Below are 57,671 nucleotides of genomic sequence, written 5' to 3'. Positions count from 1 at the left end.
GATTGGTACAACCAGATTCAAAAAAATATTGAAGATATAGCCATCCTAAATAACTATAGACTTATTGACAACAAAACACCTTTAGCAAGCCGCATAGATCTTTTTGATGATTATTTACATCCAAATGAACATGGTGCAAAGTTATTGGCAGAAAATGTATGGAAACATATAGTTCCTGTTAGGCAGAAATTATCTGTTTCTAATACCATAGGGTCAAATATGGTTCTTCAACGCGACGAAAAAGTTTCTATTTATGGAAAAGCATCTTCTAAAGAAAAGGTAATCCTTGAATTAGAGAACAAGACTTATTCCACCCAAGCTGATGAATTAGGGAATTGGGAAGTAGATATTAATCCCCATTCTGCAGGAGGTCCATATTTAATAAAGATTAAGACTGATCAGGATTCTATTTTATTAAAGAATATTTTGTTTGGAGATGTTTATTTGGCATCTGGGCAATCCAACATGGCATTTCCATTAAAATTGGTCAAAAATTCTGAACCGCTGATAGGTAATGCAAGTTTAAATAATCAAATCAGAATCTTCAAGAACAAGAATCTAGTAGAAACGAACAATTCTGAATGGAGTACTGATGTTTTGAAAAGGGTGAATGATCTGGAATTTTTCACAGGATCCTGGGAAACTCTGAATGCTGAAAATTCATCGAATTTTTCAGCGATTGCTTATAGTTTTGCATTGGATATCCATCAAGACACCAAGGTTCCGGTTGGTATTATTGAATTGGCTGTTGGAGGTTCTAATACCGAGTCTTGGATTTCCAGGGAATGCTTGGAGAGCAATGATTTACTTGCGGGATATATCCATACTTGGAGAAAATCAGATTTCATTCAAGATTTCTGTAAAGAAAGAGCTGGAGTAAATTTGAAGCAGTCTAATATAAAACACCAGCGTCACCCATATGATCCTTCTTACAACTTTGAAGCAGGATTAGTGAAATGGAAGAATACAAATATTAAGGCTGTCCTATGGTATCAAGGGGAGAGTAATGCTCATAACGTTGAACTGCACGAACAATTATTTAAAACCCTCGTTCATTCATGGCGCAAGAATTTTGCTGAAAGTGGCAATGTTAAGGACAAACTTCCCTTTTATGTTGTACAACTATCTGGTATCGATCGTCCCTCTTGGCCATATTTTAGGGATAGCCAAAGGTTGATTTGTTCAGAAATTGCAAATGTATTTATGGCTGTTAGTTCAGACTTAGGTGATTCTCTTGATGTGCACCCTAAAGACAAAATTCCAATTGGTATCCGTTTGTCTAATCTCGTTAAGAAACATGAGTTTGGAAAAAATATCAATTCGGATACTCCACAGCCAATCAGAGCCTATCCAAGAAAGAACAATTTATTCGTGATTGAGTTCAATAACGCCAAAAATATTAAGGTAATAGATGGCAAAGAGGCTAAAGGATTTCAAGGAATGGAAAATAATGGGGACTTGGAAGAATTACATGTTAAGGAGATAAAAGGGAATAAAGTCATCCTATATAATCCAAAATCTTTGACAAAGATATATTATGGATATCAGCCATTTACAAGGGCTAATTTAGTAAATGAAGAATCAGTTCCTGTTTCGACCTTTTCAATAAAAAACTAAAAAAATGTATACAAATGAAGAGCTGGACAATCTAGCTGAATTTTATAAAAATCAATTAATAAACGATACGGTTCCATTTTGGTTTCCTAGATCATATGATTATGAATTCGGGGGTTATTTATTGATGCGGGACTATGACGGCACATTGATAGATACGGATAAAGCTGTTTGGATACAGGGGCGAGCATCTTGGTTACTGTCTACATTGTACAATACAGTGGAGCCACGTCAAGAATGGTTGGAAGGTGCAAGACTAGGCTACGAATTTATCAGGGATAAGTGTTTCAATCCTGATGGCAAGATGTATTTTCATGTGGACCGCGAAGGAAATCCGATTCGAATGCGCCGCTATTTTTTCTCGGAAACATTTGCTGTTATTGCAAGTGCAGCCTATGCTAAGGCTTCTGGCAGTGGTGAGGCAGCAACCTTTGCGAGGGAAATGTTTACCGTTTGTTTAGAATATGCTAATGGAAAAAGGGTAATGGATCCAAAGTTTGAGGATACAAGACCAAGTAAAGGGATTGGAATTCCAATGATTATGTGCAATACAGCACAGCAATTGAGGGAAACAATCGGTGACCCTCGTTGTGACGGAGCTATAATGAGCTGGATAAAAGAAATTGAGGAAAATTTTGTAAAAGATGATATTCGCTGTGTTATGGAACAGGTTTCATTAGATGGGGATATTATAGATCACATTGATGGCAGGACACTAAATCCAGGTCATGCTATTGAGGGCGCATGGTTTATTTTACATGAAGCCATTTATCGTGGCATGGATCAACATTTGATTGATTTGGGGTTAAGGATGTTGGATTATATGTGGGAAAGAGGTTGGGATGAGGAACATGGTGGAATCTTATATTTCCGGGATGTCTATAACAAGCCGGTGCAGGAGTATTGGCAAGACATGAAATTTTGGTGGCCACAGAATGAAACCATAATTGCTTGTTTATTAGCTTATTTAATAACCAAGGATGAGAAATATTCAACCATGCATAAACTTATCCATGATTATGCCTATAAGCATTTTCATGATAGTGAACATGGGGAATGGTTTGGTTATCTTCATAAAGATGGAAGTATTGCCCAAACTGCGAAAGGCAATATGTTTAAAGGACCTTTTCATTTGCCAAGGCAAGAATGGTATTGTTGGTCAGTAATCAATAAGTTCAAAGTTTAAATTTACCAAATATGAAAAAACTATTTTTATCATTATTAGCTGTTTGCTTACTTTCTGGGGTTCAGGCGCAAGAAACTGTTGTATTTCGATCTGGGGATGATGGCTATGCGAGCTATAGAATTCCTGCCATAATAAAAAACAAGAATGGGGAATTGATTGCTTTTTCCGAAGGCCGTGTAGATCATGCGGGAGATTATGGCAATGTGGACATTGTATATAAAGTTAGCAAGGATAACGGCAAGACTTGGGGGGATTTGAAGGTTGCGGCAGACTATGATAGGCTTCAAGCGGGAAATGCAGCCCCAGTAGTAGATTTATTGGACCCTGCATATCCTGAAGGTAGAATATTCCTATTTTATAATACCGGAAATAATCATGAGGGCGAAGTGAGAAAAGGTAAAGGTCTACGAGAAGTATGGTACATTACCTCGACTGATGGAGCAAAAACATGGTCAGAACCTGTGAACATCACAACGCAGACACATAGGCCAAAACAAACAGAAATAAATCCTGAATATTCTTTTTCTGAGGATTGGAGAACCTATGCAAATACACCAGGGCATGGATTTCAATTTGTTTCAGGGCCTAATAAAGGTAGGATTTACATCGCTGCCAATCACAGTGCCGGGGATCCACAGCCACAAGGTAAAGATTGGAATGCTCATGCCTTTTATTCTGACGACCATGGAAAAACCTTTAAACTGAGTGATAACCTTCCTTATCCCGGAACGAATGAATCTATTGCTGCTCAAATAGGAGACAATGAAGTGTATATGAGTTCTCGGAACCAACAATTGACTCCTAAACAAAGGGTTATTTCGATTTCTAAAGATGCTGGACAGACATGGGTGAGTTCATCTCCTGATGCTAAACTGCCTGATCCAATCAATCAAGGATCTGCTTTATCATGGAAAAAAGGTAAAAAATTTATTTTGGCTCATATTAATGCTGCAGATGAGAAAGATCGTAATAACTTGACCTTGAGGCTGTCAAAAGATAAGGGAAAGTCTTGGTATTATAATAAATTGATTGCCAAAGCTCCTGAGGGTTACAAAGGTGCATATTCAGCCTATTCAGATATTGTTTTGATAAAACCCAATACTATTGGTATTCTTTACGAGAAAGACAATTATAAAGAGATCATTTTTCTGACTGAGAAGATTAAATAAGTTAAAACCCTGGGCTAGTTGCTTAGGGTTTTTGTTTTTTAAAGTGCATATTGTCAAAAAAATCCTGTAAATTGAATTTTATCTACATTGTTAAACCATTCTAAACTTTTTTCACGATATGTTTCTGAGAAGTATAGTTCATATTAAAACTCTAATTTATGTACCAGTAGTTAGAAATTCATTTTTAATAGCTTTGGTGTTGATTTCTGTTTCTTTTTTTGATTCATGTGCAAAAAGGAATTCTGCGGTTTCGAGTTCATTTGTAGAAGGGGGAAATACTTTTCAGAATCCTGTTTTTGAGCCTGTATTTGCGGACCCTACGGTGATTCAAGATCCTAAAACAAAGCTGTTTTATGCATATGGTACTCAAGACAATTGGGATGATGGTCAAGGCTCTAGGTTGGTTCCAATTTTGGAATCCAAAGATATGGTGAATTGGAGTTATGTTGGTCCTGCATTTCAAGAAAAACCTTCTTGGAAAGGTGCTGGCGGCATCTGGGCTCCAGATATTAATTTAGTGAACGGGAAATACTATTTATACTATTCTTATTCAACTTGGGGTGATAAAAACCCTGGGGTAGGTTTGGCTATTTCGGATTCTCCAAAAGGCCCATTTATAGATCAAGGGAAGTTGTTCGACAGTGAATCAATGAGTGTTCCTAATTCAATTGATCCTTTTTTTATTGCTGATAATGGGAAGAATTATATTTTTTGGGGAAGTTTCTCAGATACTCCTGGGCAAGGTACTTTTGCTTTGGAATTGAGTGAAGATGGCAAAAAAGTTAATATTGGACAGAAAGTAAAAATCGCAGCCGGTGATTATGAGGCGGTTACCATTTTTAAGAAGAATGGGTATTATTATTTTTTAGGATCTAAGGGAAGTTGTTGTGAGGGAGCTAATAGTAAATATCATGTTTTGGTAGCTAGATCGAAGAATCTATTAGGACCTTATGTGGACAAAGAGGGAAGGGATATCAAGGAAAGAGGAAATGGAACTATTGTTATGCAGGGTTCTGAAGATATCGTCGGCCCAGGACATACATCAGGGGTTATAACTGACGCCAAAGGTCAGGATTGGATTTATTATCATGCGATTGATAAGAATCAAGGGAAACTAGGAAACGGTACGTCTAGAAGAATGCTAATGTTGGATCCATTAGTTTGGGAAGGTGAATGGCCGATTATCGGGGGAGGCAATCCTCAGACCAAGCAACAGAAAAAACCAGTCATAAATTAAATTCAGCTTTAAATTTTATATGAAAATCAGATTATTTTGTTTAGGATTATTGTTTTTGTTGAGCAATATAGCAAATTCACAAGAGTTGCCAGGAAATCCATTGTCCGTTGCATTGGGCGATCCATACATTATTTATGATGACAAGCAGGACAGCTATTATCTGTATGGTACTGGAGGGACAAAGAATGGTTTTGTAGTCTATTCTTCCAAGGATTTGAAAGATTGGGAGAATGAAGGAGTTATTTACACTAACCTACAGGAGAAATCATGGGGAACGAAAGATTTTTGGGCACCCGAAGTTTATAAATGGAATGATAAATTTTATCTGTTCTATAGTGCACATTGGAAGGAAAATCCTAATAATGAGTTGGAGAATTATAAAATAGGCGTCGCAGTTTCTGACAAGCCAACTGGTCCGTTTATAGACATTGATGATAAACCGTTATTTGATCCAGGATATCCAATCATTGATGCAAATGTATATGTGAGTGAGGATGGCAAGAAATACCTTTATTATTCGAGGTGCTGTTATAAGCATCCTGTAGAATCAGAAATTGCTGCTTGGGCAAAAAAGAAAGGTTTATATGATGAGATTGAAGAGAGTTGGGTTTACGGAGTTGAGTTGAAGCCTGATTTGAGTGGGGTAATCGGAGAACCGAAATTATTATTGCGTCCACCAGTAAAAATCAATGATAAACAAGCAGAATGGGAAAGCAGATCAGTTAACAATGCTGAGATAAATCGTCGATGGACCGAAGGTTCTTATCTTTTTAAGCATAATAATCTTTATTACATGATGTATTCTGCGAATCATTATGCTGGACCTTATTATGCTGTTGGATATGCGACTTCAAAAAATCCACTAGGGCCTTTTAAGAAATCTGCTACCAATCCAGTCTTGGAGAAAAATAATGATAAAGGTGGCGATGTTACAGGGACTGGCCATAATTCCATTTTTGTTGGCAAAGATGGTAAAATGTACTGTGTATATCATGGAAGAACTACAAAAACGGGCAATGATCGGGTAGTTTTTATAGATCCGATAGAGATAGATTCTCAAGGTGTGTTAAAAGTACACGGTCCTACTACAAATAATTGATGGAATTTGTATCTTAGGAGAACTAATTGAAGAACCACCTATGCCAGATTTTGCAATTAATGACGTACCACACACTCGCTTAAACATATTAACAGGGGAACGAATTCTTGTTTCGCCACATCGCAGCAAGCGACCATGGCAGGGGCAAGTGGAGGAATTATCCTTAGATAAAAGGCCTGAATATGACCCAAATTGCTATCTCTGTCCAGGGAATAAACGGGCAGATGGCAGTGAAAATCCCGATTATAAGGAGAGTTTTGTTTTTGTCAACGACTTTTCTGCTCTGTTGAAAGATACTGAAGAAGGAAATATAAATGAAGAAGGATTATTAGTTGCTGAAACTGAGCGGGGAATTTGTAAAGTTATTGCATTTACTCCAAGGCATGATTTGACTCTTCCTGAGATGGATGTTGAGGATATCAAAAAGGTCGTTGATGTTTGGCAAAGCGAATTTGCCTCTTTAGCATCCAATGAATGGATTAAATACATTCAGATATTCGAAAACAAAGGATCTATTATGGGTTGTAGCAACCCGCATCCTCATGGTCAGATTTGGGCGGAAAGTAAGTTACCCATGGAAATCCTCAAAGAGGAAAAGCAGCAGCAGGAATATTTCCTAAAAAATAAGAAGTCTTTATTGTCTGACTATCTAGCCTTAGAATTAAAGAAAAAAGAACGAATTATCATTGACAATGATCATTTTGTGGCTTTAGTTCCTTTTTGGGCGGCATGGCCTTTTGAAACCATGCTGATCAGTAAGCGTCATGTTACGGATATCACTGAGTTTTCTGAAGAAGAAAAGTTGGATTTAGCAAAAACCTTACAGGAGCTTACCATCCGTTATGATAATATATTTTCAACCTCTTTTCCATATTCTGCAGGGATGCACCAAGCTCCTGTAAACAATGGGGAGCAGGATTTTTGGCATTGGCATATGCATTTTTATCCACCATTACTTCGTTCAGCGACTGTAAAGAAATTTATGGTTGGCTATGAGATGTTAGCTAATCCCCAAAGAGATATTACTGCAGAAAAAGCAGCAGAAATCATCAGAAATCAACCCACCATACATTATAAATCTAATACCAAATGATTGAGAGAGACCAAATTAGTGCTAAGTATAAGGAATTGTACGGAGTAGAGCCAGCATTAGTTTCCAAATCGCCCGGAAGAATTAATATAATTGGAGAACATACGGATTATAACGAAGGATTTGTTCTTCCTACTGCAATTGACAAAGCTGTATATGTGGCTTTAGGGAAGCGTAATGATACAGAGATTCATTTATTTGCAGAAGATTTTAATGAGTCTTTTCAAGTTGATTTAAAAGATGTTTCACCAACCGATAAGGGCTGGCCAAATTATATTCTTGGAGTAGTTAATCAATTGAAGGAGCGTGGGTATAAGATTTCTGGATTTAACCTTTATATAGATGGGGACATACCTGTGGGGGCTGGTCTTTCATCATCTGCAGCAGTAGAATGTGCTACAGGTTTTGGATTGAATGAACTTTTTGATCTGAATATTGACAGGGTTTCCATTGCAAAAATTGGTCAGCTTGCTGAACACACTTATGCAGGGGTAAAATGTGGAATAATGGATCAATTTGCTTCGGTATTGAGCAAGGAGAACCATGTAGTTAGATTAGACTGCAGAGATCTTTCTTATAGCTATGTTCCTTTGGAGCTTGGAGATTACGAGATCGTGTTGTTAAACACGAACGTTAAGCATTCCTTGGCCTCATCTGCATATAATGACCGAAGGCATTCATGTGAAAAGGCAGTAGCCTTAGTAAAGGAAAAATATCCTGAGGTAAATAGCTTGAGAGATGTAACTATTGAAATGCTGGATGAGATTGTCCGGCCTATTGATAACGACAGTTATGTAAAAGGTAAGTTTGTGGTGGAGGAAAACGAAAGACTTGCCAAGGCTTGTGAGGCTATGGATAGAGGGGATATCCAAGAAATGGGTAGACAAATGTTTAGAGCTCATGAAGGCTTGAGTAAGGAGTATGAAGTTAGTTGCGAAGAATTGGACTTTTTGGTAGAAAATGCTAAGGAATTTCCTGAAGTTTTGGGAGCAAGAATGATGGGAGGCGGTTTTGGAGGATGCACTATTAATATTGTGAAGAAGGGTTTTGGACAGCAATTAGTTGATTCAATATCGCCTGCTTACAAAAAAGAATTTAACCTTGAGCTAACACCTATTTTTGTTAAAACTGATAATGGCTCAGAATTAGTATATTAGACTTAATTATAAACTAAACAATGAATAAATCTATCTTAAAAACGTTGCTTGCGGGCTCCCTTTTTGCGACTATTGCGTGTCAGCAAAATAGCAAGCAGGAAAGCAACATTACTGCCGACAGTACAGATTCTGTTGTTACAATCTTAGATTCCACCTCATTCTCAGGAGATATTGATGGAAAATCTGTCAAGCTTTATACGTTAAAGAACTCCTCTGGTGCAACAGCATATTTCACAAATTTTGGAGCAAGAATCGTAGGATTGCAGGTACCTGATAAAAATGGTACTTTAACAGATGTTGTCTTGGGGTTTAATAAAGCTGCTGACTACAACAACCCAAAAGAACCTTTCTTTGGTCCTATTGTCGGTCCATTTGGAAATCGGATTGCTAAGGGTAAATTTAGTATCGATGGGGAGGAATTTACCACACCAACCAACAATGGTCCCAATACCTTGCATGGAGGAGTTAAGGGCTTGCATTTTCAAAATTGGGATGTCAAAACTGTAAATGATAAGGTTATCACATTCGCATTGACACTTCCTGACAAAGCTGAAGGATTTCCCGGTCCAATTCATATTGAAGTAACATATAGTTTGTCAGACAATAATGAACTGACGATTGCTTATAAAGCTACTTCTGATAAGAAAACAGTTATTAACTTAACAAATCATGCATATTTCAATTTAAATGGTGAAGGCAGTGGAACTATTTTAGATCATACTTTGAAACTTAATGCCGATAAGTATACTCCTGTAGACAGTACATTGATTCCTACTGGAGAATTGGCAGATGTTAAAGGTACGCCTTTTGATTTCACTACTTCAAAAACGATAGGCCAAGATATTGAACAGGACAACGAGCAGTTGAAATTTGGTAAAGGCTATGATCATAATTGGGTTTTAAACGGGACCAAAGTTGATGGGTTGAACCATGCTGGAACTTTAACAGGAGATAAATCAGGGATCGTAATGGACATCTATACTGAAGAACCTGGAATTCAGTTTTACAGTGGGAATTTTATGGCGGACAATGTAACACTTAAAAATGGTTCTAAGGATAGTTTCCGTACGGGATTATGTTTGGAGACCCAACATTTTCCAGATTCTCCAAACCAGCCTAATTTTCCATCTACATCATTAAATCCTGGAGAAACCTATACCAGCAAATCTGTTTACAAGTTTACGACTAAATAAAAACCATGGAAACCAAAGACTATATCGTATTCCTATGCTACTTCATAATAGTAGCAGGGTATGGACTTTACATTTATTATAAGAAGAAATCCGCTTCTGGGGATTCTAAGGATTATTTCTTGGCTGAAGGTTCCTTGACATGGTGGGCAATTGGAGCTTCTTTGATTGCCTCGAATATTTCTGCTGAGCAATTTATCGGCATGAGTGGTTCAGGATTTAAGATTGGATTGGCTATTGCAACTTATGAATGGATGGCGGCAGTGACATTGATCGTTGTTGCTGTATTTTTCCTTCCAGTTTATCTCAAGAACAAAATCTTCACGATGCCACAGTTCTTACACCAGCGGTACAATGGCACGGTAGCCATGATTATGGCGGTGTTTTGGCTGTTATTGTATATTGTGGTAAACCTAACATCCATTTTGTTCTTAGGGGCATTGGCAGTCTCCAGTATTTCAGGATTGGATTTCCAGGTCTGTATGATTGGTTTAGCCGTATTCGCGATTTTCATCACCTTAGGAGGTATGAAAGTAATTGGTTACACCGATGTAATCCAAGTATTCTTTTTGATTTTGGGAGGTCTAGCAACCACTTATTTGGCATTAAACCTTGTTTCGGATCATTTCGGTGGGACAGGTGTACTGGATGGATTTGGTATTGTTCATGAGAAAGCTCAAGATCATTTCCACATGATCTTGAAGCCTGACAACCCGAATTATATTGACTTGCCTGGATTATCAGTTTTGATAGGTGGTATGTGGGTTATCAACTTGAACTATTGGGGATGTAACCAGTACATCACTCAGCGTGCATTGGGCGCGGATCTTCCGACCGCTAGAAACGGTTTGTTGTTCGCTGCAGTTTTAAAATTACTTATGCCTTTGATCGTAGTATTACCTGGTATCGCTGCTTATGTTTTATATAATGATGGATTATTCCAACAAGAGATGATTGCTGGTGGTGAATTGAATCCAGATAGAGCATACCCGGTATTATTGAATTTGTTGCCTACAGGTCTTAAAGGACTATCATTTGCAGCATTAACCGCTGCGGTCGTTGCATCTTTGGCAGGTAAAGCAAATTCAGTTGCTACTATATTCTCATTGGATATTTATAAGAAGATTTTTGATAAAGATGCTACTGAAAAGAAATTGGTGAATGTTGGGAAGATTACTATTGTTGTTTCTATGATCTTAGCAATTTTTATTGCTCCATATTTAGGTATTGACAAGAAAGGTGGTTTCCAATATATTCAAGAGTATACAGGGTTTGTATCTCCGGGTGTATTTGCGATGTTCTTATTGGGATTCTTTTGGAAGAAAACGACCTCAAATGCAGCATTGTTTGCTACAATAGTAGGTTTCATACTGTCAATTGTATTGAAATTCTTGCCTAATTTCATGGATCTTTCTTTCTTAGCTTCTACAGGATTTGCTATTCCTGTGGACGGGGTTTACGAAATTCCATTCATTGATCGTATCGGCTTTGTTTTCATCTTCTGTTTAATCGGTATGTACTTTATAAGTATGTATGAAAACAAAAAAGGTGTTGTTACCAATGGTTTGGAAATCGACGCTACGATGTTCAAGACAAAAACAGGTTTTGCAGTTGGTGCATTACTTGTAATTGGTATCACAGCAGCATTGTATACTATCTTTTGGTAGGTATAATATAGAGTTCAAAAAAATCCCTTGACTTTTTTTAGTCAAGGGATTTTTTTTATTTTATCTCTTTTAGAGCTTGATCAAAATCCTGAATTAGATCGTCTATATGTTCAATTCCTACTGAAACTCTTAACATTCCAGTCGTTATTCCAGAGGTTGATTTTTGGGATTTATCGTGATGTGAACCCCACATGCTAGCTGGGTGGACAACGAGCGATTCTACCCCTCCAAGGCTTGCTGCATTGGCGAATATCTTCAATTTATTTAGCACAGATTGAGCATTTTGGTAGGCGTCTTCTTCATCCCCAATCACTTCAATGCAAAGCATGCCCGTTCCACCACGCATTTGTTTTTGTGCAAGGTCATATTGAGGGTGCGACTTCAGACCTATATATCCAGTATACTTAATTGCAGGGTGTTTTTCGAAAAATTCTGCTAACGCTAGAGCGTTACTGTTGATCTGTTTTACCCGCATGGATAATGTTTTCAAGCCCCTTAATAAAAGCCAAGAATCAAATGGGCTTAATGACCCTCCAAGCACAAGTGATCTTCGCCATACCTTTTCGATAAAATCCTTAGTTCCACATACCACTCCTGCTGTTAAATCACTATGGCCGCCTAAATATTTAGTAGCTGAATGGATAATTACATCTATTCCCAGATCTTTTGGAGACTGATTGATTGGCGAGGCGAAAGTATTGTCTGCCATTGTCGTAATCTTATGCTTTTTACCAAGGTCTGCAATAAATTGCAGGTCAGTAATATCCAGATTGGGGTTGGAGGGTGTTTCGACATAGATCAATTTTGTGTTTGGCCTTAACGCTTTTTCGAATGCCTGATTGTCCTTTTGATCGACGTGGGTTACCTCTACGCCATAATCTGATAAAAATTCCTTAAAAAAGAGCATAGCACCAGAGTAGAGAGAATTTTGAGTTACTACATGGTCACCTACTTTAACGACACTTAAGATCGCGGTTGAAATGGCAGCCATCCCTGTTGCCAATACCAGAGAATCTTCAGTTTTTTCAAGACTTGCGACAATAGATGCGACTTGGGAATTCGTAGGATTTCCGTGGCGATGATAAAAATTAGGGTGTTTTGTTTCTGTTGCGGCTACAATATACTCCTTGAGATCTTCATCTGCGAAGTATGTTGAAGTTTGATAGATTGGGGTTACAACGGCTTTACTTTCGTTGAATTCTTTCCCTTTATGGATTAGATCGGTTTCTATATGAGACATATCAGGTTGTTTTTAAAAAATAAAGGAATGAAAATTAAAAAAATAACTTGTAAATACTTAATTTCAGCTTCGATTTGTTTAATATAATTAACCTTAATTTACCTCAAATATTATGAAAAAAATACTTGCTATTCTGGCTTGTCTTCTTTCTACTTTATCATTTGCTCAGATTAAGTCTCCATCTGAATACCTTGGATATCAAATAGGTTCAAAGGTAACTCCGCATTGGAAGGTTTTGGAATATTACCAATATATTGCCACTCAGGTTCCAAACCAAGTGAAAATGGAATCTTATGGAGAGTCTAATGAAGGTAGACCTCTTAAAGTATTCTATATTTCCTCTGCTCAACATATTGGAAATCTAGAAAATATAAGGACTAACAATTTAAAATTAGCACATGCATTAGAAGGTGAGGGCACAACAACTTCTCCTGCTATTGTATGGATAAGCAATAACGTCCATGGGAATGAAACTTCTTCGATAGAAGCATCGATGATGACTTTGTTTGAACTAGTAAACCCCAACAATAGTAAAAGTAAATCCTGGTTGGAGAATACTTTAGTGATCTTGGATCCTTGTTTAAATCCTGATGGAACTGAACGTTATAATAACTGGTACAATGGTGTTGTTGGGATTAAATATAATCCAGAATTATATGCTCGCGAACACAGAGAGCCTTGGCCAGGAGGTAGATATAATCATTATTATTTTGACATGAACCGTGATTGGGCTTGGCAAACACAAAAAGAAAGCGCCTTAAGAGCCATGATTTATAATAAATGGCTGCCACACATTCATGTTGATTTTCATGAACAGGGAATAAATTCACCTTATTATTTTCCGCCAGCAGCAGAACCATTGCATGAGGTAATAACGCCATGGCAACGAGAATTTCAAACCACTATTGGCCAACATAATGCAAAATATTTTGATTCAAAAGGGTGGTTATATTTTACTAAAGAACGTTTTGACTTATTTTATCCATCGTATGGAGATACTTATCCTATCTATTCAGGGTCTATAGGAATGACTTTCGAGAAGGCTGGCAATAGTTCTGCAGGATTGGGAGTGTACACAGATGATAAGGATACATTGACTCTCGTTGATCGCGCTATTCAACATCATGCCTCCGGATTAAATGTGATCGAAATAGTATCACAGAATGCTGGCAGAGTCGTTTCTGAATTTAAAAAATTTGGAGATGATGCAGCAGCAGGAAAGTTATCTTCTTTTCAAACTTATGTTGTAAAATATGACAATAGCAGGGATAAAACCATGCGAGCTTTAATCGAATTATTGGAAAAGAACAAGATCAATTATTATTCATCCTCAGGTACTATAAAGGGATTTGATTATTTCAGCAAAAAAGAGGAAAACCATAGTTTAAATTCTAAAGACTTAGTGATTCCGGGAAATCAATCAAAGGCTGCACTGATTCGTGTATTATTTGAACCAGAGGCGAAGTTGACCGATTCTGTCACTTATGATATCACAGCTTGGTCATTGCCGTATGTTTACGGACTACCAGCAATTGCATCTAAGACTAAAATTTCCAGCTTAAATCCCTATCAGTTAGAAACTATTTCTAATAGCATCGGCTCACCTTTTGGATATGCCATAAAATGGGATGGATTTTCTTCTGCTCAACTTTTAGCTGCATTATTAAGGAATAAAATTACTGTTAAAGCATCAGATCAAACTTTTAAAATCGGTTCTGAGGAATTTCCAAAAGGATCACTGTTGGTGATGAAGAACGGTAATAAACAATCCAATACCGAGAAAATATTGAAGGAAGAATCGGATCGACTCAAAGTAAAGATATATGCTATTCAGTCGGGCATTGTTGAGGGCGGTAAGGATTTAGGAAGTTCTGATGTGAAAACTATCAAAACACCAAAAGTGCTGATGATGGCAGGAGAGGGGCAACGCGCTACAAATGTTGGGGAAGTATGGCATTATTTCGACCAGCAATTACAATATCCAATTATATTGATCAATCCATCGGATTTTTCTAGAGTTAAATGGGATGAAATAGATCTGTTCATTATGCCTAATGGCAACTATCCTTTCTTAAAAGATAAGGCTCAGACCGATGAATTCGCAAATTGGATAAGGAAAGGAGGGAAAGTAATAGCATTAGAATCTGCAGTTACCCAATTAGCATCCCAATCATGGTCGGATTTGAAACCTGTGAAACAAGATACTTCATCTAAATCAAAGCCAAATCCTCTTAAGAAATACGGTGATCGTGAGCGTGGTGCTCTGGAAAACTATACAGCTGGTGCAATTTTCAAAGTAACCTTTGACAGTTCGCATCCCTTGATGTTTGGGGTAAAAGATTACTTTACTCTAAAACAAGACGAAAACTTATTTCAATATTTTGAATCCGGGAAGGGATGGAATGTGGGCTATATCACAGAAGATTCCAAAATGAGCGGTTTTGTTGGGCATACACTGAATAAAAAACTCAAGAATGGTCTTGTCTTTGGAACTCAGAACCTAGGTCGTGGATCTGTTATTTATTTGACAGACAACGTTTTGTTCAGGAATTTTTGGGAAAGTGGTAAGCTGATTATGGCTAACGCAATATTTTTTGCTATAGAGTAAAAATACCTAATTCTGGGGATTGTTATGTGTCCCATCACTTTTTATTTTTACGATAAATAATGGGACACATATATGAACAAGCCAATTCTAACAAACTCGCTTCCTATCAAGCTAAGGTTGTATTTAAAATTTATTACAGGTTTTTTAGTATACTTTTATAAAAGAGCCATTCGCCCCCTTTAAATTAATATAGCATTTGTTTCAGCAATTCTATAGCGTATTCTATACTATTTACATTATTAATGGCAATTCGGAGTTGACCTTTTACTTCTTTTAGGTTTGAAATGTTAGGGTATTTTTGGACAAATGCCAAAACTTTTCCGAAGTTTTCAGATTGATAATAACTTGATTTCGGGTTGTTTACAAAAAACCCTTTTAAGATGTTTTTCTTATATGATATCTTCTCTAAGCCTATATCCTTACCCAGCCATTGTAACCTTAAAGTATTGAACAATTCAAAAACCTGGTTTGGAATAGGACCAAACCTATCCAATAATTCTTGTTCGAATTTTTTCAAATGACCTTCATCTTTTAATTTCGAAATATCATTGTATAGATTGTATCTTTCAGAAACATTCGTTACGTATTCATCTGGAATCATTACTTCTAAATCTGTATCAATCTGTGTGAAAGAAACATATTTCCTGTTTTCCTCATCCGCGAATAAATCCCCGAATTCATCATCCTTCAATTCTTGAACTGCTTCATCAAGGATCTTATTATACATTTCAAAGCCTATCTCTGCGATAAATCCAGACTGTTCAGCTCCCAATAAGTTGCCAGATCCACGGATATCCAAGTCACGCATGGCAACATTAAATCCAGAACCTAATTCTGAGAATTCTTCTATTGCTGATAATCTTTTGTAGGCTTCACTAGTTAGAGTCGATAAAGGTGGGCTCAACAGGTAACAGAATGCTTTTTTATTCGATCTTCCTACTCGTCCTCTCATTTGGTGTAAGTCGCTTAACCCGAACATATGGGCTTGGTTTATTATGATCGTATTAGCATTTGGAATGTCCAAGCCAGCTTCAATGATGGTTGTGGCAATCAATACATCATACTCATGGTTGATGAATTTTAACATAACATCTTCCAACTCATCACCCTCCAATTGTCCATGAGCGATTCCGACTTTTGCCCCCGGTACCAATTTTCTGATCAGCATACCTAGTTGCGGGAGGTCTGCCACTCGATTATGGATAAAAAATATTTGACCTCCACGGTCTATTTCAAAACTTACCGCTTCTTTAATTAAAGTTTCATTGAAAACGTGAAGTTCAGTTTGTACAGGTTGTCTATTCGGCGGAGGTGTAGAAATAATACTTAAATCTCTGGCGCCCATCAATGAGAAGTGTAAAGTCCTTGGAATTGGGGTAGCTGTCAAGGTCAATGAATCTACGTTTGCACGCATTACCTTCAGCTTTTCTTTTACAGAAACTCCAAATTTTTGCTCTTCATCAATAATCATCAATCCGAGATCTTTGAATTTAACATCTTTGCTCACCAAACGGTGGGTCCCAATAATGATGTCTACTTTACCTTCTTCGAGTTTTTTAAGAGTTTCTTTAATCTGTTTGCTGGATTTGAAACGATTGATATAATCAATATTTGCTGGCAATCCTTTCAAGCGTTCCGAGAAAGTTCGGTAATGTTGTAATGCAAGAATTGTTGTGGGAACCAAGACCGCTACTTGTTTGCTGTCAGCAACTGCTTTGAAGGCAGCACGGATGGCAACCTCAGTTTTTCCAAAACCAACATCGCCACAGACCAACCGGTCCATAGGATGTGGAGATTCCATATCTTTTTTTACATCCGCTGTTGCTTTTTCTTGATCGGGGGTATCTTCGTAAATAAAGGAAGCCTCCAATTCCCGCTGCAAATAAGTGTCTGGACTAAATGCATTACCAGTTTGTGCCTTTCTTTTAGCATACAGCATAATCAGGTCCCGAGCAATGTCCTTAACCTTTTTCTTGGTCGTTCTTTTTAATTTCTCCCAAGCATCAGTCCCCAGTTTATTCATCTTGGGTACTGTACCTTCTTTACCAGAGTATTTAGAAATACGGTTTAAAGAGTTGATATTAACATAAAGCAAATCATTGTCCGCATAAACCAGGCGAATCATTTCCTGGCTTTTTCCATTGACATCAACCTTTTCTAAACCTGCGTATTTCCCAACCCCGTGGTCAATATGGGTAATATAATCACCAGGTTTTAACTCACTTAATTCTTTTAAGGTTATGGCCTGCGATCTTTCGTAACCTTTTCTCCTTTTATATTTATAATAACGGTCAAAAACTTGATGGTCCGTATAGCAAGCTACTTTGAGATTGTCATCTCGAAAACCTTCGCGTAACGCTTTGTAGATAGGAGTGAATGATACATTCTTATCAAGGTCTTCAAGGATTGCATATATCCTTTCGATTTGTTTAGTAGAATCTGAAAAAATATAATTTTGAATTGCATGCTTTTCATTTTCATGAAAATTATGAATCAGCAAGCTAAAATCCTTGTTGAATGAGGGTTGAGGATGAGTATCAAATGATAGCTCAACATCAGGTTTATAAAAAAATTGTTTTCCGAATTCGACAACAGGATATTCGAACAACATTGCATTGAAGTTTTTGTCGTCCGTAAAAGTAAACCTTGGATCCACCCAATCTGGGTTATCTTTAATTTCCTTTTCTGTTAATGCTTTCCAATATTGGGAAGATTTCTTATATCCTTCTTTAATGATATCCAAGGTAAATTGGACATCTTTTAGCCAGATGATAGAATCTTTGTCGATATATTCAAGCAGAGAGATATGATTGTTGCTCAAGAATTTTGCTTGAACGTTCGGAACGATGGTTACCGAGTTTATCTTGTTTACAGATAGTTGTGATTCAATATCAAAAGTCCTTATACTTTCAATTTCATCACCAAAAAATTCTATTCGATAAGGCAAATCATTTGAAAACGAAAAAATATCGACAATACCACCCCTGATCGCAAATTGCCCGGGTTCATATACAAAATCTACTCGTTCGAAATCATATTCATATAAAAACTCATTGATAAAGTCGATACTTAATTTAGTTCCGACCCTAATTTCGAGGGTATTTTTTTCCAGATCCTGTTTATTGATAACCTTTTCCGATATTGCTTCAGGATATGTAACAACAATTCTTGGCAATTCAGAATTTCGGTTTAAAGAGCTAAGAGTTTCTGCACGCTGGAGTACATTGGCGCTATCTAGGATAGTAAATTCAAATGCTTTCCGATAAGAGGCTGGAAAAAACAAGATCTGATTATCGAATAAGCTCTCCAAGTCGCTCAAAAAATAAGATGCTTCTTCATGAGTAGGAAGGATAAATACATTTAATCTTTTCTCAATTTGGTAGGTAGCAGCAGCTACCATGGCATCTGAAGAACCAACAAGTCCTTTTAAATGGACTTTGGGTTTTCCTTCTTTGATACTATCTGCAAAGTTTTGTACTTGTTGGGAAAGGCTGTATTTATTTAATAGTTCTTGAACGTTCACTCTTATTTATTTTTGCGAATTTACGAAAATTTAGTTGAGGATTTTACAGGCTATTTACCTATAAGTCATAATCTAACTTATTGTCGGCTGCGAAGTTCAACACAAATTCCATTTGTTCTCTAAGGTCAAATTGAAGATCCTCATGCAGGTTGTTGAAAAGCTTAACGGCATTTTTAATTCTTCCATTTACATACTTATGCAATTTGAAGGCAGGTGAAAGAGCTGAAGGTCCAAACAGTGATGGATAAAGATCGAATGCTTCCTCTAATATCAACAATCTAGCCTCTACTACAGAAAACTTATCTTTTGTGATTTTTTCATGCTCATTCACCATTCCACTTGCTTGTCGCAATGTGCTGCTCAATCCTTTATAATTAGAATAAACGGGAATGTTCTTGATCTTGTTTGCATTGGTTTCAAATAAAGATTCCAAGTTGCTTTTTAAGTCAATAATCCTGTCTTCAAGATCAGATTCATCTTCCAAAAGCTCGTAATGCAATTGTTTCAACAGCATTTTATCTTTGTTGATCAATCTGACCAACAGCTTGTCTTTCTCCTTGGTAGGTAAATTTAACACAGCCTCCTTTAGTTCCTGATCTTTGTGTAATGACATGAAATAAAGATAGGTATAGATTGATAATAATACAATTTATACTAGTTGCTGAAAGTTAATGGCAATATTTCTATCAAAAAGCTATGAGTATATCCGCTGATAAGTAAAAAGTACCAACGTTAATCGGTTTTATACCATTCGTAGTGGTAGTTATTGGTTACCTTTGTAATGTATGGGCAAGATACCTGTTTTAGAGCAATGTACAGTATCCTACAAAGAGGATAAGCACTTTTTGGCAGACCGCCTGGATGTATATTTAAGGAACAATAATAACTTAATATTCCCACATCGGCATAACTTTTACCAAATGGTGTTATTTTTATCTGGAGAGGGTAGCCATGAGATTGATTTCAAACAATATCCTATTGAAAGGGGTCAAATATATTGCATGGGACCTGGTCAAGTTCATTCATGGATGTTTAAGGGAAACATGACAGGTTTTATTGTCAACTTTGATATTGATTATTTCAAATCATTATTGATACAGCCCAGTTATGTTGATAATTTGAATTTATTCTCGTCATTGAACGACGGTGTTTTTGTCCTTGAGGATTATCAGTTGGGGGAAATTTCTAACTTATTCAATCAATTAATTGTTTTGAACTTAGAACAAACGGCAATTGATCTAAAGCGTTCTTTGTTGCTTTACATACTGTTGAGGTTAGACCAAGCATATTCTCCGAAGTTTCCGGGTCAATCAGTGGACTATCATTTAGTTTTAATAAAGAATTTTATTTCTCTAATAGATGAGAATTTTCGGGAATTGCATCTGCCAAAAGAATATGCTGAGTTACTATTTGTTACTCCCAACCATTTAAATTCAGTCTGTAAAGAATATTTAGGGATGCAAGCAGGAGAAGTGATAAGGAATAGGATTATGTTGGAAGCGAAACGGTTGCTGATCCTTCCGGATTGGACGATTTCGCAAGTGGCTTATGAGTTGAATTTCAACGACAATTCATATTTCACTAAATTTTTTAAAAAAGTTGAAGGGAAAACCCCTGAAGAATTCAGAAAATTACAATGGAAGTAAAATTGAAAATGGACACAAAATATACCATACCATCAGAATTGAAAAGTGCGATTGAGGGTAAATGCCCGAGATGTAGAACAGGAAACATGTTTGCAGCACCACTTTTAAGTTTTAAATCTCAAAAAATGCTGGAGAGATGTCCGGCTTGTGATTTGAAGTTTGAAAAGGAACCAGGATATTTTTATGTGGCAATGTACGTGAGTTATGCCATGAGTGTTGCAGAATTGGTGGCAGCTTGTGTTGCTACTTATGTTTTATCTGGGAACTTGGAAAGCCCTTGGCTATATGTCATTGTAGCATTGACCGTAACTATTCTATTAGCCCCATTCAATAACAGATACTCAAGAATTATCTTACTTTATTTTATGACACCCTCATTCAAATTCAATGAAAGGATATTTGAAAGGGTAAAAGCTGAAGGGAAGTAAATGAAAAAAGAAAGTCCGCTATTTACTTTTAGCGGACTTTTATATTTCTTATAGCATTTTCTGAAATACTACCCAATTGGGTTTTCTTTCAAATATTTTTCCCATGCCCAAGCAGAAGACATCATTTCATCGATTCCCAATTCTGCTTTCCAGCCTAGTTCTTTTGTAGATTTCGTTACATCACCCCACACTTTAACAATATCACCTTCACGGCGTGGGCCTACTTCAAAGTTCAATTTCTGGCCAGATGCATTTTCAAAGGCTTTGATTGCTTCCAAAACGGAGTATCCATTTCCAGTACCGATATTGAAGACATCGTAATTACCATTAGGATTGCCTTTTTCCAATAATTTAATAGCTGCCACATGCGCTTTTGCAAGGTCTACTACGTGGATATAATCGCGAACTGCCGAACCGTCTGGAGTTTCGTAATCAGCACCGAATACCGTTAGTTTCTCACGTTTCCCAATAGCGGTTTGTGTGATAAAAGGCAATAGGTTTTGAGGAACACCAATTGGTAACTCTCCAATTAACGCTGATTCATGTGCTCCAACAGGATTGAAGTAACGCAGGGCAATGAATTGATAATTATTATTTGCATTTGCTGTTTCTTCAAGTATTTCTTCAGCGATTTGCTTGGTATTTCCATAAGGAGAAGTAGCCTTTTTTACAGGAGCTGATTCTGTTACTGGAAGAGAGTCTGGCTCCCCGTAAACTGTACAGCTTGAAGAAAATACAAAGTTGATAGGTTTCTCTCGGTAAGCCTCTAATAGATTGATCAAAGAGAAGAAGTTATTATGATAATATTTTAATGGGTTTTGAACTGACTCGCCAACTGCCTTAGAAGCAGCAAAATGAATAATCCCAGAGATATCAGGATTGGCAGCGACAAACTCATTCACTTTTTCTGTATCACAGAGATCAAACTGATGGAATTCTGGTTTTACTCCGATGATTTTTTCAATCTGTTCAAGGATTTTAATGTTTGAATTTGATAAATTGTCAACCAAAACAGGAGTATAACCTGCATTGTGAAGTTCAACTACTGTATGTGATCCAATAAAGCCGGTCCCTCCGGTAACTAGTATTTTACTCATTTTATATTTTTTTATGTGATTGGATGTTCTTTAAATAATGATTGATAATAACCAATTGTTTTCTCTAAACCTTCTTTTCTTGAAACCTTTGGTTGCCAATTTAAGATTTCTTGAGCTCTACTAATATCAGGCCGACGTTGTTTCGGGTCATCAATTGGCAACGGTTCATAGATGATATTGGATTTGCTATTGGTAAGTGCAATGATTTCCTTTGCCATATCAATAAGCGTCATCTCTTCTGGGTTACCAATGTTTACCGGTAAATGGTAATCACTGGATAGTAATTTACATATACCCTCAACTTGATCAGAAACATAGATGAATGACCTAGTTTGTTTTCCGTCCCCAAAAACAGTAACATCTTTATTTTGAAGGGCTTGAGCTATAAAGGTTGGTAATGCCCTACCATCATTTAACCTCATTCTCGGACCGAATGTATTGAATATCCTCGCAATCCTCGTTTCTAGGCCATGAAAGTTATGATAAGCCATCGTCATCGCTTCTTGAAATCTTTTCGCCTCATCATATACCCCTCGCGGGCCAACAGGATTTACGTTGCCCCAATATTCTTCATTTTGGGGAGATACAAGCGGATCACCATACACCTCCGATGTCGAAGCTACTAGTATCCTTGCTTTTTTGCTTTTGGCAAGGCCCAAAAGATTATGCGTGCCTAAAGAACCAACTTTCAAGGTTTGAATGGGTATTTTTAGATAATCTATAGGACTTGCTGGAGAGGCAAAATGCAGGATATAATGCAGTTCACCAGGCACATGGACGAACTTTGAAACATCATGGTTGTAGAATTCAAAATTTGGGAGTTTAAAAAGATGCTCAATATTTTTGATGTCACCAGTGACAAGGTTGTCCATTCCGATGACATGAAAACCTTCATCAATAAAACGGTCGCACAGGTGTGATCCTAAAAATCCAGCTGCCCCAGTTATTAATATTCGTTTGCGCTTGTTCTCTTGCACAATAGTGAATTTGAAAAGGTTTAAATATCTTTGACGAAGATAAGTAATATTTTAACATGATGCGTTTTCTTTACGACTTAGGGATATCCATTTATAGTTTATTGATCTGGATTTTGGCACCTTTCAATGCTAAAGCCAAGCTCTTGGTCACTGGTCGTAAAGGATTGTTGAAACAGATAGAGCAAACGGTTGAACAAGGTCAAGAATACATCTGGTTCCACTTTGCATCACTCGGAGAATTCGAACAGGGAAGATCGGTCATGGAACAAATAAAACAACGATTTCCAAGTGAAAAAATAATTGTAACATTTTTCTCCCCGTCAGGTTATGAAATAAGGAAAAATACCCCTTTAGCAGATTTTGTCTTCTATTTGCCTGCTGACACCTCTAAAAATGCAAGGAAATTTTTAGATATTCTAAATCCAAAATTCGCTATTTTTACCAAATACGAATATTGGTATCACTACTTCAATGAGTTAAACAAACGCAATATCCGACTGTTAATGATCTCGGCCATTTTTAGGGAAGATCAAATATTTTTCAAGCAATATGGTGGTTTCCTCAGGTCGATCCTAAAGAAAGTTTCCTACTTCTTTACCCAAAATAATGAAAGTGTAAATATGTTAAAATGGATAGGTATCACAAAGGCGGGCTTAGCTGGAGATACACGTTTTGACAGGGTGGTTGAACTCCCAAAACAGCATAAAGAGATTTTGCCAGCTCTTCATTTCAGCAAAGATAGCAATGTATTGGTTGCAGGGAGTACTTGGCCGGAGGATGAAATACTGTTAAAAGAGCTTTTGGAAAAACATAAGGATTTGAAGGCCATTATTGCGCCACATGAAATTCATGATGATCACATCAATGCCCTTCAAAAGATGTTTCCAAATGCTATGCTCTTCTCAAAATATGATACCTATACTGACCAACAGAAAACAGTTTCGAGAGAGCTTATTATTGATAATATTGGGATGCTATCTTCCTTATATCATTATGGGAGAATTGCATACATAGGTGGAGGATTTGGTGCTGGAATTCACAATACTTTGGAAGCAGCAACCTATGGAATGCCAGTGATCTTTGGTCCTAAATATGAAAAATTCCAAGAAGCAATTGACCTCTTGGAATTGGGAGCAGGTTTTTCGATTTCAAAGTATCAAGAGTTAGAAGAAGTTTTTACTGCTCTTCAACAGAGTGATAAATTATTAAAATCGAGCCTAGCTGCTAAAAATTATGTTCAACAACGTTCGGGTGCTACCCAGATTATTATGAAATATCTGGAAACAGAAAAGCTGTTAGGGTAGTTTATTGATAATCTTTTGGTGTTTTGCCCTTTACATGCGTGCCGAAACCAAACATAATAGGATTGTATTCCCCAATAGGGTCAACATTAAAGTCAGTTTTAATGTCCTTTTCCATACCAACTGCCCAATAGCTAGCATTCACTAATAATCTTCTAAGGTTTTGATCTAATAGATCAATTGATGAAGCCATCGTGGTGGTAAATGCTTTCCCCTTTTTCCCATTAGGTAACTGAAATTCCTTGGTCCAAGCTACAGGCATTATGGATTTCTTTTTGTTTACTGGACTTTCAGCGGTCATTCCTAACGTAGGCTGTCCCCAAACCAGGATGTTAGAATTTTTAAGGTCATTTTGAATACCATAAACATCTGAAGGCACCCAAATGTCACCAACCCCTAATAAGATGGGGTTTTTAGCATTGACCTGAAGTCCGTTTGGTAGTCCTAATGAACCTTCAGTGCCATGGTCGCCATGATGATTGATCCATGTTTCACCTAATACAACAACGCCAAACCCACCTTTCCAATCTCCATCAGCAGTGCTATAACCATAATGTTTGTAAGGACTAGTAGACTCCTTAGCAAAATTAAATGCATGAGTGGCAGTCCGTAACCCAATAACAGGTTTACCAGCCTTTAAATAATCATCTATGTATTTCATCTGATTATCTGGCAGTTCTCTAAACCGTGTGGCTATAATCATTAAATCTGCATCTTTTAGATTTTCTAAGCCTGGAATGTTCTTTTGATATTCAGGATCAATCTGATTGGTAGAAGGATTTATAGAGAATAATACAACAGTTTCAAACCCATGCTTACGAGTTAAGATCTTCGCAAGCATGGGCAAACTTTCCTCAGAACGATACTCTTCATCTCCAGAAATAAGGACAATCTTTTTGTTCTTGGCCTGTGCATTTTCAGGTTTGAAGTGTAACCAATTGTTTTGTTGTGCAATACAGTTTTGTAATGAAAAACTGATTGCCAAAAGCAAAATAATAATTAGATTTTTAGTTACAGGCATTTTTGTTCTGAGGCTTAGTATCATTATTTTTTTTAAGTTATTGGATTTTAAGTAGTTTCAACTTGTGGGTCGATATTTCCTGTTTCTTCATCATGAACTGGTTGATATGTTCTTTTTTGCCAAAAATAGAAGAATAAGAATATAATAATCAAGACTCCAGGGAATAAGGCTAATTTTGCGAGCGTAGCTTGTCCAACTGCCAAATCGAGGTTTTCTACAACTGCTCCTGATTGCTGTACTGCAGCTTTTGACTGGTCGATCCAACGACCAATAATCGGTTGGAAAATAGATGTTGAGAACATACCTACTCCACCAATCACAGACATACCTATTGCTCCACTTAATGGAACTCTCTGTGCAGTAGTAGCGATCATGGTAGGCCAGAAATAACATACTCCAATTGCAAATAATAATGCAGCTACATAAACTAAACCACCTGTTGCAATGGAGAACAAATAAACTCCGATGGTAGCAAAAATAGCGCCTGCCAATAATACCCCTGTTTGGCCTAATGCTTTGACAACTGGACCAGCAAAGAATCGGCCCACTGCCATAACTCCGGTAACAAGAGCCAATACTAACATTGGACTTGCTCCACTATTTGCCATGATAATACCTACCCATTGTTGAGGTCCAAATTCTGAAATGGCTGTTAATGCCATACAGCAGAATAAGAAAATAAAGGTAGGAGAGAACATCGCCTTAACATTGTTGGACAGCGAAGTTGCACTTTCTTGTTTTGGTTGAGGGAATGCTTTTCCGTAAAAAATAATCGCGTATAGGATCGTAGGAATCATTATGACCCACATTTGAGTTTGCCATGAAGCTCCCATTTCTGTCATGCCTAATGATATCAAACTTCCCAATACAATTCCTCCAGGGAACCACATATGGAATCTGTTCAGCATTTTATCCATCTTTTTGCCGGAATATAAATCCGCAATCAATGGGTTACACGCCGCCTCAGTACAACCATTTCCTAAACCAATAAATAAAGTCGAAATCAGTAAAGTGGTATAACCTGATGCAAAGATGGTTAGCAAAATCCCTAAGGTGTGAGATACAAATGCAAATCGCATGATGTTGGCAGGTCCGATTTTATAATAAAAAATCCCTCCTAATATCATGGAAATTGGAAATCCTAAGAACCACATGGAATTGATGAATCCCAACTGTTCAGCGCTAAGATTAAAGCTTTCTCCCAGCTGAGGAAGAATTCCTGCTCTGATCGAAAAGGTAAGACCTGTTGTAATTAGGGCTAAACAGCTTCCTAAAAATAAGGCACTAGGGTTAACTTGTTTACTCATAATGTGGTTTATTTGTGGTTAAAATTTAAGTGTTGATTGTACAACAAGATACAAGATAACTTATTTTTTTTCAAATTTTTCTAGATTGGATTTTATAAAGTGATATCCATATTCTGCAATTTCCCAAGGATCAGAATATTCACGCCAAACATTGATGGCATTCGCAAAATCTGGATCCGCTCTTGAAAAGGCTTCGATTGTATACCAACCCTGATAGTTGATGCCATTTAAGGCTGTAAAAACCTCATCCCAATGAACCAACCCTTTTCCTGGTGTACCTCGGTCATTTTCACTGATATGGACATGCGCTAAATGAGGAGCTATTTTCTGGATAGAACAGGTAATATTTTTTTCTTCAATATTGGCATGGTGTGTATCATACATGGCTTTTACATGCGGGTGGTCCACCAATTGTACTAGATGAACCAAATGGTCGATACAACTTGCCAAATAATTCTCAAACCTATTTACAGCTTCTGGTGCTAAGATAATTCCTGCTTGCTGGGCATGATCTCCTGCAATTCGCAACGCCTCAGCTGCCCACTCATATTCCTGTTCGGTCGCTGCGGCTCGAGTAAATACACTATGAGCAGAATGAAAGGGCCCGCATAATATTTTCGAACCTAAATCATGTGCTCGATCTATAATCCACTTTAATCTCTCAACACCCTTTTGTCTAACCTCTCTATTGTTTGAAATTGGATTTTCATGTTCCCCGACAACTGTTACAGCATTTGTTTCTAGTCCTAAGCTTTTGGCATGAGCAGCTAATGCTTTATATTCTTTTTCCTCTGGAGATCCAATAAGAACTTCAATGCCATCGTATCCAATTGACTTCAACCGATCAAGGATGGGAAATGTGTTCGAGGATACTCCAGCTGTCCATGGTAAAATATTAAATCCAATTTTATTCATATTCTGTTTTTATAGTTATTCCTTTTCTAGAGGATGCGCTTTCAATAATTCCTCTGGTGAGTAAAATCCTTTTTTATCCTGAATTGAGGCACGTATTTCTTTTACTTTTGCTGCCGAAACCGCAGGAGCCTCATTTCCAAATGAGTTTCTCACAAAAGTTAAAACATCTGCAATTTCTTGGTCATTCAGCATCATTCCAAACGGAGTCATGGGTACTTGACCGGGATATTTCTTGCCATTGACCTCAATCGGACCCAATAGGCCATTAAGAGTTAATTTTATCAATCGGTCTTCACTGCCAGTAACCCATTTACTAGCATTTAAAGGTGGGAATCCCGAAACATCCAAGCCTTTCCCATTCGGTTGGTGACAGGTGATACAATAGCCTTCTTTAGAATAGATCACAGCCCCCCTTTTATATTGTTCAAATGATTGGCCAGTTAGTTTAGTTGTTGTTTTACTTGGTTCTGTTTTTTCTTTAACAGATTTATTGTTTAAGTGAGCAAATGAATTGATATAAGCTGGTTTATTCCAAATATCCAGGCTAGTCGTATCAATTGCATTCATTAGATCGATTCCTTCTGCTGGTTTTAACCATGAGGCTGCTGTGATAAGTTCTAGTTTTACACGGCCATTTTCATCTTTGGCTGCTTTTGCCAGCAACTCCTTGTAGTTTTTGATTTTGTCCGTATTATATCTAATCGCGTGAATGGCAGCTGCACGTGCATGATAATCATTCGACGCCAACAATTTTTGAACAAGGTCTGCATTAATTTTATTTGCTCCCCATGTTACCCACATAGCTTCAGTTAGATTCTGAAGATATTTTGGGTCATTTTTATCTAAATTGTTTGCCCAATCTGTTGCTTTTTTAGCAACTTCATTGGCATTGCGCATTCTTAGTTCGCTTCGGGTCCTATACCGGGTTCTGTCCTCAGGCAATTTCAGGTTCTCCAAAAGTTCATCAATAGTAGCGCCATCGATTTTTGCAGGTTTTACCAACGGCCTAGAAGGATAAGTAACTCGATAAATTCTACCATGAACATGATCTCTAAGTGGATCCCTAGCATTATGTTGCATATGACCAATCAACATATTGTGCCAATCAACAACATATAGAGAGCCATCCGGTGCAAATTCTAAATCTACAGGTCTGAAATTCTTGTCGTCAGACCAAAAAAGATCCTGCCGATGTCTTGATTTATATCCTGTACCGTCATCTTCAAAGGTGTGTTGCTTTGCACCCAAGAATCCAATCGTATTGTTAAGAAGATAATCTCCTTGAACATCATCCGGGAAGTGTCTTGAGGAAATAAATTCCAAACCTGAGGTAGGTCTTACTTTATGTTTTTCTTCTACTAGGCTGAATGATTTATCATTTGCCTCACCATATCTAGGCTTGCTGCTTCCTGGCAACATCCATCTCACATCAGGACCTGATGTTTCTAGATATAACGTTTGTCCCCATTTATCTGTTGCTATACCCCAAGGGTTTGGAATAGAAACCTGAGCTACTCGTTCCAGTTTTTTATTCTGTGGTGAATATCTGTAAAAACCACCGTTGACACCTCTGATTGGACCATAGGATGTTTCAACATTGGTATGCAAAAATACCCCTTCTGCCATGAAAATAGCACCTGATGGATCCATCGTATATGCACTATGAGCATGGTGTGTGTCATGGTCATCAAACCCACTTAGAATTAATTCTTTAACATCTGCCTTGCTATCATTATCAGTGTCTTTTAGTAAAACTAAATTCTTCCCCTGAGATAAATAAACACCTTCGGGAGCAAACTCAAAACCTATAGGTAAGTGCAGGTTGTCCGCAAAAACAGATTGTTTATCTGCTTTTCCATCGCCATCAGTATCCTCAAGAATAATGATTTTGTCATTAGGCTTTCCATCTCCTGCCTTCCAATGGGGATAGCTCGGCATCGTCGCAACCCATAACCTGCCCTTAGAATCAAATGAGATTTGAACAGGATTAGCTAGGTCTGGAAATTCTTTCTCCGAAGCAAAAAGGTCTATTTTGTAACCTGGAGCAGTATGGAATTTTGCTAAAGCCTCTTCGCCATATAAATACTTGGAATTTGGATCTTGACCAAAATCGAAATTAGTCATAACCTCCGGTAACTTTAAGGTATTTTGATCCATTTTGGCTAGATCATAAGCCTCACCTTTGGCCGCCATCCAGATTGCAGTATCTCTAATTTCACCCATTTGCCGTAATTTCTGGATTTCAAACGGATAATTTTCAGGACCAAATGGGTTAAACCTACGACCATAAGCATGAACACCATTCGGAATTTTAAAGTCTTCAGTCCAAATAAAGTCCTTTTCTAATACAGCCGCTTTGATTTTATCCTTATGTTCAGAATTTTTTCCATCTCCTTTACCAAAAATGCTGCTAACCAAATAATCCGCAAATCTTGCATAAGATTTTTCAGATAACTGTGAGCCATCGATAGTGAGATCATCTGAACCCTGGTCTATCCATTTGCTGGTAACTCCATATACATCAAGAAAAGGAACTTTCTTTTGCTGAGCAATTTGCTTCATAGCATCAGTGTACAGTTTAAGGTTTTTGTTGATTTCTTTTCCGTCTGGAAGATCATATTTATTTGAAAGATCCTCAAATGCTATTGGAGATATCAAAATCAATTGAGTGCCTTTCCCTCCATTATAATCTTGATTCTGCGTATGATCAATAAATGCAGCTATCTCACCTTTGAAATCTTGCAATCCCTCTTCACCACGGAAAGATTCATTGTATCCAAAGAAACCAATTATAACGTCGGGTTTTAATGTGGTTAACCATTCGTCTTCAGTGGGAAAATGCCCCTCACTTCCCGTATTGATATCAAATTCAGGATTAAATTTTTCTGCTCCCGGAAATGCCCAAGGTGAATTCCGTGATGGATGCGGTCGGAAACCTGCCGTGTTTCCAGGGCTACTGATGTTTCTTATAAATAGATTGCTGTCTGGAAACCGAGTATGAAGTTCAGTGTCGAAATCTCCATATTCCATCATTCTTGAGCCTAAATTGTTCCCAATTAGTACTATACGAGACCCTTTATGGATCTTTACAGGTTTCATAGAAGGTTTATGTGTACAGCCAAAAAGGATGAGGGCAAAAGAAAGTATAATCAGGTTCTTTAAAGAAGCCATAATAAATAAATGTAGGGTATTGTTTAGATCTATATGAATTGATCAGCCCAAAGCTGACAATTCAGGTTAAACCAAATATACCTTTATAATTTATGTATGGTGTCCTGTACCGTCCTGTTTAATAAAATTTTTACAAAAGTGCAGTTCGAATAATAAAAAGGTGACCATTTTTTGGTCACCTTTTAAAAATCTAAATTGCTTTTCGAACTTTATATAATTTTAGATTCGGCAATTTAATAGTCTTGTTTGGGTTGACCATATAAATGTTTTCTGTCCACCAACTTTCCTCTGCAATAGTATAAATCAATGAATTGTTTTTTGGGTAATAATTTATTGATTTAACGTCTTTTTTGCCTTTCAATAGTGTGAAATCAGTGAATGATTTAATACTGGTATTAAATAAAAAAACTGAATTATGCGTTGATATTAAAAAATTATCAGCATCGATACGGAAAAGATCATGCCCACTTTTGTCCGGAATTTTCCACGAAGATTCTAATTTTAAACTTGGATTTTCAGTGTCCCAATTTACCAATGAATAAGTTTTTAGAAGTTGATATCCCAAAACATATAGTAAATTATCTTTAGGGTTCCACACTACACCGTGACCTGAATAAAGTGAATCGGTAAATAAAACTTTTTCATTTTTATTGAGGTCATATAATTCTATTGAGTTGCCCTTAGGATGAGTAGAATTTGCAACAACAATTCTGTTTTTGGGCAATAAATCTACAGAATGGGCCATAGGAGTCTTTGCGTAAAATTCTACATCCTTTGATGCAATGTCTACGAGTATTGTCGCTCCAGAGGATGAATTGACTAGGATTTTTTTATTTCCCATCACTGGTTTACACTCATCAAGGCTTTTTAATAGAGGAATGTATTCTGCCGGCAATGATTTTGCTTCAGAGACTACCCATTTCCAGATGATTTCAGTATGATTATTGTTTGATTTATTGGGGTCAATAATAAATAATTTATCGTCACCACAAGCTACCAAGAAGCCTTTTTTCAGAACTTGTTGTCCAAACGAATTATTAAAGGCAATAAATAATAGGATTAATAATATGCAGATTCTTTTCATGATTAATTGATTTTATCCCAACCTTCGTTTTGTTTTAATTTTGGATTAAGCGTGAGTTCCTCAATTGGAATTGGGTTCAAGTATTCCCAGTTTTCGAACGGTTTTTTAGCGTTCTTATATGGCGTTAATCTTCCTGATTCTCCTTCTGTTAAACCATTCACTGAGGAAAGTTTGAAATATTGTACCCCAGATACCTTGTCAGATGGTGCATTGTCAGTACTTTTAATAACATACAGATCTGGTTTACCGTCATTATCCAAGTCTATTAATTGGTTAAACCCCTTAATATATATACCGGAATATTCCGTTCTGAATAAGTGGCCCTCATTCCATCTAAGCAAATCATCCTTACGTAAACCTTCAAAGGCAAGTTCAACTCGGCGCTCCCGACAAATCTCTAAAACATTTGCATCAGTTGTTCTTTTATATCTATTTAACTGAAGTTGGTCAGTTTTCAAAGGCATTGTTAGTGGTTGATTAATTCCTGCTCTTTTCCTTAATGCATTAACAGTCAAATCTAGATCTTCTTGATTTAATTCACCAAGGATAGCTCGTGCTTCAGCGTAGTTTAATAATACTTCAGCATATCTCAAGAGAATAGCGTCACGACTATCACTTCCTTGGTCCTCAATTGGTGGTCCAACCCGTTTTGTGACTTGATAACCAGTTCTGTTTTCAGCAAAATCATTTACTGCAATATTAGTTGTTCCTATTCTAATATAACCTGGGAAAACAACAGATTGCTTCAATCTGAAATCTCTATTCTGAAATTCTTCAAAATAGGACTTGGTTTCTATTTTACCATCATTTGCACTGTAATAGGAATTTCCATCTATCATGGCATAATCGCTGATTAAAGAGTGTGTAGCTCCATAATTACCATTAGAAGTAGAAGTAAATTCTGGGGTGTAATAAATGAAATTCTGACTTGAAGAACGAGCTAATATAACCTCATTGGTTGGGGCTGCAGCTGCCTGAAACATGCTTGCATAATCTGTTTCTGTTTTTCCAGTATTATATAAGCTATATTTTTTAGAATCTATTAATGTTTTTGCCGCAACCTTTGCCGCTATTATAAATCTATCTGCATCAGGAAGATTAGCGTATTTATGATATTTCCGGTAACTTCCTTCAAAAAGTGCAATTCTAGATTTAAGTGCTAATGCTGTCCATTTTGTTACCCTGTTTTTGCTCGTTCCATCACCTAGGTTAGCAATTGCAAAGTCTAAATCTTGCATTACGCTATCCATAACTAAGGTTCTTGGGTCACGTCCTTTATATAATAATTCTTCATCAGATGTTTTTAGTGGTTCAGAATACCAAGGAACATCGCCGAAAGCTCTAACTTTTTTGAAATAAAACCAAGCTCTGAAAAACTTGGCTACCGCTAGGTTTTTGTTTTTTAATGCGACATCTTCGGTGTGTAGATTCACATTCTGTATAAAGTAGTTGAGGTTTCTAAGCTCTCCCCAGCTCCAACCACCACTTCCTAATGCGGTAGGCATAGTATAGTTGGATGTTCGGATGGTAGGAGGAGTTGTAATATGTTCCATATTATCAGAGTTTTTGTCCTCTTTAATAGAGTTAAAATCAAGATTGTTGTAAAAACCATCTGTAAAGGTTTTTAAACTAGCTTCATTTTTAAAAAGAGCAGGTGATTCAGCAACTTGAGTTTCGGGGTATATGTCAAATTGAGATTCGCAGGAGCAAAAAACAAATGTTAATAAGCTAAAGATAATATATTTAGTTTTCATAATTTCAAATTTTAAAATCCAAGTTCAATTCCAAATGCAAAGGTTCTCTGAATAGGATAGGCTGTTCCCATTCCCACATTTCCCTGATCAGCATCAGGATCTTTTGCAAGCCCTTCAGGATCTAATGTGTCATGCAACTTAGTCCATTCAAACAGATTTGTTCCTGCAGCATAAATTCTAAGATTAGAGATTTTATTATTAAAAGCTTTTGCAGGAATCGAATAACCAATAATCATGTTGCTTAAACGAAGAAATGCTGCATTTTGTAAATATCGAGTTTGGGGAACTCCTAAGTCATTACTTCCTAATGCGATGTATCCTTGAGGTTTTGGAAAATATGCATTTGGATTTTCAGGGGTCCAACGGTCTTTTACTGCATGTTCAAGTAAAACTTGGTATTTTCTGTTATAAGAACTCCAAAATTGAGAAGTTTCTGCAGATGGATAAATGTCACGTTTTCCAACACCCTTAAAGAATGCACTTAAATCAAAACCACGATATGCAAAATTCAAGTTGATCCCATATTGATAACGTGGAGTATTATTACCAATGATTCTATAATCACCATGATTTTCCATAGTCCAATCTCCGCGACTTATGATCCCGTCATTGTTTGAATCTTCGAATTTGATCGTCCCTGCACCCACAAATTGACGGTAACTATTAGTTTGTAATATTGGACTATTTTTAGCCTCTTCGTCAGTTTGGAAGAACCCTAGGGTATTTAATCCCCAAATCTCACCTAAATTTTGACCAATATAATAATCACCCAAATAATTGGTTGGATTATAGTAATCTGTGATAACAGCATTGTAGTCAGAAAGATTAAGATTAATTCCGTATTGGAAAGGGTGGTTGCCATTGATTTGATCTTGCCAGCCTACAGTTAGTTCCCAACCTCTGTTACGCAAAGAAGCAATGTTTTCTTTAGGAACTGCAGCACCATATACAGAAGGTAATGAATGGTAAGGCGCTAACATATTGTTAGTATTCCTTTGATAATAATCGAACACCAAATTCAATCGGTCTTTGAAAAAAGTTGCATCCAAGCCTACATCAACAGTTTTAGATGTTTCCCATGTGAAATTTTCAGATTTCGGGCTAGGCACTGAAGTATAAGTATATTGTTCACCATCCAAAAGATAATTTGAACGGTTCATGCTTAAGATTGATAGATAATCGTAAGAACCAATGTTTTGGTTACCTAGAGCACCAAATGATCCTCTGATTTTTAATGAATTAACCACTGGTTTTATTGGTTGGAAAAAGTTTTCTTCAGAAATCTTCCATGCTGCTGAAAATGATCCAAAAAAGGCACCTCTTCTGTCTTTACTGAACTTAGAAGTTAGGTTATGCATTCCATTCAATTCCAAAAGATATTTTTCATTGAAATTATAGTTTGTTCTCAAGAAAATACTTCTGTTAGCATATTTATCGTCATCATCACTAGCTTCAAATAATCCAGTAGCAAGATTAATTGAATGTTCATCTAAACCTAAAATTGGATTTTGATGGGCTACTGTTTCATAATGGTTGGTGTAATTTTCAAAAGTAAAACCTGTTGTGATATCAAAGTTGTGTAAACCTACTGACTTCTTGTAGTTAGCATATGCATTTACATTAAATGTCTCAGATTCAGTATTACTTTTATAAATTTTCGCGGGACCTGCATCTGCATAATGAGACAAAATCGTATTTCTGTTATTGAATGAGTGAGAAAGGTAAGGTCCCGTATTATCCCACCAACGGTTTCTATACCAATGATAATACATATAGGATAAATCTGCATGCAGAGTAAGACTATTCTCCAATAGTTTGATATCAGTCCCAAATGTGTTTAAGAAACTAGATGTGTTCGTTTTGTATTCTGATTGTTTTTCAATGAATTGTCTGTAAAAACCAATGTCTGTAGGTATAGTTTTTCCATCTACTTCAATAGTTTCTGGCAATAAGGGATTCGTGTTGTCAATAAAACGCCAAGGATTTGAACTAAAACCGTATAAATATGTATTTGGAATATCATCCCTGCGCATTGTTGCCGATGTTTTGCTGAATATGGTTACATATTCAGAAACCTGATAACTATTATTTGAACGAATATTAAAACGATTGATTTTTTCAGGTTTAAACTTTAAATTTCCTTCCTCGTGGTTAAAGTCCCCACTTAAATAATATTTATATTTATCTGTTCCGCCGCGGATACTCAGATTGTGGTTTTGTTCTGGAGTAAATTCTCTAAACCATTCCTCATAATAGTTAATTACAGGACCACCTAATAGTAAAGTCGCTTTACCACCAATATTTTGTAGATCATATGGAGGTAAGGAAGGATTATTTGCTACATCATAAGGATATTGAACTTGAGGTGCAGTATAATAAGTTTGACCGATATTTCCATTGAATTCTTTTTCTTGAATTTCAAGATAATCTAAGCCTGTATATACTTTCGGGATTTTAGTAGCTTTACCCCATTTAAAGTTATTATTATAGTTTATTTGAGGTTTTCCATCTTTTCCTTCTTTTGTTGTGATTAATATAACCCCATAGGCAGCTCGCGCTCCATAAATAGCAGCTGAAGAAGCATCTTTTAAAATGGATATGTTTTCAATGCTTTGTGGAGAAATATTGTTTAATTCAAAGGAACTAATAGGTACACCGTCCAATAATATTAATGGAGACCCACCATTGATAGAAGTGTTTCCTCGAATATTAAATGATGCTCCTCGACCAGGTTTTCCATCACTTACCCCAATATTTAAATTGGCAACTTGACCTGCTAATGCTTCACCAAGATTAGTAGTTTTAAAAGTTTCCAAACGTTTGCTGTCAATTTGATCTACAGCACCAGTTAAATTAGCTTTTTTCTGGGTACCATAACCTACAACCACAATCTCTTCAAGTTCAGAAGACGAAGAAACTAAAGTTACATTTAACGTCCTGTTTTGATCGATTTGAAATTCTTGGTCAGTATAGCCCATATATCGGAAAGTAACAGTAGAATTTTCTGGTACTCTAAGGCTATATTGTCCATTTTGATCTGTAATAGTGTGGATACTTGGTGTTTGAGTAACTGATACAGTTACACCTTGAAGAGGTCCATTTATATCACTTACAATACCTTTGATTTCATAGTTTGTCTGTTTCTTTTCAGTGATAACAATAGTTCCGTCAATAATCTTGAAAGTCAGGTTTTTACCTTTCAAAGTTTTACTCAAAACAGTTGATACCGAAGCATTCTCAAAATTTATCTGTCTAATTTTAAGATTTTTTAGAATTTGTTGGTCATAAAACAATCGCAGTTTACTTTGTTTAGAAACTTCTTCTAAAATATGTTCTAAACTTGTGTTGTTTAAGTTCAAGTTGATGTTTTGCGCTTTTCCTGTGGCATATGCGCCTAAGGATATACAGGTCAAGAGTAACAAGGTTAGCTTCATTGTGAGCAAGATTTTTAAGGAAGGATTGGTCAATAAAATGCCAACATTTTTCTTCCTCGAAAATGGAGAAAAATAAATCATAAATTTGTAAACGTTTAAGGTTAAATAAATTTGAATTTTCAGTTCTAAATGCCTTGAATATGGGGATGCGCCAACATCCCCTTTTTCATATTCTTAATAGGTCATAGGTTGTTTAATTTCTTTGCATAGGCTATATTCATTATTTGATAATAATTGTTTTATTTATTAACTCTAAATTTTTTCCAGTAGCTAAGTTTAAGATTTTTAATACACTGGAAAGATTTTGATCCTTGTCAATACTACCTTTAAAGGTAGATTTGTAATTTAGTTGATCTAATCCCTCCACATCAACATTATACCATCGTTTTAATTGCTCCAAGATTTCATGGAGATTATTGCCATCAAAGAAAAATTCACCTCGTTGCCAAGCAGTTTTGGTTAACAAATTTGGTTCTGCGATCTCGATAACCCCAGCATTGGTAATAGCTTCTTGACCAGGTTTGATTATTGAAGAATTATTTCCGTTGGAAACTATCAAAGAACCTTCTACTAAGGTGGTTGACACTATTTTGTTATAGGCATTAACATTAAATGATGTTCCCAAAACTTGAATTTCTGTTACATTTGCCTCAATGATAAATGGCCTGTCTATATCTTTGACAACGTCAAAATAAGCCTCTCCTTCGATGGTTACTTTACGGATATCAGAATCAAATTTAGTTGGATAGGAAATTTTAGATGAAGAATTTAACCATACTTTGGTGCCGTCATTTAGAATTAGCGAAAAAGTTGAAGCAATTGGTACTTCCATGGTTAAGACCTTAGAGCTGTTTGATGAATACTTTTCAGTTGTAGAATCTGGATTTTCATCAACTGTTCCATCCTCAAATTTAATTGTTGCAAATCTTTTTCCAGGTAATAAATCAATTTTTGACGAATCTAAACTTGAATTACTACTTAAAGTGACATTTGAATTATGATGTTTGAAAACGAAAAAAGAAATCAAAAATACAGCAAATAGAATTGCTGCTATTGACAAATATTTATAGAAGGAAAATGATTTACTTGTTACTGACGATGTTGAATCATTGATTCTTTCATTTAATTCTCTAGATATAGTTTCAATTTCTTTTTCATCCAAAGATTCATCCTTGTCATCAAAACCATGATAAAACCAAGCATTAATTATTGCTTGTTCCTCAATAGTACATTTACCTTCTTTATACTTTTGAAGAAGTTCTTGGAAATATTGGATATTATCTTTTTCCTGCATATACTCCTATAAACCTAGGCAAGATGTGATAGTACCGAAAAAAAATAAAATTTATTTGAATTTTAGTCTGAGTCGATGTAAGGCGAGTGAAATATTGTTTTTTACTGTCTGTTCTGAGATAGTTAAATTTTTGGCAATATCTTTTATAGTCATTTTATTATTCCTACTTAGTTCAAATACTGCCTTCATGGTTGCTGGCATTTTGTTCACTTCTTTAAAAATCAATGAATCTAATTCCTTCGCCATTAAGACATCTTCAGATGAATAACTGACAATGTCAGTAAGGAAATCTGAAAATATTAAAAGCTGAGTTTGATACTTTTTGTTTTTAGAAATACGATCGATGATTTCATTTTTTGCAGAAGTAAATAAATAGGGATATAAAGAATCTGTAATTTCTATCTTATCTCTTCTCAACCAAAAATTAGAAAACACTTCTTGTAAAATGTCCTTACTGTCTTCACGACATTGAATACGTTTATTGATAAAACGGAATAGAATTTCAGAATAGCGATCTACTAATTCGCAAAATGCAAATCTGTTATTATTTTTAATGTGATGAAATAACGGGACATCCGTGAAACGCTTCATTGATTTTCAAAGGCTAAGTTAAGTGTCGAGCCAAATTTATAATTGTGATATTAAGTTACTGTTAATTAGTTAAAAATTTTAGTGAATCACAAAGCTTATTATTAAATTTTACTTTTAAAACTGCAATTCAAAATATATTTAGGGGTTTAAATTTATTTTTTAAATGAGATTTGAATTTGAAATACTTTTCCCTGTTGGAAAGGAGATAACTAATCTCGAGTTAGTGAAAAGAAGGGGTTAATTCCTTCCTGTATTTAATCTAAAATGAATAATTCTGAAGCAATTTGGTCTGCTAGGAGTTTTCCAGTTGGAGTAAGAGTAATTATGCCCTGATCTGAAATATTGACATCTTTTTTATACTCATATTCTTCAATGTTCTCCAGTAAACTATTTAAGAAATCACTTCCAAATTCACGTTCGACATATTTTATGTCAATTCCCCATTTCGTTCTTAGGCTCGTCATGACATATTCATTAAAACGATCATTTTTGCTTAACTGTTCAGTTTCTAAAGGAAGCTCTTTGGCAAGAATTCCTTTGATATAAAGAGCGTTATTGGCGATGTTCCAGGATCTTGAAGTCCCATTGAAAGAGTGGGCAGAAGGACCGATTCCTAAATAGGACTTACCTTTCCAATAATTGCTGTTGTGTCTTGCGTATCGATCAGGTTTAGCAAAGTTCGATATCTCATAGTGTTCATAACCGCTTGAAGTCAGGGTGTCGACTAACATCAACATCTGTTCAGCACTTTGTTCTTCATTAAGTGCGGGAGTACTGCCTTTATTGATCATGTGGGCAAGTGCGGTTTTCTTTTCAACCGTCATGGAGTAAGAAGAAATGTGCGGAACATCAAGGTCGATCAACTGTTGCATATTGCCTTTCCATTTACTGTTTGTAAGCAAAGGGAAGCCGTAGATCAAGTCACAGGTTATGTTTTCGAATCCAGAGTCTTGAACCCGCATAATGGAAGATCTTGCTTCCTCGGAGTTGTGTGCCCGATTCATCCATATTAAGTCTTCTTCGTAAAATGATTGGATTCCAATACTGAACCGGTTGATTTCCGTATTTCTTAAATCTTGTACTTTCTTTTTGTCCAGATCATCAGGATTTGCTTCCAAGGTAATTTCAGCACTTGGACTGATTTCAAAATATTTGGCAACCTGTCCAATTAGCTGATCGATTTCTTTCGCTTCCAATATCGATGGAGTTCCCCCTCCAAAGTACAAGGATTCCACTTTGTTATCTTCAAGATAAGATGCCCTTAGTTCTATTTCTTTCAGCATAGCATCCAAAAGTTCTTCCTTGTATTTTAAAGAAGTGCTAAAGTGGAAGTCGCAATAGTGACATGATTGTTTGCAAAATGGGATATGAAAATAGAACATGGGTGCACGCGTAGATGTTATGAGGCAAAGGTAAGGAATTAAGGATAAAAAGATATTTATATAGAATTATTAAAACCTTTTTTCATATCTTTTAATGCGTTTACAACACTTTCAATGGCGGAATAATCCTTTGGTGAATTAATCATTAATCGTACAAATGCACTGTATTCTCCCTCTTGTATATGCTTTTCTAAAATATTATTTAGTCTTATTACTAATCCCTTGTTGCTATTTTCAATTTTTCTCTTTTCTCTCCCTAATACAATAGGGCCTATGCTTTCGAAAATTATACCATTTGTTTCATCAAATAATCCGTTATGATATTCATATATCATTTCATCATTTAATGAAAAAAAGGACAACTAGATTCGAGGTATCGGTAGCACCTTTTTGACGTAGTTCTGGCCTAACATCGTAAGCAATAAACTGGGCTAAGGCTATTGCTGTAATGTTTCTACTTTGAATGTATGTCCACTGTCAAAATCTGCATCTTCTATCGGATCTTGATCCTTTTGTCAGATTAGCTATTATTCATCATCAATTTGAAAGTATTCACTTTTTTTACGATGGTAATGGAAGAACAGGGCGTATTATCAACATACTATATATGGTAAAAAAGGAATTATTATACCTTCCGATACTATGTTCAAATCGATACATAAATCAAAATAAATCCCATAATTATAGGCTTCTTCAATATATACGCGATCCAAATGAGTGGGATGAATGGGTTTTATTCATGCTAGAGGCAATTGAAAAGACATCGGTACAGACTATTTTTATTATTAAATATATTAAAAGGTTAAAGCAGTCTTATAAAGAAAGGATTCGAAAAGAATTGCTAAAAAACCTCAAGATTTAATTAACAATTTATTTAAGCACCCGTATACAAAAATATACTTTGTGGTAAAAGATCTAAATGCTTCTATACAAACTGCTTCGCGTTATTTGGAACAATTAGTTGAATTAAAACTGATTCATCTTCAGAAAATTGGTTAAGAAAACTTTTATATTAATGTAGATCTTTATCAATTTTTAAATGATGCCACATAGCTGCATAAGTTAAATGATGTGTAACGAGTTTTAACTCATGTTGTAAAAAGTAAAGTAATGTTACGCGGAAGATTGTTGTAAAAATATTCCAGTAACTATTACAATATAGAATTGCTTCGTATTTAGGAATTTTTCGTATGTCAATTAATCTGCTATTTTCTAAATACTAACTGAAGGATTTAGGAGATTTTTTCTAATCTTATTGGGTTCATCATATCCAAGGAGATTTTTAATTATGGAAGAGGATGGACCCATTAAACCTAAATAATTAAATTGGTAAATAAGGCAGGGCCGAATAACCCGAATATTGTTATGACATTTACTTTAGTAGGCTAGTTCGATTTTTAATTATGGTTAAAACAATATGTGGAACGATTTTTGCGATTTTAAACTTTAAATCAATCATATAAAACTATCAAAATGAAAAAATTAATTTTTGCTGCTGCGCTTTTATTAATTGGCGTTGGTGCCAATGCTCAAACGCCAGGTCAATTCAAAGCGGGTGTGAATATCGGATTGCCGGTAGGCGATGCTGCTGATGTTGCTTCATTCACTGCTGGAGCTGATCTAGCCTATTTGTGGAATATCAGTGAGAACTTCCAATTGGGGCCAACTGCAGGTTTTCAAAACTATTTTATCAAATCTGAATTGAAAGATCTTGGTGCTGAAAATGTAAATTTTGTGCCAGTAGCTGCCTCAGGGCAATATTCAATCGTTCCAAACTTCTTTATTGGAGCTGATTTAGGATATGCTTTTGTAACTAGCGGTGGAGGTGATGGCGGATTTTATTATATGCCAAAATTAGGATACCAACAACCTTCTTATGAGGTTTACGGTGGTTACCGTGGAGTATCTAATGATGGATCTATTTCCGCAATTAACCTTGGGGTTAACTTCAAATTCTAATAGAATTCATATTCGAAATGTTCAACAGCTTTCGTTGAAAAAATCTTTAAGGAACCCAATCAAAATTGGGTTCCTTTTTTTATCCTTTCAAAGTTTTTCTATATAAATCAACCGTTATTTTATTGTTAAGTTATTGATGTTAGTGAAATAATTAATAAATTTAGTCTATATTTTATCCAAACTTATTAACACTAGATACAATGACCAATATCAAAGAAAGAGTGCTTTTAATCTCAGAATCCAAAGGAATTCACAAAGTTGAATTTTTCAAAGGTTTAGGATTGTCCTATGCTAATTTTAAAGGGGTTCAAAAGAATTCAGCATTGGGATCTGATGCTATAGCTACTATTTTAACTACTTACCAAGATGTCTCCCCAGAATGGTTGATTTCAGGTGTAGGTGAAATGTTAAAAGAAGATAATCATCATACCCACGAGGTTGCTATAACTCTACCATCTAAAATTGATAAACCCGTCGAAAATGGAACCCTCGCTGCCGCTCTTGAAAAGGTCATTAACGCCCAACATGCAACAATACAATCGCAAGAAATAACAATTTCTGCCCTTACTGCTAGAATCGAACAACTCGAAAAGAAAAGGAAAAGTAAGAAAAAAAGATAAGTCCTTGGTCTAAATATATCCTATTATGAAGTACATTGCTTTAATCTTAATTTCAATGCTTTTTTCATATGCTGTTAATGCCCAGAATAAGGATAAAATGCATGCTTTTTTTAATCAAGATAGTACTTTAGTTGGATATAAAAACGCTAAGGGTGAAATCGTAATTCCTGCAAAAATAGATGCCAGTTTAGGAATCCCCGATTCTTTTCAAAATATTATATCAGTCATAGAACCAACAAAGGATGACCGTATTTTATCCTATTTTTTGACAAAAGAGGGAAAAAGGGTAGGGAAGGATAGTTTGTATATGTTTGATAATGTGCCAGACTGTGAAAATGAAGGTTTTATTAGATTTAGAGACCAGAACACTGATAAAATGGGTTTGCTGAATTCAAAAGGAGAAATTCAAATCCCAGCTATATATAGCCATATTGATCGGGTGAAAAATGGAATGATCGCAGTGCTGAAAGATGCAGTCAGAAAAAAAACTCATCCAGATTCTGAATATACTTATTGGCAAGGAGGAAATACCTTTCTGATCGATACTAATAGTAATGTATTAATTCAAAAATTTCCAATTGGAGATGAACTTAATTTTCATCTCGTTAGTATAGATGGAACCTATATTGAAGGTGATGATTGGGAAAAATTTACAACCATTGATGGTAAAAACTTCGCTTTCCTGAATTTTGAAAAAGCATTACTTACTACAATCAAGCAACAATTTGCATTGGATATTCGTGAAGAGTTAATAAGTGAATTGTGTTTTGACACTATTACCTATTGGACCAATAATACATCTTTGCAAAAGAAAGATGCTATGGAATACCTGGATGAAAATTTTGATAAAATCAAACCTATTCTTCAAGGTATCATGGATGGTTCAGCTGATTACTTTATATCAAAAAGCCATTTAAATACTTTTATTTTTGATAGCCCCGCGTTATATAAGTATATAAATCATTGTGGAGATGCCAAAGATTGGGAATATCCAGTATATCAACTCGTCATAAATAACTTCAATGGAAATAAAAATAGCCAAAAGTCATTGGATTTTCTCTGGACTGACGAAGGATTTAGGTTAATCATGGCATCACTTGATTGATTTTTACTATATTATCAAAAACAATAAAACAATATGATAATTAGAAAGGGGACCTTTCAGGATTCAGAACAAATTGCTGCATATTTATTACTGGCAATGGAAGAAATTACCTATCGCTTTATTGGACAAAGAGATCGAGAATTAGCTTTGAGGTTCTTAGTACAGCTAGTGCAACAAAAAGGAAATCAATATTCCTATGATAATAACTGGGTGATTGAAGATGACGGCAAAGTATTAGCAACTGCATTGGTTTATGATGGCGGTAGATTGGAAGAATTAAGAATCCCTGTGGCAAAAATTGTGACCGAACAATTCAATAGAGAATTCAATCCAGAGGACGAAACCCAAGAAGGAGAATATTACATTGATTGTATTGGTGTAAATCCTGAACAACAAGGAAAAGGATTAGGGTCTAAAATAATCTTGCACCTAATTGATGAGTATGTGTCTAAACAGGGAAAAGTATTGGGATTACTTGTAGATGATGATAATCCTAAAGCCAAAAAACTCTATGAAAGATTAGGTTTTAAAGTTGTTGGAGAAAAATGGTTAATGGGAAAGCATTTGGAACATATGCAGATAAAATAATAGTCTTTTAAACAATAATTATAAGACTGTCAAAGGCTTGTTTATTCATATGACCTGAATTCAATATCAACTAGCTAAAACCTTTTAAGCGACTTGTTCATTCTGTTTTTTTTGCTAAATTTGAGAATAGACCAAAATTTCTCAAACATATGTTTAGTATCAGACTTCCTCAATTAGGAAAGGTGTGGAGCAAAACCAAATCAATAATGCCTTTGGCATTGATGTGTATATCTGCATTCCAAACTTTTGCCCAAAAAACCGAAGTAGATTATGTGAATCCTTATATGGGTAATATCTCACATCTTTTGGTTCCAACCTTCCCAACTGTTCACCTCCCTAATTCTTTATTGCGGGTCTATCCTGAGAGAGGAGATTACACCTCAGATAGAATTAACGGATTGCCATTAATCGTGACTAGCCACCGAGGAAGTTCTGCATTCAATCTGAGCCCACTGACATCTGGAAGCCGAGAATTAGAACCTGTAATAAATTATAGCTATGATCAAGAAACGATCAATCCGTATAGTTATTCAGTTTATTTAGATCAGGATAATATTCAAGTAGATTTCGCAGTATCTCACCAATCTGCAATCTATGAATTGAACTTTGAAAAAGAAGGAACGCCCCAATTAATTTTCAATACGAGAAAAGGAGATATAAAATGGGATGGAAAAGGATTATCAGGAAGTCAAGATATCGGCAATAACACAAAGGTGTATCTCTACGCCGAGTTTCAAAAACATCCCGCTCAGATCGGTTCAATCAAAAACGGAAAAATCAGTAATAATTCTGAATCTTCTGGAGAAAATGCTAACCTGATTTTGATATTTCCTAATGGTACAAAGTCTGTTTCGGTACGTTATGGAATTTCATTTATTGATGCAGCTCAAGCAAAAGCAAATGTAAATAGAGAAATTAAAGATTTTGACTTAGCTAAAATTAAAGAAATTGGTAAGCAAACATGGAATAAGGCACTAGGCAAATTGAAGGTTGAAGGAAATAATGAAAATGATAAAAATATTTTCTATACATCCTTATATAGGACATTCGAACGGCCGGTAAATATTTCTGAAGATGGTCGCTATTTTAGTGCTTTCGATGGCAAAGTACATAATGATGAAGGAACACCTTTCTTTACAGATGATTGGATCTGGGACTCTTATCGTGCTCATCATCCACTCAATGTTTTGATCGATACCAAAAAAGAAGGTAATATCTTACAATCTTTTGTTAGGATGTCTGAACAGATGGATAACTTTTGGTTACCAACATTCCCAGAAATCAATGGGGATAGTCGTAGGATGAACTCCAATCATGGCGTAGCTGCCATATTGGATGCATACGAAAAAGGAATCCGTTCTTTTAATGTCGAGCAAGCATATCGTGCCGCCAAAGGTGCAATTACAGAAAAAACATTAGCACCATGGTCAGGAAAACCAGCAGGAAAAATGGACCAATTCTTTGTGGACAAAGGATATATCCCTGCATTAAATCCCGGAGAAAAGGAAATCTATCCCGAAGTACATGATTTCGAACGTAGACAACCCGTTGCGGTAACTCTTGGAACATCCTATGATCTTTGGTGCCTAGCTCAATTAGCTAAGCATTTGGGCAAAACAGATGAATACGACCGTTTTATGAAAATGTCATTCAACTATAGGAATCTTTTCAACCAAGAAACAAAATTCTTCCACCCCAAAGATGAAAAAGGCCAATTCATTCAACCTTTCGATTATGTTTTCTCGGGGGGACAGGGTGCTAGAGAATACTATGGCGAAAACAACGCATGGATCTATCGTTGGGATGTTCAACATAATATCCCTGACTTAATCAATTTGATGGGTGGAAACCAAAAATTTGTACAGTATCTAGATGAAATGTTTGTTCAACCTTTAGGCAAATCAAAATTTGATTTCTATCAGCAATTGCCAGATCACACAGGTAATGTCGGACAATTCTCAATGGCTAATGAACCTTCTTTGCATATCCCTTATCTCTATAATTATGCTGGTCAGCCATGGATGACTCAGAAAAGAATCAAAACATTAATAAAACAATGGTTCAGGAATGATCTAATGGGGGTGCCAGGGGATGAAGATGGAGGTGGATTATCCTCATTTGTAGTGTTCTCACAACTGGGCTTCTATCCAGTAACTCCCGGATCAGGAGTATATAGTATTGGCTCACCATTTTTCGAAAAATCAACAATCAAATTGGAAAATGGCAAAACATTCACTGTTCTAGCCAAAAACGCATCCGATAAATTTAAATATATCCAATCAGCAAAACTAAATGGCAAGCTTATCAACAAACCCGAAATAACACACAAAGAGATCCTAGAAGGAGGAACCTTAGAATTAGAAATGGGAGATAAAGCAAACAAGAATTGGGGAGTGATTAAATAGATTAAAATCGCCCTGGTTACTTGTCGGTCCAAATAGTGGTCGGTGAGGACACCGACCACGGCATTGCCCTGCTTGGTGTCCCAAAAACCCGGTTTGCCGCCCTGATTGTTGCCCCCACGACTCCGTTGATTGCCCTGGTTGGTGTCCAACGACTCAGTTTATCGCCCTGGTTGGTGTCCCCACCAACCAGCAGAAATCCAAACTATTTCTCATTATCACGAATCAAAAGCCCTATATTCGAATGAACTCTAAACCCAATCGAATATTATGCAATCTATTATCAATTATTTCAAAATATTTCTCTTATTCTTTCCATTAATCACTAATGCTCAAGATAAACCTAATGTCGTAATAATCTACGTGGATGATCTTGGTTATGGCGATCTAAGTTCTTATGGAGCAACAAAGATAAAAACGCCAAATATTGATGCGCTTGCTCAGGATGGAATCCGGTTTATCAATGGACACTCTTCAGCTGCTACATGCACTCCATCTCGGTATTCATTGATGACGGGTAAATATCCGTTCCGGAAATCTGGAACCGGAGTACTTCCAGGAGATGCCGCACTCATTATAGACCAAGAAGATCTAACATTGCCTACACTATTTAAACAACAAGGATATGAAACAGCCATTGTCGGAAAGTGGCATCTGGGATTAGGAGAACAAGTAGAAAAAGATTGGAATGGATCTGTTAAGCCTGGACCCATGGAAGTAGGTTATAATTATTCTTATATTTTCCCTGCAACTGCGGACAGAGTACCTACCGTATTTTTAGAAGGACATAACGTAATTGGTATTGATCCTAATGACCCAATTCAAGTGTCCTATAAAGAAAAAATCGGTAATGAACCAACTGGACTCGAAAACCCAGAACTGTTAAAAATGAAAGCCAGTCCTAACCATGGCCATAATAATACCATTATAAATGGAATAGGTAGGATAGGATGGATGACCGGAGGAAATCAAGCAAGATGGGTAGATGAAGAAGTAACACTAACTTTTGCAGATAAAGCAATCCAATATATCCGCGAACATAAAAACAAATCTTTTTTCTTGAGTTACCATGCTACAGAACCCCATGTACCGAGAATGCCTGCAACAATGTTTAAGGGAAAAAGTGGTTTGGGATATAGGGGAGATGCAATTCTACAATTGGACCATACTGTAGGTGAAATCGTAAGAACATTGAAAGATAATGGGCTATATGAAAACACAATCGTAATATTCACAAGTGATAATGGACCAGTATTGGATGACGGTTATGAGGATGGGGCAGTGACTCAACTAAATGGGCACAACCCTTTTGGACCTTTCAGAGGAGGAAAATATTCTGCTTTCGAAGCTGGAACCCGGGTGCCATTTATTATAAGCTGGCCAAAAGAAATTCAAAAAGGACAAACATCAGACGCATTAGTCTGCCAAATTGATTTCCTGTCTAGTTTTGCTAACTATTTTGGATCTCGTATTCCACAAATTGATGAATTGGACAGTGAAAATATATGGGAATCATTTATAGGTAAAGACAAAACAGGACGTGAATTCCTTGTAAGGTCAGCTGGAACTAATTCAATCACAAAAGGTCACATGAAATATATCCTGCCAAGCAAAGGACAAGCCGTCGCAAAACTTACCAATATAGAATTAGGAAACAATCCAGAAGATCAATTATACGATTTAGAAAAAGATCCTGGCGAAAAGAACAATATCGCCAAACAAAACCCTAAAATCGTTAAAGAATTGAAAGAACAGCTAATCAAAATCAGAGGATTAAAGTAAAAACTGTGTCCCTTTACAGGCATTTATTTGTCCAAAACAATATTCATAAGAAAAGCCTTGAGGATCATCTCAAGGCTTTTCTTAAATTATATTATTATTTCTAAATTGTCATTTAACGGTGCTTTTCGCAAATCTCACATCTCATATCTCACATCTCATTTCCCATATCTTATTTACTATAAGAATTATCTTCCTGGTTTATATCAGCCAATCTTTGTGTAGGATCAATCCAAGCTTGTTTCACTGCCTTTTTAACAGGAACTGAATACTTCGGTTTCGTCCAAAACCAATCGGTTAAAACTGTTCTGGTCACACCTTGATATATTGCATAATCTTCTGCGGGCTTTTCACCTCTCATTTCACGCAATGGAATATAGAACAATTCTTTAGTGCCATCTTCATACTCGACCAAAAGATCAATCGGCATTGCAAAATTAGATTTGTTAACAAGCTCAATGCTATCTTCAGAAACTTTGGAAATTGCATAATCGATAGTTCTTGTCGTATTGATGAATAGGTTGAAATACCATTTCAAGTTTATTCCTGATGTTTCTTCAGCTACTCTTTTGAAATCATTAGGAGTTGGATGTTTCAGCTTCCAGATATCATAAAAATTAAGAAAAGTCTTATTCAAATTCTGCTTACCAATGATATAGCCCATTTGTTCAGCTAAAACGCCACCCTTGCTATAAGCTTGGATGCTATATGCAAAATTGGTGTTATAATAATCTGCCAAAAGACTCATAGGCTCTTCAAGTCCAGATTTTGCAAGCCTAAAATAGGAAGTATATGCAGAACCGATTGGGTTTAATGCACGAGCTGTGGGTTTTTCGAAAAGCTCAGTATTAGCAACCTCTTCGATATAACTGGTGAATCCTTCGTCCATCCACTCATCAACAGTCTCGTTGATGCCAAAAAGTTGTTGATACCACGAATGCGCAGCCTCATGGAAAATAACCCCTACCAAACCTTTAAGGTTTCTTCCGCCTGTGATTAAGGTAGCTGTACCATATTCCATACCTCCGTCACCACCTTGAACAACGGTATACGTATTCCAAGGATAAGCTCCAAATCGCTCCCCAACGAAATCGAAAAATTCCGTTGCTAATCCCAAAGCCGTTTTCCAATTATCCGTAACCTCTTTGTCGGTAGGTAAAAATACAGTGTAAACCGTTACTCCTCCTTTAGATTTCGCCGAATCAACTACAAATTTAGGGTCTGCTGCCCAAGCAAAATCATGAATGTTTTCAGCCTTGTAGTGCCAGGTAGCCTTGTTGTTTTTTGTTTTGATCTTAGCATTCCTAACATATCCCTTTACTTCTGCAGGATTCTGTAATTTTCCGGATGATCCAATAACATAATCTTTATTGATATGGATTGTGACATCAAAATTCCCAAATGGTGCAATAAACTCACGACCCACATATTCATCTAAATGCCAACCGAATTCATCAAATTGAGCCATCTTTGGATACCATTGAGTCATTGAAAAAGCAACACCTTCCTTAGAATTACGCCCACTACGACGAATTTGCTCTGGAACCTGAGCCTTCCATGTTAAATCAAATTCTACAGTCTCACCATCATTGATCGCACTGGGGAGGGTAACTTCCAAAATAGTACCATCCTCTTTGAAAGCAACTTCTGAACCTCTGTATTTTACAGATTCAATTTTTTGATATCCTATTTGATCGGGGGTCAATACGGAAATACGACTCTGGCGAACAGGCTTTTCCTTTGTCCCAATATTGGTCACCATCCTAGCATCAGGGTCTGCAATATTCTTTAAACGCTCATCCATAAAGCTCCCGGGTTGGAAAGCATTGAAATATAAATGGAAATAAACTTTGTGAAGTTGTTGCCCCGAATTGTTGCTGTATTTAAGCTTCATTTTACCATCATACTGGAAAGTCTTTTCATTGACATCAATTTCCATGGTATAATCCACTTTCTGATCCCAATAACCTTTGCGCTGAGCAAAACTGGTAAGGGTGCTAAGGACCAATAATAATAGGCCAAAAGATTGTTTTAGATTCATAATGTCAAATATATAAAATTTAACATTTGAAAATAAGAAGTCTAACCGATCATAATCTCGATTCCGAGTTCTTTAAGATGGGAAATCAGTTGATCGAATTGGTCATTATTGGCAAATATCTTGTTCCTCCAAATTCGGGTAGCGCCAGATTTGCCTTTTTTATGGAATACAACTAGATTTCCGCCCGAACGAATGTGGTTCTTGATGTAAGCGATACTTTCTATAGGTAACAGGATTTCTTTTCCAAAGATGTTTATAACAATTTTGTTGTCTAAGATTTCCCATGTAGAAGAATCTTTGCTGAACCTAACTGCCGACCACATAATCACTGGAATACAAAACAAAAGAATAAGGATTTTATAGATTTCCTGTAATGTGGTCAGTGACAATAGATACCCAACAAAAAACAAGGACCCTAGAAGGATCCAGATAAATCGTCCACGATGTAAGGTGTTGATTTGGTATCTCATCTTGTCATTCGGTTATTATTTCACCTTGTGTATTGATAGTTACTTCCTCATTTTCTCCATTCTTCATGGCTGTAGCAAGACCATTGGTGAAATCAGAAATATACACATACTCAAATGGTAGAATTACTTCTCCATTCTTATTGATCAGCCCAAAATTCTCTCCGTCCTCCGATGCTTTAAAAATATTCTCTGAGTTGGTAGTACTTAGGAACGTATACCCTGAAATCACAAATTTATTGCTCTTGATTTCATAAGCCTTGAATTCATTCTTCTCTTCTGTAATATAATGGAAGTTATCATTGGAAACAATAATATGTTCGGTTAATGGAACAACAATATCACCCTTTTTATCAATTACTCCACTTTGGCCATTTTCTGAAATAATGCTGTAATTCCCCGTAAATGGAGTGAAATATTCATATGAGTTTTTCCAGATTGGATTCCCTTTGTTATCCATCATGCTCATTCTACCATCAAGCATATATTGATAAGCATTTAATTCAGGATCAAACCCTATATACTCAAAATTTGTTTTGCTTACATTTTTACCATTTACGTCGATCAAAGCAAATCCATCTAAATCATAAAAAGCTATTGCAATTTTGTTGTTAAAAGGAGTAATGGAACCAAAAATGGGCTCTGTAATTATTTCCCCATTCTCTTTTTTCATCCCATATTTATTGAGATCTTGGTCAAAATAGGCTAAAATACCCTCGCCCATCTCTATGTTTTCAAACATTTCAGAATAATCTGGATCTAAGCTATCAACCTCCGTATAACCATCAGGAATGTCAAAAAATGAGTTGGGAACAGTTAATTTTGAAACATTTTTAGCAATAAAAGAAACGCCAGATGTCGAGATTTCCAAAGCAGCACCTGGAACATCAATTAAGTATTGATATTCACCCCAAACGATTTGTGGGATTTTTTCTGAATACCAAACTTCAATTTTTGATGTTTCTTCAATCTCCATATCGTCAAAATCAAATTCAAAAATTGCCAATTTACATTCTTGGCCAGCAATAATTTTTGTTTCAGTTGATAGTTGGACCGGTTTTAACAATAAATTTGGTTCGCCATTGTATGCAATAGTCGAATAAGTTGAATTGCTGGTGTCAAGACGAACCAAAGTTTTCGCTTTACTATCTCTTAGTTGAATCCATACATCAAGGTAATTGGATTGAATTTTATTTTTTTCTTTCCCCACCCATGCATATAAAAGTGATTCGTTTTTAAATCCTTCCAACATAGAAATCAACAGATCTGTATTTTCATTAGTAGAATCTATATCTTGTAAATTAGATTTAAAGGAATCATCAACAAAAAGAGTATAATCAATTTTATAGACCTCTTCTTGAGCAAATAGATATTGACTGGAAATTACTAATAAAATAAGGGAAATAATCTTTTTCATCATTGGGAATTATATGGCAAAAGTCCTCTTTTTTATTGATTATACAAATTTGTTGAACTAGAATTTTATTCATTTTCTGTCATCTCTAAAAGTGTCAATATTACCATTGAAATCGTATATTTAATCTTATGTACAAGTTTTTAACCTTTCTGACTCTTAGTTTGTTGTCTTTCAGTACTTTAATAGCGCAGCAAAAACCTAATATCGTCATTATCGTTTCTGATGATCATTCCTATCAAACCATATCTGCTTATGGATCGAAAATAGCAAGCACACCCAATATTGATCGAATTGCTAAAGAAGGGATATTGTTCAATAGAGCTTATGTAAACAATTCATTGTGTGGACCAAGTCGTGCAAGTTTGTTGACTGGGAAATACAGCCATAAAAATGGCTATAAGGAAAATGAAAAATCACACTTTGACCATAGCCAAAATTCTTTCGCCAAAGAATTGAGAAAAGCAGGATACAGCACTTCTTGGATAGGCAAACAGCACCTCGGAGATACACTAGAAGGATTTGACTATTTTGATGTACTTATTAATCAGGGATCATATTTCAATCCGGAATTTAAAAACCAAAAAGGTGAATTAAGAATTGAAAAAGGATATGTGTCAGATATAATTTCTGAAAAAGCAATCAATTGGTTAAATACATTAAATAAGGATAAACCCTTCTGCTTGATTTTGGGACATAAAGCAACGCATAGAAGTTGGCACCCCGACCCACAGGATTTTGGAAAAAACGACCGTAAAAAATTCCCTTTGCCAGAAAATTTCTATGATAATTATGATAAACGGGAAGCAGCAAAAATCCAAGAAATGCAAATCAGTAAAGATCTACTACTGGATTACGATTTAAAAATATTTAAATCAGAAGAAGAAAGAGACAAAGAGCATAATTTCTATAGAATGGATATCGATGATAAACAGAAATACAGAGCGTATTATGCTAAGGTTAAAAAGGATTATGATAGCCATCAGTTTAAAAACCCTAAGGAACTGACCGAATGGAAGTACCAAAGATATATGATCGATTACCTAAATACTGCTGAGTCAATGGATCGAAATATAGGAAAGGTTCTGGATTATTTGGATGACAAAAATCTTACTGATAATACAGTCGTCATTTACATGTCTGACCAGGGTTTTTACATGGGTGAACATGGATGGTTTGACAAAAGATTTATGTATGAAGAGTCATTTAGGACCCCTATGATAATGCGATATCCTCAAAAAATTAAAAAATCAAGAGAAGTAAATGATCTGTTAATGACGGTAGATATTGCCCCCACTATGCTTGAAATGGCTGGAGTAGAAGTGCCACAAGAAATTCAGGGAGAATCGTTTAAATCAATAATTGAAGGTGATAAAGGCAAAAGGGATATTCTGTACTATCATTATTATGAAGATGGAATCCATAATGTAGCTCCTCATTTCGGAGTAAGTGACGGCAGGTATAAACTTATTCGATTCTACAATAAAATAAATGCTTGGGAACTATATGATTTATCTCGGGATCCCCGAGAAATGAAAAACTTATATAACGATCCTAAACATTCAAGGCTACAAAAACGAATGATGAAGAAATTAAAATTGGAAATCCAAAAGCAAGAGGATTCCGAAGCAATGCTTATATTTGAAGCTTCCTAAACAATATAATACATGCGAATTCTATCTATCCTATGCGTATGCATGCTCAGCTTTTGTGCATTTGCTCAAAACAAACCTAACATTGTAGTTATTATTTCTGATGACCATTCTTATCAGACAATAGGAGCCTATGGATCCAAAATAGCAAATACCCCAAATCTCGACCGAATAGCAAGTGAAGGTGCAACTTTCACTAAAGGATATGTCACTAACTCAATATGTGGACCTAGTCGAGCAAGCTTGTTAACAGGAAAGTATAGTAACAAAAATGGTTTTAAAGACAATGAAACATCCAACTTCAACCATGGTCAAAACTCTTTTGTCAAAGAATTGCATAATAATGGATATCAAACAGCTTGGATTGGTAAAATTCATCTCGGCCGTAAATTAGAAGGATTTGATTATTATAGCATACTCCCAGGTCAAGGTCATTATTTTAACCCCGACTTTATCAGTAGTAAAAATGGTGAAGAAGAAATTCAAGATCGAGAAGAAGGATATGTGGCAGATATTGTGACTGACAGAGCATTGGATTGGTTGGATACACAAGATAAAAAGGAACCATTCTGCCTAATTATTGGCCATAAAAATACACACAGAACCTGGATGCCTTCAATTGAAGACTTTGGGAAAAATGATAACAAGGAAATTCCCATCCCAGAAACATTCTATGATGACTACTCAACAAGAAAAGCTGCAGCAGTACAAGAAATGAGCATCGATAAAGATATGCAAATGGGCTATGACCTCAAAATGTTCGAAAACATTGAAAAAATGAGGGAAGATGGAAATTTTAAAAGAATGAATGACGAGCAGTTTAAAGCATATGTTGACTATTATAAACCAATCTATGAAAAACTTAAACATGATAAACTCAGCGGAAAAGAACTTGCAGAGTGGAAATATCATCGTTATATGGTCGACTATCTCAATACGGCAGAATCAATGGATAGAAATATAGGAAGGGTACTAGATTATCTGAAAGAAAATAAACTCGATGATAATACCTTAGTACTATATTTATCCGATCAAGGATTCTATATGGGTGAGCATGGCTGGTTTGATAAAAGATTTATGTACGAAGAATCTTTCCGCACACCCATGTTGATGAAGATGCCAGGATTGATAAAACCTAATACTAATATCGAAGGAATGGTATCAGTAGTCGATATAGCCCCAACATTTTTGGAACTGGCTGGAACCAAAATTCCTAAGGACATACAAGGTAAATCTTTCTTATCATTACTGAATGGAAAGAAAAAGAATATTCAAGAACAAATCTTCTATCATTATTACGAAAATGGAGAACACGCTGTATCTCCGCATTTTGGAGTAAGTGATGGACGATATAAATTAATCCGTTTTTATAAAAGAGTGGATGGTTGGGAATTATTTGATTTAAAAAGTGATCCTAAGGAACTCAAAAATATTTATGGCGATCCTAAATATAAAAAGATTCAAGATAAAATGTTGAAATTACTGAATTCTGAAATAGATAGACTCGAAGATACAGAAGCGAAACAGATTCTGGCTGGAAGATAATTGTTTTTAAAGGCCATTCACCTCACCAACCGTCATCAGCTGAGCTAGCTCAAGTCTCGTGCGTTGGCCAGGGCAATGGCCTGACTTGGGCTAATAACACAAATTCTTTACCATTCCATAGCAGAAAAATTACCTCATGCAACATCACCATCGGTGTGGTATCTTGTTAAATCCTTAATTACTTTGGTTTCTATGGGATATTCATTCTAAAAGATTTCATAACAAAAAGAGCTGTCCTAATGAAAGGACAGCTCTTCTTTTTTACTAAAATATCTTAATTGAATATCAAAGTTTTTTCCGGGTTTATCTTTCTTCCAAAACTCAACAACTCATAATGCAGATGTGGGCCTGTTGATCTTCCGGTACTACCGAGTTTGCCAATTTGTTGACCTGCCTCAACTTTTTGTCCTTTACTTACTTTTGTGCTAGAAAGGTGAGCATACCTTGTCTCCCAACCGTTCGTGTGTTCAACAATGACTACCTTGCCATATTGACCTTTATAACCTGCAAAAACCACTTTCCCAGCAGCTGTAGCCATAATTGGTTCGCCTGTTCTTCCACTAATGTCAATACCTGAATGCATTTCGATACCTCTGTTGGTGAATGGATTTCTACGATAGCCAAATCTTGAAGTAATATTACCATTGTGAGGTCTACCTAATGGAACACCCTCTAATTTCTTGTCTAATTTCTTTACCGTAGCCTCATAGTACTTAATCATTTCATTAAGATTTACCTCTTCTTCTACAGGACCACCAGCATTTTTAAGCTTCGGAGCAAACTCTTTTAATCCTCTTCTGCGCATTTTGGCATTAATTTGGTTTACTGCACTATCAATAGCATCAAAAGATTTTTGAATCTGGACGGTACTTAATTGATTGGTAGCCTCTTCAAGAGCCAAGTTTTGACGAGCTTCTTCAAGAGCCTCAATCTGTTTACTTAACTGTTTTTCATAATGATCGCTTGTCGTTTTGGTGGCAACATATACAATTGTTGCACATATCAAGCAAATAGTGAAGATTCCTCCTGCAAGGATATATTTCCAATTCTTTACTACAATAGTTGGAATCTGAATCTTCAAATTCGAATCGCCGTTTGAGTCTAGAATTTCAACGGCAGTCTTCTTTTTTGTCATATATTTTACTCTCCCACTTTATGTTAGCCGGGCGTAAAAATAGAAGATGTTAAAATAATTGCAAGAAATTTTAACATTTTATAACTTTTTTCGGTCTTCGAACCGGTAAAATTAACATCTTTGTATTATGTCGTTTTCGGAAAGAATCCTAGCCTGGTACTCTACCCATAAAAGAGCGCTGCCATGGCGGGAAACAAAGAATCCATATGTTATTTGGCTATCAGAAATTATACTGCAACAGACTCGTGTTGAACAGGGAATGCCATATTTTTTAAGATTTGTAGAGAACTATCCGAATGTAACAAAATTCGCAAACGCTGACGAAGCCGATATTTTGAGGCTATGGCAAGGATTAGGTTATTACTCCAGAGCCAGAAATATGCACAAAGCAAGCAAACAAGTCATTGATTTACATAAAGGCGTTTTTCCCGTTGATTATCATGATCTGTTAAAATTACCGGGGGTAGGCGAATATACTGCCGCAGCAATCTCCTCTTTCGCAAATAATCAACCTTATGCTGTATTAGATGGGAATGTATTTAGAGTATTGGCTAGATATTTCGGTATTCACGAACCAATCAATAGCACTGCAGGAAAGAAAATATTCGCAAATCTCGCTGCGGAAATGCTCGATTTAAATCATCCTGCGGAATACAACCAAGCCATTATGGATTTTGGATCAATGCAATGTAAACCGAAGAATCCAAACTGTGAAGAATGTATTCTTAGGTTGGATTGTGTCGCATATCAAGATAATTTGGTGGACCAATTGCCCCAAAAAA

General features: G+C 36.1%; 44 protein-coding genes (2 of these 44 only partly in view). 24 read left to right on the top strand and 20 right to left on the bottom strand.

Annotation, left to right across the window (positions count from 1 at the left end):
- The 9 genes from CRT24_RS08230 to CRT24_RS08190 form a co-directional block, all read left to right on the top strand.
- Nucleotides 1-1,617, top strand: partial view of a GDSL-type esterase/lipase family protein gene (locus CRT24_RS08230; RefSeq protein ID WP_099370760.1) — the 3' portion only. 465 nt of this gene lie to the left of the window's left edge; the window shows 1,617 of its 2,082 coding nt (coding positions 466-2,082); the start codon falls outside the window, past its left edge; the stop codon is at nucleotides 1,615-1,617.
- 4 nt (nucleotides 1,618-1,621) lie between these two features.
- Nucleotides 1,622-2,800 (top strand): AGE family epimerase/isomerase, encoded by a 1,179-nt coding sequence (locus CRT24_RS08225; protein WP_099370759.1) that lies wholly within the window; start codon nucleotides 1,622-1,624, stop codon nucleotides 2,798-2,800.
- 11 nt (nucleotides 2,801-2,811) lie between these two features.
- Nucleotides 2,812-3,969, top strand: coding sequence for an exo-alpha-sialidase (locus CRT24_RS08220; RefSeq protein ID WP_099370758.1), 1,158 nt, complete (start codon nucleotides 2,812-2,814; stop codon nucleotides 3,967-3,969).
- Between the two features lie 118 nt (nucleotides 3,970-4,087).
- The gene (locus CRT24_RS08215) at nucleotides 4,088-5,206 is read left to right on the top strand and encodes a family 43 glycosylhydrolase (protein ID WP_099370757.1); all 1,119 of its coding nucleotides are present in this window, start codon (nucleotides 4,088-4,090) and stop codon (nucleotides 5,204-5,206) included.
- 19 nt (nucleotides 5,207-5,225) lie between these two features.
- Nucleotides 5,226-6,305 carry a glycoside hydrolase family 43 protein gene (locus CRT24_RS08210; RefSeq protein WP_099370756.1) on the top strand — a complete coding sequence of 360 codons (1,080 nt, stop codon included), beginning with the start codon at nucleotides 5,226-5,228 and terminating at the stop codon, nucleotides 6,303-6,305.
- 40 nt (nucleotides 6,306-6,345) lie between these two features.
- Nucleotides 6,346-7,398, top strand: a complete 1,053-nt coding sequence (locus tag CRT24_RS08205) for a UDP-glucose--hexose-1-phosphate uridylyltransferase (RefSeq protein WP_099370755.1) — start codon at nucleotides 6,346-6,348, stop codon at nucleotides 7,396-7,398.
- On the top strand, nucleotides 7,395-8,552 hold the full coding sequence (locus CRT24_RS08200; protein WP_099370754.1) for a galactokinase: 1,158 nt from the start codon (nucleotides 7,395-7,397) through the stop codon (nucleotides 8,550-8,552). The genes CRT24_RS08205 and CRT24_RS08200 overlap by 4 nt, the downstream gene beginning before the upstream one ends.
- A gap of 20 nt (nucleotides 8,553-8,572) precedes the next feature.
- The gene (locus tag CRT24_RS08195) at nucleotides 8,573-9,745 is read left to right on the top strand and encodes an aldose epimerase family protein (protein WP_099370753.1); all 1,173 of its coding nucleotides are present in this window, start codon (nucleotides 8,573-8,575) and stop codon (nucleotides 9,743-9,745) included.
- Nucleotides 9,742-11,409: a sodium/sugar symporter gene (locus tag CRT24_RS08190; RefSeq protein WP_180269093.1), complete on the top strand. Its 1,668-nt coding sequence runs from the start codon at nucleotides 9,742-9,744 to the stop codon at nucleotides 11,407-11,409. Before CRT24_RS08195 ends, CRT24_RS08190 begins: the two co-directional genes overlap by 4 nt.
- A gap of 55 nt (nucleotides 11,410-11,464) precedes the next feature.
- Here the strand turns inward: CRT24_RS08190 and CRT24_RS08185 are convergent, their stop codons facing one another.
- On the bottom strand, nucleotides 11,465-12,649 hold the full coding sequence (locus CRT24_RS08185) for a PLP-dependent aspartate aminotransferase family protein (RefSeq protein ID WP_099370751.1): 1,185 nt from the start codon (nucleotides 12,647-12,649) through the stop codon (nucleotides 11,465-11,467).
- Between the two features lie 112 nt (nucleotides 12,650-12,761).
- Between CRT24_RS08185 and CRT24_RS08180 the strand changes: the two genes are divergently transcribed.
- Nucleotides 12,762-15,257: a M14 metallopeptidase family protein gene (locus tag CRT24_RS08180; RefSeq protein ID WP_099370750.1), complete on the top strand. Its 2,496-nt coding sequence runs from the start codon at nucleotides 12,762-12,764 to the stop codon at nucleotides 15,255-15,257.
- Between the two features lie 184 nt (nucleotides 15,258-15,441).
- Here CRT24_RS08180 and mfd read toward each other — a convergent pair whose 3' ends face one another.
- Both mfd and CRT24_RS08170 read right to left on the bottom strand, forming a co-directional pair.
- Nucleotides 15,442-18,780 carry a transcription-repair coupling factor gene (mfd, locus tag CRT24_RS08175; protein ID WP_099370749.1) on the bottom strand — a complete coding sequence of 1,113 codons (3,339 nt, stop codon included), beginning with the start codon at nucleotides 18,778-18,780 and terminating at the stop codon, nucleotides 15,442-15,444.
- Nucleotides 18,781-18,838: 58 nt separating this feature from the next.
- Nucleotides 18,839-19,393 carry a hypothetical protein gene (locus tag CRT24_RS08170; protein ID WP_099370748.1) on the bottom strand — a complete coding sequence of 185 codons (555 nt, stop codon included), beginning with the start codon at nucleotides 19,391-19,393 and terminating at the stop codon, nucleotides 18,839-18,841.
- 172 nt (nucleotides 19,394-19,565) lie between these two features.
- On the opposite strand from CRT24_RS08170, the gene CRT24_RS08165 reads away from it, so the two are divergent.
- Together CRT24_RS08165 and CRT24_RS08160 are read left to right on the top strand one after the other, a co-directional pair.
- Nucleotides 19,566-20,426, top strand: a complete 861-nt coding sequence (locus tag CRT24_RS08165; RefSeq protein WP_099370747.1) for an AraC family transcriptional regulator — start codon at nucleotides 19,566-19,568, stop codon at nucleotides 20,424-20,426.
- Nucleotides 20,417-20,854 carry a DUF983 domain-containing protein gene (locus CRT24_RS08160; protein ID WP_257214000.1) on the top strand — a complete coding sequence of 146 codons (438 nt, stop codon included), beginning with the start codon at nucleotides 20,417-20,419 and terminating at the stop codon, nucleotides 20,852-20,854. Before CRT24_RS08165 ends, CRT24_RS08160 begins: the two co-directional genes overlap by 10 nt.
- A 68-nt stretch (nucleotides 20,855-20,922) precedes the next feature.
- On the opposite strand, the gene galE is transcribed toward CRT24_RS08160, so the two are convergent.
- The gene (gene galE, locus CRT24_RS08155; protein WP_099370746.1) at nucleotides 20,923-21,951 is read right to left on the bottom strand and encodes a UDP-glucose 4-epimerase GalE; all 1,029 of its coding nucleotides are present in this window, start codon (nucleotides 21,949-21,951) and stop codon (nucleotides 20,923-20,925) included.
- A gap of 11 nt (nucleotides 21,952-21,962) precedes the next feature.
- Nucleotides 21,963-22,928: a UDP-glucuronic acid decarboxylase family protein gene (locus CRT24_RS08150; protein WP_099370745.1), complete on the bottom strand. Its 966-nt coding sequence runs from the start codon at nucleotides 22,926-22,928 to the stop codon at nucleotides 21,963-21,965.
- 56 nt (nucleotides 22,929-22,984) lie between these two features.
- Between CRT24_RS08150 and CRT24_RS08145 the strand changes: the two genes are divergently transcribed.
- Complete coding sequence (locus CRT24_RS08145) at nucleotides 22,985-24,232, top strand: 3-deoxy-D-manno-octulosonic acid transferase (RefSeq protein WP_257213999.1); 1,248 nt, start codon at nucleotides 22,985-22,987, stop codon at nucleotides 24,230-24,232.
- A gap of 1 nt (nucleotide 24,233) precedes the next feature.
- On the opposite strand, the gene CRT24_RS08140 is transcribed toward CRT24_RS08145, so the two are convergent.
- The 11 genes from CRT24_RS08140 to CRT24_RS08090 all read right to left on the bottom strand — a co-directional run bounded on the left by CRT24_RS08140 (nucleotide 24,234) and on the right by CRT24_RS08090 (nucleotide 40,517).
- Entirely contained in the window at nucleotides 24,234-25,274 is a 1,041-nt protein-coding gene (locus CRT24_RS08140) for a ThuA domain-containing protein (RefSeq protein ID WP_218962593.1), read from the bottom strand.
- A 23-nt stretch (nucleotides 25,275-25,297) separates the two neighbouring features.
- Nucleotides 25,298-26,557, bottom strand: a complete 1,260-nt coding sequence (locus CRT24_RS08135) for a sugar MFS transporter (RefSeq protein ID WP_099370743.1) — start codon at nucleotides 26,555-26,557, stop codon at nucleotides 25,298-25,300.
- A gap of 60 nt (nucleotides 26,558-26,617) precedes the next feature.
- Nucleotides 26,618-27,472: a sugar phosphate isomerase/epimerase gene (locus CRT24_RS08130; protein WP_099370742.1), complete on the bottom strand. Its 855-nt coding sequence runs from the start codon at nucleotides 27,470-27,472 to the stop codon at nucleotides 26,618-26,620.
- A gap of 15 nt (nucleotides 27,473-27,487) precedes the next feature.
- Entirely contained in the window at nucleotides 27,488-30,643 is a 3,156-nt protein-coding gene (locus CRT24_RS08125) for a PVC-type heme-binding CxxCH protein (RefSeq protein WP_099370741.1), read from the bottom strand.
- 190 nt (nucleotides 30,644-30,833) lie between these two features.
- Nucleotides 30,834-31,727, bottom strand: a complete 894-nt coding sequence (locus CRT24_RS08120; RefSeq protein WP_099370740.1) for a DUF6528 family protein — start codon at nucleotides 31,725-31,727, stop codon at nucleotides 30,834-30,836.
- 2 nt (nucleotides 31,728-31,729) lie between these two features.
- Complete coding sequence (locus tag CRT24_RS08115) at nucleotides 31,730-33,481, bottom strand: RagB/SusD family nutrient uptake outer membrane protein (protein ID WP_099370739.1); 1,752 nt, start codon at nucleotides 33,479-33,481, stop codon at nucleotides 31,730-31,732.
- An 11-nt stretch (nucleotides 33,482-33,492) separates the two neighbouring features.
- Nucleotides 33,493-36,915, bottom strand: coding sequence for a TonB-dependent receptor (locus CRT24_RS08110; RefSeq protein WP_180269088.1), 3,423 nt, complete (start codon nucleotides 36,913-36,915; stop codon nucleotides 33,493-33,495).
- A gap of 220 nt (nucleotides 36,916-37,135) precedes the next feature.
- Nucleotides 37,136-38,209: a FecR family protein gene (locus tag CRT24_RS08105; RefSeq protein WP_099370737.1), complete on the bottom strand. Its 1,074-nt coding sequence runs from the start codon at nucleotides 38,207-38,209 to the stop codon at nucleotides 37,136-37,138.
- A 51-nt stretch (nucleotides 38,210-38,260) separates the two neighbouring features.
- The gene (locus tag CRT24_RS08100) at nucleotides 38,261-38,800 is read right to left on the bottom strand and encodes an RNA polymerase sigma factor (RefSeq protein ID WP_099370736.1); all 540 of its coding nucleotides are present in this window, start codon (nucleotides 38,798-38,800) and stop codon (nucleotides 38,261-38,263) included.
- 254 nt (nucleotides 38,801-39,054) lie between these two features.
- Nucleotides 39,055-40,182, bottom strand: coding sequence for a radical SAM family heme chaperone HemW (gene hemW, locus CRT24_RS08095; protein WP_099370735.1), 1,128 nt, complete (start codon nucleotides 40,180-40,182; stop codon nucleotides 39,055-39,057).
- Between the two features lie 56 nt (nucleotides 40,183-40,238).
- Nucleotides 40,239-40,517, bottom strand: coding sequence for a hypothetical protein (locus CRT24_RS08090; protein ID WP_099370734.1), 279 nt, complete (start codon nucleotides 40,515-40,517; stop codon nucleotides 40,239-40,241).
- A gap of 128 nt (nucleotides 40,518-40,645) precedes the next feature.
- Between CRT24_RS08090 and CRT24_RS21410 the strand changes: the two genes are divergently transcribed.
- From CRT24_RS21410 to CRT24_RS08055, 8 genes are all read left to right on the top strand, one after another.
- Nucleotides 40,646-41,044, top strand: a complete 399-nt coding sequence (locus tag CRT24_RS21410) for a Fic family protein (RefSeq protein ID WP_099370733.1) — start codon at nucleotides 40,646-40,648, stop codon at nucleotides 41,042-41,044.
- Nucleotides 41,020-41,181, top strand: coding sequence for a hypothetical protein (locus CRT24_RS21405; protein WP_373604702.1), 162 nt, complete (start codon nucleotides 41,020-41,022; stop codon nucleotides 41,179-41,181). The genes CRT24_RS21410 and CRT24_RS21405 overlap by 25 nt, the downstream gene beginning before the upstream one ends.
- 474 nt (nucleotides 41,182-41,655) lie before the next feature.
- Nucleotides 41,656-42,141: a hypothetical protein gene (locus CRT24_RS08080; protein ID WP_099370732.1), complete on the top strand. Its 486-nt coding sequence runs from the start codon at nucleotides 41,656-41,658 to the stop codon at nucleotides 42,139-42,141.
- Between the two features lie 200 nt (nucleotides 42,142-42,341).
- Complete coding sequence (locus CRT24_RS08075; RefSeq protein ID WP_099370731.1) at nucleotides 42,342-42,761, top strand: hypothetical protein; 420 nt, start codon at nucleotides 42,342-42,344, stop codon at nucleotides 42,759-42,761.
- 25 nt (nucleotides 42,762-42,786) lie between these two features.
- Nucleotides 42,787-43,866, top strand: coding sequence for a WG repeat-containing protein (locus CRT24_RS08070; RefSeq protein ID WP_144034536.1), 1,080 nt, complete (start codon nucleotides 42,787-42,789; stop codon nucleotides 43,864-43,866).
- A 33-nt stretch (nucleotides 43,867-43,899) separates the two neighbouring features.
- The gene (locus CRT24_RS08065) at nucleotides 43,900-44,454 is read left to right on the top strand and encodes a GNAT family N-acetyltransferase (RefSeq protein ID WP_099370729.1); all 555 of its coding nucleotides are present in this window, start codon (nucleotides 43,900-43,902) and stop codon (nucleotides 44,452-44,454) included.
- Between the two features lie 149 nt (nucleotides 44,455-44,603).
- Complete coding sequence (locus CRT24_RS08060) at nucleotides 44,604-46,859, top strand: GH92 family glycosyl hydrolase (RefSeq protein WP_257213998.1); 2,256 nt, start codon at nucleotides 44,604-44,606, stop codon at nucleotides 46,857-46,859.
- Between the two features lie 267 nt (nucleotides 46,860-47,126).
- Nucleotides 47,127-48,638 (top strand): sulfatase-like hydrolase/transferase, encoded by a 1,512-nt coding sequence (locus CRT24_RS08055; protein ID WP_099370728.1) that lies wholly within the window; start codon nucleotides 47,127-47,129, stop codon nucleotides 48,636-48,638.
- A 169-nt stretch (nucleotides 48,639-48,807) separates the two neighbouring features.
- Here CRT24_RS08055 and CRT24_RS08050 read toward each other — a convergent pair whose 3' ends face one another.
- The 3 genes from CRT24_RS08050 to CRT24_RS08040 are packed head-to-tail and all read right to left on the bottom strand — an operon-like array spanning nucleotide 48,808 to nucleotide 52,563.
- Entirely contained in the window at nucleotides 48,808-50,676 is a 1,869-nt protein-coding gene (locus tag CRT24_RS08050; RefSeq protein ID WP_099370727.1) for a M1 family metallopeptidase, read from the bottom strand.
- 41 nt (nucleotides 50,677-50,717) lie between these two features.
- Complete coding sequence (locus tag CRT24_RS08045; RefSeq protein WP_144034535.1) at nucleotides 50,718-51,146, bottom strand: hypothetical protein; 429 nt, start codon at nucleotides 51,144-51,146, stop codon at nucleotides 50,718-50,720.
- 4 nt (nucleotides 51,147-51,150) lie between these two features.
- Nucleotides 51,151-52,563 (bottom strand): WG repeat-containing protein, encoded by a 1,413-nt coding sequence (locus CRT24_RS08040; RefSeq protein ID WP_099370725.1) that lies wholly within the window; start codon nucleotides 52,561-52,563, stop codon nucleotides 51,151-51,153.
- Nucleotides 52,564-52,688: 125 nt separating this feature from the next.
- Here CRT24_RS08040 and CRT24_RS08035 point away from each other — a divergent pair, with 125 nt between their 5' ends.
- Together CRT24_RS08035 and CRT24_RS08030 are read left to right on the top strand one after the other, a co-directional pair.
- Nucleotides 52,689-54,212: a sulfatase gene (locus CRT24_RS08035; RefSeq protein ID WP_099370724.1), complete on the top strand. Its 1,524-nt coding sequence runs from the start codon at nucleotides 52,689-52,691 to the stop codon at nucleotides 54,210-54,212.
- A 12-nt stretch (nucleotides 54,213-54,224) separates the two neighbouring features.
- Entirely contained in the window at nucleotides 54,225-55,754 is a 1,530-nt protein-coding gene (locus tag CRT24_RS08030) for a sulfatase (protein ID WP_099370723.1), read from the top strand.
- A gap of 274 nt (nucleotides 55,755-56,028) precedes the next feature.
- On the opposite strand, the gene CRT24_RS08025 is transcribed toward CRT24_RS08030, so the two are convergent.
- Nucleotides 56,029-56,889: a M23 family metallopeptidase gene (locus tag CRT24_RS08025; RefSeq protein ID WP_099370722.1), complete on the bottom strand. Its 861-nt coding sequence runs from the start codon at nucleotides 56,887-56,889 to the stop codon at nucleotides 56,029-56,031.
- 127 nt (nucleotides 56,890-57,016) lie between these two features.
- Between CRT24_RS08025 and mutY the strand changes: the two genes are divergently transcribed.
- Nucleotides 57,017-57,671 carry the 5' portion of an A/G-specific adenine glycosylase gene (mutY, locus tag CRT24_RS08020; protein WP_099370721.1) on the top strand. The gene runs 389 nt beyond the window's last position, so 655 of the gene's 1,044 nt are visible here — the first part of the coding sequence; it begins with the start codon at nucleotides 57,017-57,019; the stop codon falls past the right edge of the window.

It is taken from the genome of Sphingobacterium sp. 1.A.5, from assembly GCF_002734235.1.
In the GTDB taxonomy this organism is placed as follows: Bacteria; Bacteroidota; Bacteroidia; order Sphingobacteriales; family Sphingobacteriaceae; genus Sphingobacterium; species Sphingobacterium daejeonense.
Note: the sequence above shows the minus strand (reverse complement) of the source record. Positions and strands in the feature narration are given on the sequence as shown.

Excerpts from the sequence above, each read along its gene's own strand:
- CRT24_RS08225 (WP_099370759.1), top strand. The coding sequence starts at position 1,622 with ATGTATACAAATGAAGAGCTGGACAATCTAGCTGAATTTTATAAAAAT.
- CRT24_RS08220 (WP_099370758.1), top strand. The coding sequence starts at position 2,812 with ATGAAAAAACTATTTTTATCATTATTAGCTGTTTGCTTACTTTCTGGG.
- CRT24_RS08215 (WP_099370757.1), top strand. The coding sequence starts at position 4,088 with ATGTTTCTGAGAAGTATAGTTCATATTAAAACTCTAATTTATGTACCA.
- CRT24_RS08210 (WP_099370756.1), top strand. The coding sequence starts at position 5,226 with ATGAAAATCAGATTATTTTGTTTAGGATTATTGTTTTTGTTGAGCAAT.
- CRT24_RS08205 (WP_099370755.1), top strand. The coding sequence starts at position 6,346 with ATGCCAGATTTTGCAATTAATGACGTACCACACACTCGCTTAAACATA.
- CRT24_RS08200 (WP_099370754.1), top strand. The coding sequence starts at position 7,395 with ATGATTGAGAGAGACCAAATTAGTGCTAAGTATAAGGAATTGTACGGA.
- CRT24_RS08195 (WP_099370753.1), top strand. The coding sequence starts at position 8,573 with ATGAATAAATCTATCTTAAAAACGTTGCTTGCGGGCTCCCTTTTTGCG.
- CRT24_RS08185 (WP_099370751.1), bottom strand. The coding sequence starts at position 12,649 with ATGTCTCATATAGAAACCGATCTAATCCATAAAGGGAAAGAATTCAAC.
- CRT24_RS08180 (WP_099370750.1), top strand. The coding sequence starts at position 12,762 with ATGAAAAAAATACTTGCTATTCTGGCTTGTCTTCTTTCTACTTTATCA.
- CRT24_RS08170 (WP_099370748.1), bottom strand. The coding sequence starts at position 19,393 with ATGTCATTACACAAAGATCAGGAACTAAAGGAGGCTGTGTTAAATTTA.
- CRT24_RS08165 (WP_099370747.1), top strand. The coding sequence starts at position 19,566 with ATGGGCAAGATACCTGTTTTAGAGCAATGTACAGTATCCTACAAAGAG.
- CRT24_RS08160 (WP_257214000.1), top strand. The coding sequence starts at position 20,417 with ATGGAAGTAAAATTGAAAATGGACACAAAATATACCATACCATCAGAA.
- galE (WP_099370746.1), bottom strand. The coding sequence starts at position 21,951 with ATGAGTAAAATACTAGTTACCGGAGGGACCGGCTTTATTGGATCACAT.
- CRT24_RS08145 (WP_257213999.1), top strand. The coding sequence starts at position 22,985 with ATGATGCGTTTTCTTTACGACTTAGGGATATCCATTTATAGTTTATTG.
- CRT24_RS08140 (WP_218962593.1), bottom strand. The coding sequence starts at position 25,274 with ATGATACTAAGCCTCAGAACAAAAATGCCTGTAACTAAAAATCTAATT.
- CRT24_RS08135 (WP_099370743.1), bottom strand. The coding sequence starts at position 26,557 with ATGAGTAAACAAGTTAACCCTAGTGCCTTATTTTTAGGAAGCTGTTTA.
- CRT24_RS08130 (WP_099370742.1), bottom strand. The coding sequence starts at position 27,472 with ATGAATAAAATTGGATTTAATATTTTACCATGGACAGCTGGAGTATCC.
- CRT24_RS08125 (WP_099370741.1), bottom strand. The coding sequence starts at position 30,643 with ATGGCTTCTTTAAAGAACCTGATTATACTTTCTTTTGCCCTCATCCTT.
- CRT24_RS08120 (WP_099370740.1), bottom strand. The coding sequence starts at position 31,727 with ATGAAAAGAATCTGCATATTATTAATCCTATTATTTATTGCCTTTAAT.
- CRT24_RS08115 (WP_099370739.1), bottom strand. The coding sequence starts at position 33,481 with ATGAAAACTAAATATATTATCTTTAGCTTATTAACATTTGTTTTTTGC.
- CRT24_RS08110 (WP_180269088.1), bottom strand. The coding sequence starts at position 36,915 with ATGAAGCTAACCTTGTTACTCTTGACCTGTATATCCTTAGGCGCATAT.
- CRT24_RS08105 (WP_099370737.1), bottom strand. The coding sequence starts at position 38,209 with ATGCAGGAAAAAGATAATATCCAATATTTCCAAGAACTTCTTCAAAAG.
- CRT24_RS08100 (WP_099370736.1), bottom strand. The coding sequence starts at position 38,800 with ATGAAGCGTTTCACGGATGTCCCGTTATTTCATCACATTAAAAATAAT.
- hemW (WP_099370735.1), bottom strand. The coding sequence starts at position 40,182 with ATGTTCTATTTTCATATCCCATTTTGCAAACAATCATGTCACTATTGC.
- CRT24_RS08090 (WP_099370734.1), bottom strand. The coding sequence starts at position 40,517 with ATGATATATGAATATCATAACGGATTATTTGATGAAACAAATGGTATA.
- CRT24_RS21410 (WP_099370733.1), top strand. The coding sequence starts at position 40,646 with ATGTATGTCCACTGTCAAAATCTGCATCTTCTATCGGATCTTGATCCT.
- CRT24_RS08080 (WP_099370732.1), top strand. The coding sequence starts at position 41,656 with ATGAAAAAATTAATTTTTGCTGCTGCGCTTTTATTAATTGGCGTTGGT.
- CRT24_RS08075 (WP_099370731.1), top strand. The coding sequence starts at position 42,342 with ATGACCAATATCAAAGAAAGAGTGCTTTTAATCTCAGAATCCAAAGGA.
- CRT24_RS08070 (WP_144034536.1), top strand. The coding sequence starts at position 42,787 with ATGAAGTACATTGCTTTAATCTTAATTTCAATGCTTTTTTCATATGCT.
- CRT24_RS08065 (WP_099370729.1), top strand. The coding sequence starts at position 43,900 with ATGATAATTAGAAAGGGGACCTTTCAGGATTCAGAACAAATTGCTGCA.
- CRT24_RS08060 (WP_257213998.1), top strand. The coding sequence starts at position 44,604 with ATGTTTAGTATCAGACTTCCTCAATTAGGAAAGGTGTGGAGCAAAACC.
- CRT24_RS08055 (WP_099370728.1), top strand. The coding sequence starts at position 47,127 with ATGCAATCTATTATCAATTATTTCAAAATATTTCTCTTATTCTTTCCA.
- CRT24_RS08050 (WP_099370727.1), bottom strand. The coding sequence starts at position 50,676 with ATGAATCTAAAACAATCTTTTGGCCTATTATTATTGGTCCTTAGCACC.
- CRT24_RS08045 (WP_144034535.1), bottom strand. The coding sequence starts at position 51,146 with ATGAGATACCAAATCAACACCTTACATCGTGGACGATTTATCTGGATC.
- CRT24_RS08040 (WP_099370725.1), bottom strand. The coding sequence starts at position 52,563 with ATGATGAAAAAGATTATTTCCCTTATTTTATTAGTAATTTCCAGTCAA.
- CRT24_RS08035 (WP_099370724.1), top strand. The coding sequence starts at position 52,689 with ATGTACAAGTTTTTAACCTTTCTGACTCTTAGTTTGTTGTCTTTCAGT.
- CRT24_RS08030 (WP_099370723.1), top strand. The coding sequence starts at position 54,225 with ATGCGAATTCTATCTATCCTATGCGTATGCATGCTCAGCTTTTGTGCA.
- CRT24_RS08025 (WP_099370722.1), bottom strand. The coding sequence starts at position 56,889 with ATGACAAAAAAGAAGACTGCCGTTGAAATTCTAGACTCAAACGGCGAT.